This window comes from Thermocladium sp. ECH_B, assembly GCA_001516585.1.
Lineage (GTDB): Archaea > Thermoproteota > Thermoprotei > Thermoproteales > Thermocladiaceae > Thermocladium.
On record LOBW01000002.1, the window covers coordinates 1 to 47165 of the forward strand.

Genomic DNA, 47165 nt, shown 5'->3' on the forward strand with positions numbered 1-47165 from the left:
CCCTTAAGGGCGGGGTAGCTCACTCTTCCCATAACGGCATCTTTAAAAAATATGTATCGCAATAACGATGTGGATACGGTAAATCTGGAGTCCGGCTCAATTATTCGCATAGAGGGACCAGCTAATGTTAAGGTATTGAGGGGCTCCATATATGCGTTGGGAACCATTTACAGCGCTGGATCCAGACTCACAATCCTTAGGACCAGGAAGGTGGCTGTTAAGGCGCTTGAACTAACTCAACTAGATGTGACGCTTGGACCGGAGGGCAAGGTCGAGAATGCGGAGCCCGGGGAGGAAGTGCTGGAGTCGTGGGCGATGGCCGCCGAGTCAATAATGAGGAAGGGAAAGAGAGTGGTGGTTTTAGGCATGATGGATGTCGGTAAGACTACGTTCACAATAATGGCAATGAATAAGGCGGTTAGCGCTGGAAATGTGGCTGGAGTCATCGATGCAGATCCAGGTCAAAATGATCTGGGTCCACCCACAACTATAGCATGCGCTAAGTCAAGTAAGCCGGTCACTCATTTAAGCATGCTTCCCCCTCTAAAAATGGTGTTCCTAAGGACGACTAGCCTTGAACATACATGGCAAGAAGCGGTTAATGGAGTCGCTAAGTTAGTTGATTACCTGGAGATGCATGAGGGCGTCAATACCACTATAATAAACACGGATGGATGGATCACCGAAGCAACGGCAATCCAGTATAAGCTATCCATGTTATCGAAACTAAGCCCAGACTACGTGGTAATAATTCAAAAAGGAGAGGAAGAGGAACTCGTGAATCAAGTTAAGAAAAATGGCTTCAACCCAATTCTCCTGAATGCGCCGCCCTTAGCGATAAAGACGAGAGAGGATAGAAGGCTACATAGGGAGATGGGTTACGGCAAGTACCTCATGCCGGCTAAGTCGGCCACCATTAATTTATCGGAGAAGCCAATACTTAACCTGCCGCTTTCTGGGGGTGTACCATTTGATGCCAACATTAGGTCACTGGCATCCAAGTACCTTAAAATGCCAATAGTCTATGGGGAACAGTTCGGTAAGAAGGCAATAATGCTGTCTCCAGCTGTGAAGGAATTAGTGGTCAAGGCTATGCCTGGAGTAGAGGTAGCAATACTGCCAATTAATTGGGAGAACGGGTTACTCATTGCACTGGAGGACCCGGATGGTTACTTAGTGTCGCTGGGCATGCTGAAGAAGATATATTATGAAAGCAGCAAGGCCGTGGTAATAATACCGGCAACAATGGAGGATTTAAGGCCTGTGGATCACATAAGGCTAGGCATGATTAGGCTCGGAGATAATTATGAGGAGAAAGAGAAGGTGCATTACATTAATAAGCTGGAGAAAGTCCTGGGGGAACGTGATGACTTACATTACGGCTGAGGGATGAGGAACTGGCGACGGACTGATCAAANCTCTTTCAGCTCATAAACTCTTGAATGCCCAGCCATGCATCGCCATGTGCCCAACTTATAATTAGGTCAAGTAACTTAATGGTATCCCAATTACGAAACCATATTATGTTCCTCTTACTGAAGGGGCGAAACTCGGCATTCCCATATTAAGGTAAACAATTTCCCGGCGAGTAATGAGTAAGGTTTTTAAAACCTCAATCGAATCGACCCATATGAATTGGGAATTAATTAAACTTAGATTAGTAATGGGGTTAAGCGCCATAACAATAGTGCTCCTATCAATTGCCGTGCTGGTAGGCATAGCCGAATTATTGAGCGGGGGAAGCCTAGCTCTTGGAATAGATTTGATAAGCGGCATGCTAATACTTGTCTTAATAATCAACATAGCACAATGGTTATTTGGGCCATACATGATAAATGCTGCGTATAGGGCGCACGAAATAACGCCGGATGACCCAAGCTATGGTTGGGTAGTTGATGTAGTTGATGAGGTGGCTAAGGCCAATGGATTCTCCAAGCCGCCCAAGGTATATATTGCTGAGGCCCCATTCCCAAATGCGTTTGCCTATGGAAGCCCGATAGCCGGCAAGCGTGTTGCCATAACTCGACCTGCACTTAAGATACTAAATAAAGATGAGTTGGCCGCAGTGCTTGGACATGAGTTGGGGCACCTCAGGCATAGGGATGTGGAGTTCCTAATGGCCATAGGCCTCATCCCCGCGCTTATTTACTGGCTTGGTTACTCATTAATGTGGAGCGGAATGTGGGGAGGCGCATGGGGCGAGAGGGGAAATAATGGAAGCATGCTGCTTATTGGGGTGGCCCTGCTTGGCGTGAGCTTTCTATTTCAGTTTGTTTTGCTATATGTCAATAGATTGAGAGAGGCATATGCCGACGTTAACTCCGCATTAACTATACCGAATGCCGCAAAGAATCTACAACGCGCCCTGGCCAAGATAGTGCTATACATGGATCCGCGCACTATAGCTAAAATCAAGAAGTCCCCCACCAATAATATGGTTAAGATGCTGTTTTTTGCCCCCGCCGATGATAAGATAAGCAGGGAGGCAAGCGATGCAGACGTTGATGAGTTAATAGATTATTGGCGGAATTACAAGCCGACGCCATGGGATGATATATTAAGCGATCACCCACATCCAGCAAAGAGAATACAACTACTCGATAAAATAGCGCAAGCACAATAATGCAATAATCTAGGCATTAAGGATCGGACGCGGAATAATCTGGATCAATTTATACAAACTAATTCCTATCCATAGTCCACTATTCACGAATGGTTAAGGATAAAAACCTCTTCAATTATTGAGGAGCCATGATAAGTCACGAGGAATTCATGAAGATGGATCTTCGAGTTGGGAAAGTAATCGAGAGCGAACGCATACCGGAGAGCAAGCGGCTCCTTAAGCTAATAATTGATCTAGGCACGGAGAAGAGGCAAATAGTAACTGGGTTAGCCGAGTATTATCAACCGGAAGAGATGAGGGGAAAGTATGTAATAGTGATAACTAATTTAGAGCCGAGGAAAATATTTGGAATAGAGAGCCAAGGAATGATACTAGCCACATGCGGCGAGAAGGGGAAACCAGCCGTAGCCACAATAGATAAGGCGAGTGATGAATTGGTCGGAGAACGAATCTGCTAATCCTTATCGGTTCCCCAATTCTCGTTCCGTGAATCAACATCATTGGAATCCGATTCATCACTGGCGAGCACTATTTGAGATAATAAATCCTCAACAGATACACCGGGCTCCACGAACAATACTTGAACGCCCTCAGATGTGAAATAATTGAAACTTGTTTGACATGCACCGCTTGCTATAATCGCATCTACATCGCTTAACACATTTTTGCGAAGCCACTCATACTTCGATAAGCCATGTATTGGTATCCCTAATTGTTCCACATATGCCTTAACTTGGCTTGGATCATCGGCATCAGGCAAATTACCCAATGGATTATTACGTGACTCAACCCTATTAAGTCCATTTGAATCAACGTCATAGATTAGGTACTTGCGAGCGTGGGCGAAATGACCCTTGCTGATCGTCTTATCATCGTCGGTGGCTATAGCTATCCTTACCATATAATCAGAGGGGAACCTACCTAATTAAACCCAGCACTCATAACCAATCCCAGTGAGACGCCGGCCCCAACCTCTGGAGCCTAAAAGAGCATATTCTTTTACAAAAGGAGAGAAAAGAAAAACAAATTCGGCGACTAAATGATGCGCTCCATAGAAAGGCCAGAAGAAGATTGATCCCACCTTGAATGATTCCCCTCCAGGGATTTAAGTTATTATGGTTCCTGTTTTTCCCGCCGATATTTGAGAGNGAAAGAGGAGAGCCCACCTTGGGGTTAATGTAGCATTATCCATTTGGTTTAGTTCCATCCTAATCAGCATAATGGAGATGATGCGACTCATCCTCATAATTCCAGGAGATAAAGGGGGAGAAGGGAGGACGCCCTTCATGAATGAATGTAACCCCTTAAAAACCGGGGAACCCTACTCGCTGGGAAAGAAGACGGCGGCAAAGAATGCTAGAGACCGCANAATGGTTTCTAGCCTTTACCTCATGTTAAGTATGGGGATTTACTATTCCTTGGCATTAGGGCGGTGGGGACTACAAGTCGACGATGAGCACAACATTTAATTTACCCATGCATATTTGCCTAACATGACGGAGACTATATCCAATATAGATACATTCATTATAGGCGAAAAAAATCCAACGGCCGCAACTTGGGCCGGCGTATCCATTATAGTTAAGGTGACTACGTCAAGCGGCGCGGTTGGTTGGGGCGAGGCTGTACCAACGCTTAGGGTGGGGCCTGTGGTCGAGGCCATTAAGGAAGCGGCGAGGGTCTATATTGGGCGTGATCCTCATAATGTAGAGGCCAACCTAAGGGAGTGGTATAAGCATGATTTCTACATGGCTAGGTCATTTGAGTCAACCACAGCCGCTAGCGCGATAGATATTGCTTCATGGGATATAATAGGTCGAGAATTGGGTGCGCCACTTCATGAATTATTGGGTGGACGCAGTAGAGATAGAGTTAGGGCATACGCCAATGGGTGGTATGATGATGCAGTGACGCCGGCTGACTTCGCTGAGAAAGCTAGGAAAGTGGTTTCAATGGGCTATACTGGGCTTAAGTTTGATCCCTTTGGTAAATACTTCGACTGGATAGATCAACGGGGATTAGAAGAGGCCAGGGCAAGGGTTAAGGCTGTTAGGGATGTCGTGGGCGATGGGGTTGACATAATGATAGAGCATCATGGCAGGTTTAATCCTAATTCAGCAATATCGATAGCAGAGACCCTGAGCAACTTTAATNCGTTATTCATGGAGGAACCAGTTCATCCAGAGGACTTGGATGGATTGGCGAAATATAGGTCAGCAACTAGGGTTAAGGTGGCCCTAGGAGAGAGACTCATTAGCCTAAAGGATGCATTAACTTATTTAGAGGCCGGATTACTAGATTTCATTCAACCCGATATAACCAATATAGGGGGTGTAACGGGGGCTCGAAAGGTAGTTGCATTAGCTGAGGCATATGGAGTTGAGGTCGCATTCCACAACGCCTTTGGCCCCATCCAGAACGCCGTAACCATACAACTAGATGCAGCCATACCCAACTTCTTAATACAGGAATCATTCTATGACTTCTGGCCTCAATGGAAGCGAGACCTCGTAAATAATGAAACTCCAGTCATAAATGGCCACTATGAAGTGCCATCAAGGCCAGGCATTGGAGTCACCGTTAATGAGAAATTACTGGAAAATCTAAAGGCATCCGGCCCCGAATACTTTAACCCGGAAGAACCCGTATGGGTAGTTAAAGGAACATGGAAATAAATAGAAGCCGCGATTAAAAAATAATAAAATAATAAGCACTTGCTGAAGCAACAAGCCTAGAAGTTTTCCCGAAGCCCTTTGCACTCGTTACCTGAACCGCTCCCTGTTTTGAGGTAATAGATATCCATTGCCGCTCCTAAATCTAATGCCGGTGAAGATGGGGGTAACTCAAAAACAAGCCATAAAATGCGAGAACCCGCCATCCCTTAATAGTCATGTCCTCTGCAGTAAATAAAGCAATAGTGAACCCGTCGAAAAGTTGAACGTTAACTTAAGAGGCTTATCAGTGGCGAATTCCATAGTTACTGCATCACATATCTGCCTCATTTGCGACATGAATCCAAGTATCTGCTTTGCCGAGTAAGATGCCGAGCCCTCCGTATTGACCACATATTCATGAAATAACTCATCAGTGCTTTGATATATTGATTCAATCGCTTTGCCTCCCTCCCCCTCGGCGCGAATGATGAATTGATTCGCTGCCGCAGCGAATGAAACAATATCACTTATATCGTTAGCAGCAGCTATTATATCAAGCATGGAATCTAAGTCGGCCGTTATCCTTATTGGATACTCGAGATTAGGCTCTGGCACATCCTCCATGGATACGTCAATTAAGGATAAGCTGAATTTGCGGTACATTCCCCCCTCTTTCCCCTTCTTCGTATAAATAACCACATGAAGCTTCCCCTGAGGCTTATCCACTATAAACTCAACCTTATCCCTGGAACTGATCCTCCTCATTATCTTTCTAAGGACATCAAACGATATGCCAACCTTGATCTCCTCTCCTATGTTTACCTCATCAAGGCTGGAGGAGGGTATATCAAGCATTATAATAGATACCTTAGAACTATCCATTGCCCTTAGCTTAACCCCATCAGGCCCCAAGCTAAACGCGGCATCCTTTAACATGGTTGCCATCGCTGAAAAAACATACCTAACATCCTTGCCCTTAGGAAAGAGAAGAGAGTAAACCCCGCCCTCGCCGCTTAATGATCCCTTCCCCCCAACCTCAGCCTCCATCTCTTCCTCAGGCTGCTCCTCAGCCTCCTCTAATTCCTCGTTTTTTTCCTCCTCATCAAAGTCGCTGGACATGAGTGAAAAGAAGCATTAGCCCTTTTTAAAGCTATTAACAAGTCGTTAAACAATAATATTACAATGAAGAAGAATCATTTACCTGAGCGATGAGTAATTATACCCTTAACTCCACCGTCCTCTCCGCTTAACTCGCCCATTAGCTTTTCACGCCTTGGATAAAGCAAAGCCTTCTTGCGGCTCTTCATTCCGTAATTTTTCCCAGCAAGATGTTATTACATTAAGCTTCTATACAAAATTAGTTAAACATAAACGAATATAAAATCATCATTTATTAGCATGAAAAGGATCCAGCCCTAAAGGGGATGGGGTTGCCGCTTGCCTTATTGCTTGGTGATTTTAAGCTCAAATTGATTAAATTAGCAATCACTTGAGGAGGCGGAGACTCCCAGTTACTTTATCAATTAATTCACGGGGAGCAGGCCCTATGCCTAGAGCAGTTACTGTGCCTGGCGCAAGTTCTGTTAGTCCTGCATCCGCTATAATTGCATGTGGTAATCCAAGTGAGGCTGACTTGTTTGCTAGTTGCATCAATTCCTCCAGCGACTGCACCTCTAATACTACTTTCTTTTGACCTTGGTTAATCCACTCATCAACCCATTCCCTGCGTCTCTTCATTGTTTCCATAAGCGATGTTACGGATGCATGGGCGCCTTGGGCAATCATCTTGCCGCAACTCATCTTTAGATCCACCCTAACCACTATTGATTGCTTGAATTCCATTTAGGCGACTTAAACCAAACGCTTTATTAAGTTCTCTCTAACTCCTCATCCATGAAGGCGGTAACTGTTGTTCCAGGCGTGCCCAATTCAATACGCTTACGTGATGTTGATAAGCCAACCCCAAAGCGCAGGGCGAGGTTCTGCTGAGGCCGCTGCAAATAGGCATATGCGGCACTGATAAGGAGATAATAGAGGGGAAATACGGTAAGGCACCGGATGGTTCCCAATTTCTAATACTTGGACACGAGGCATTAGCGAGAGTCGAGGCGATTGGGGACGGCGTAGATTCTATCTCTGAGGGGGAAGCAGTGGTGCCAACCGTTAGGCGGCCCGTGAATTGTGATCTACCCGTTGATTACTGCCCCATGGGTCACTACGTGGAGCACGGCATATGGGGACTCCATGGACACGCAGCCGAGTTCTCGGTCACTAACTCGAGGTACTTGGTCAAGGTTCCGAAGGAAGTAATGGATGTAGCGGTCCTCACGGAGCCGCTTTCAGTTGTGGAGAAGGGCATAGATGTAGCAATGCGGGTAGGCGAATCCAGATTTGATTGGCATCCCTCAACTGCATTAGTGATGGGGGCTGGACCCATAGGTCTTCTAGCAACCATGGTCCTTAGATTAATGGGGCTGAAGACAGTTACTGCGGCAACTCGACCCATTGATAGTTTAAAGGCTAGGCTGGCGCAGGAGCTGGGAAGCAAGTATATCGATACATTAACTGATAAGATAGAGGGGGAATTTGATTTAGTTGTGGAAGCCACGGGCGCAATTAGCGTTGCCATGGAATCAATAAAGCACTTGGCAGCTGGTGGAGTCATGGTTCTCCTTGGAGTTTATCCCCAGGGAGGCGAGGCGCATGATGTGGGATCCCTTCTAACAGATGCAGTGCTTAATAATAAGGCAATAATTGGTTCAGTGAATGCATCCATAAAACACTTCGAGACCGGTCTTCAACACATGGTTAAAAGCAAGGCCGTTCATGGTAACTGGCTAAATAAACTAATAACTAAGACATCCACATTAGATAACTATGGCGAGGCATATACTTGGACCCATGAAGATATAAAGACGGTTCTCAGGATAAGCGAGTGACCTAGATAAATTCATGGGAACCCATATGCCAGTTTGTATTGCCACACGTATAGCAAGGCTGGACTAACCAGCACTCATAGGGGTCTCGGGTTATAAGTGAGGCGGAGCCCAGCGATTACCTATTTAGAAATGGATTGTGCTACTCAACCTTCTCCACCATAATGAATGATAAAACGAACGGCAAACCTCGCCCTAAAGGCGGGGAGGAGGTCAGTAGCTATATCATCACTGATACGTAATCCATGGGTGGAACTAATAGTTCGCCACGCCATCTGAATTCCGCAGTGAATGTCTTGACCACTCCCTCCCCCGGTAATTCTAGCCTTAATACTTGAGGCGTTGGATTGCCCATAAATATTAATACGCCGCCACGCCACTTAATTCTAGTGATCACTGCATCGTTTTCCTCTATTTCCCATGAGGCATCATGAAGCAAGAGGCGGCCCTCCATTGCTTGTACTTGAGACGTGGATACGGTATAAGCCCTGTGCAGATTATTAAATTGAAGAAGTAAACCACCGCCCACCCCCTCTATAATTAGCCAATCCAAGTAACTTAAGTGATTCACTCCAATAATTAGTGAACCCTTCATGGCGGTTAAACCCATTGCCCTTCGAAAAACCGTTAATTCACGCAACGCCTCGTGAGAAGTCCTTGGATGATGAGTCTCCAGTAATTTAAGGCCCAGCCGCTCGTGATTATATGAAATAAATGCATCCGCTAAATCTAATGGATTGGCACTACCATAAAGCTCCAGCAACCTCTGATAAGCGGAGGCATGATTGAAGGCGCGAAGCCTTAGGCAAAGAAGCTCATCTAGGGCACCGGCAGCGCACTCATGTCTTATCTTGCTTTTCAACTTCCGCATTTTCTCAATTGCTTCCGATGTTTTTTGATTCCTTAAAGTATGCTTAGTGATCAAGTACATCGATAATATATCCTCTGAATTCATGAATAGAGTTAATGCATCATCATATGAACCGGAGAAACCGAATAGTGCTAGAGTTAATGCATCATCGAAATTAGGTGCGGTGACTCCTTGAACCAAATCAATTGCTTCCCTAATGCTTCTGAGAAGAGCGGCGTTAGGTAACCAAATCCTCATTAGGCTAAATTTGGCGGGAAATGCCTTAAAAGTAATTTTCTTAAGTAGAAAAATTAATAAATGCAACTAATACGTGGCGAATCATGTCATCAGGAAGCAATTGGGAGTTGCCGGAGGATTACGAGTACTCTGGCGGAGAACCGGAGAGGGTATTAAAGATACGAGCAAAATGCCCGCACTGCGGCCACGTGTTTGAGGTTGAAATGGGGGAGTCATGGTACAATATGGGGATATCAATAACTTGCCCCAAGTGCAACAATTCATTCTCGGTCAGCAGTTATGGAGAAATAATAGGAGAGAAGCAATAAATAGAAAACTTCAAAATCAACCAAGCATACCCATAACCTCCTCCCTCAGCTTGCCCATATCTATCTCGCTCATGCGTTTAATCACTATCCTGCCCAAAGCATCCTGAACCTCCGCCTCCACCTTCTTAGACTCATCCGCTATTAATTGGGGATCAGCTTTTGTTCTAGGTTTCCTAGATAATATAATGCAAGCCTCAATCGACTTGATCGACTCTTCAAATGTCCCTATCTTTCTGGCTATTTCAGTTATTTCGCTCTTATCAAGCCCTATGAGCGGCCTATAAATTGGCATATCAATACCCAGCGATGATGCATAGAGGTTATGTAGGGTTTGGCTGCTTACTTGACCCATTGATTCGCCGGTGGCCATACCTAAGTATCCCCCCTCCCTTGCCACCTTATTTCCAATCCTATAAAGCACGTACTTGAATACCGTATTCCATACATGAGGATTAACGCGCTGCCGAATCGCCGAGGCTATCTTTCTGCAATCAACTATGTAAAGAACAGGGTCATAGCCATATATCCAATTATCATAAAGCGCCTTGCTGACCCTTATGAATCTCTCAATATCCTCCCCTATCAAGCTGCAGAACAGCATGTCAACATAGACTCCTCGCTTCATCATTAACCATGCGGCGGCTGGGCTATCAATGCCGCCGGAGACCAACCCAAGCACTTTGCCTTCCTGTGAACCTAATGGAAGCCCACGAGGACCCGGAATCACTTCGTGATATAGGTAAGCCTTATCATACCTTACCTCAACAAATAGCTCAATATCGGGATTCTCTAGATCAACTCCATTAGAAGAATTAAATAGAGCGGCACCCACCTCCCTCGCTACATCAATGGACTTAAAGTTATGCACGCCGATCCTGCGTACCCGCACGGCGAACTTCTTACCATTAACTAGTTTGCTCCAAGCCATAGCCGCATGCCTTACGAGATCGCCAAGGCCAGTAACATTCAATTCTATTGCAGGCGATGCAGATACTACGCCAAATCCTCGAGACGCAGCAATTGCAGCAGCATCTGCTTGTGGAGTACGTATCAATATTCGTCCCTGGGTCTTGCTTATATCATGGAAATCAATGCCGCGTCTCTCCAGGGCGTTCCTTAAATTATATATAAGAAGCCGCTCCATCTTCTTCCTACTGGCGGCTGCCTTTATCGCTATCTCACTATACCGGACAAGAACCACATCATTCATTAAGAGACAAATATATGCAGCATATATAACTCTTTGTGACAACTTAATGCGTCTAGCCCTCCCTCATCCTGAGCGACGGGCTTCTCGCCTGTTTGAGACCCCATCTATAAGAATGTCAATATATTATTGACCTTCGATAATATTGACGAACAATTGCATGTGTTTTTCACAATCCACCTCTTCCCTTAATGGTTGAGGCTTTCGTCTTGTTCCTTGTTCTTTACATGCACATGAATTACTTATCCTCTAGCGCATCCAGGTACTCAGGATTACAATCGGTGTACCCTAGGTCTAGGCACACCTTAAATGCCTCCTCCAATGATTTAAAAACAGTCATGTAATGCTTTATGCATTCATCACAATTCTCCTTCTTATCCATAAAGAGATATTTAATCAGCAGCTTTTTATCTCTATCTATAAATAGACTTTAATGGAATTACATTGAAGCTGGGGGATATTGACTTGCCTGGCCCAAGCGTGATCAAGCCAATTCCATTATTAAATGCATCCGGTGCCCCTGTCATGGGTTCCACGGCCACTGCATTAGCCCAACTCGGCGTAAATAATTGGATGAAGTGGAAGCCCCGCAACTTGATGCTTATCCCCCAATCTTCTGAGAATATTAGTTGGATCTCGTCTTTATTGATCTTGAAGCAGTCATCATACTCGCCCACCCGTGTAACTAGTCTTTGAGGTATCATTCGACCAGTGGGTATATTGCCGATTGCTTCCAATCTATAGACATCCCCCGCATCAATCAACCATTCGTTCCTGGGAGTAGTGTAGGTAAAATATGGATGAGCGCCCACGGTTATGGGCGCCGCCTTCTCATCTGCGTTAATTACCATTAAGCTAAAATCAAGACCATTATTGCGTATCTCATATTTTGCATTGAAGAGTAACTTAAATGGGTAGCCCGGCTCATTCTTCAACTCCAACCCCATCGATATAAATGCATCACTTCTTTCGATAACTTGCCACTCCTTGTCCTTAACGAATCCATGAATTGCATGCCCCTCATTATTCACCGGCAACCTATATGTGACCCCATTGAATACGTATTCGCCATTTCTGACCCTATTCGCGAAGGGAGCTAATATTGCCATGCCGGCCCTAGTAACCCTATAATCATCTCTATAGGGCAAGATTATTTGCTTGCTTCCATACCGTAAATCCGCCAGAGATGCACCAAGCGATAATACTTCTCCGCGCAATTCATTATTAGATATGATGAACCTATTGGTACGCATTTGCTTGCTCCACCATATCTAGAAATAAGGAGCCTATTTCATCAAGCTTAACAGTATCATGATGCCGGGGACGCGGCATAGTCGACAGATACACGCCATAATCATAATGATCGCCCTCCTTCTCGGATTGGGGTTCACCGAAGGGAGAGAAAATTATTATGTGACCCAAGTCGCTACTGGAAAGCAATCGCCGTATACCGCCATCTATTATGGAGTATATGTCGCATTTCATGCTGGGCTTCTTATGTAGAAACCTCTCTATTGCGGTTATTGAAGCTATTACTGGTCTTTCTCTTGAGGCGTTTATCACCGCATTAATGACTTGGTTAACCTCATCCTCAGGCGTAGTCGATTCATTTAAGTGTATGCTGTATATGCCATAGGTTGGGTCTGTGATCGGCACATTTACCGCAATGGCTTTCGTCAGTTTCATTAATGCGGAGGAGGATGGATCTGGACCGCTTACCATGAGTATTGTTGACCATGCTGTATTCTCGAGTTGAGGCGCATGATTCTCAACAACTCCTCTCTCCATTGAATTAACAAGGCTAAGAAACGTGGGTGTTTCGCACTCCATGAAACCGCCATAGCCTAATCCATCTATTCCCAGGAGTATTGGCATCATTGTTTATCCACCACAGCCATTATGCGATTCAGCAGCGCTTTCTTTGGTACTACCCCTATTACCGTATCAACCGGTTCCCCATTTTTGAAAATTATAATGGTGGGGAGACTCATTACATAGTATCGCGCGGCTATGTCCGGTTCCTCCTCTGAATTAACTTTGCCGAAGCCTACGTCTTTCAATTCAATAGCTAATTGCTTGATTATGGGTTCAAGCATGAAGCAAGGAGCGCACCAAGGAGCCCAGAAATCCACAACAGCCACTTCATGTTCCTTGATGAACTCATCAAAGTTATTCTTAGTTAAGTGGCTGACCTCTGCGGGTCTAGTTAATTCCTCATATTTACGTTCAAGTATCTTATTTAATTCTTCATCATTTGACATAAATAGTGGGGGCAAACATCATGTTTTATAAACCTTACCCACATATTATACTGACCTCCTCCCCGCCCTGAAGGGCTAGGTTTGTCATTCGTTTTATTATTTAAAATTTAAAAACTTACATAAAGCGAGACGTATATGGTTTTCGAAGACCTTAAGAATAAGGTAGTTCTAGTAACGGGGGCATCAAGGGGGCTTGGACGGGAAATTGCCCTAGAATTCAGCAAGCATGGAGCTAGAGTCGCCGTTAATTATAATTCATCACTTGAAAAAGCAAAGGAGTTGAAACTAATCAGCGATCACATTGAGATCTTTAAGGCCGATGTATCCAATAGACTAGAGGTTAGAAACATGGTTAAAGAAATAGAGGCAACGCTCGGCAAGATAGATATACTGGTCAATAATGCTGGAATCTGGTACCTACGGAATTTTGAGGATTTCAATGAGGATGAGTTCAACGCGATGTGGAGAGTTAACTTGATGGGAACAATTTATACTACATTGGAGGTTATTCCCCACATGAAGGAGAAAAAGAGAGGAAGCATAATAAATATGGCTTCTAATGCCGGCATAGGAACTGCAGCTCAAGGAACCACTCTTTACGCATTAACCAAAGCCGCAATAATAATGCTAACAAAGCGGCTTGCATTCGAGCTTGGGCCCTATGGTATTAGAGTCAATGCAATAGCGCCGGGTTGGGTTGAGACCGATCTAACTATTGGTGGAAAANCCCCTGATGAGGTGCATAGGCTCGAGGAGAGCTTCAAGTCACGTACATCCCTTGGCATGGTCGGCAAGCCTGAGCACATAAGTAAACTGGCGGTTTACTTGGGCTCTGATGAATCCAGCTACATGACTGGGCAAGTAATAGTAATAGATGGAGGAAGAGTGGATAACTTAACCCACAGCGTCTAGCCTTATTACCCAGAATAAAATAAATGTTGAGTTAGCCCTCCATCTCATTCGTGGAACCCACGCAGCTTAATTGCTTTTAAAAAATGGCGCTTCACTAAATTTTTAAACTGTTTCGCAACTGCCTTATCCATGACATATGCGCCGATAGCATCAACCATAGTTAAGGTGCCAAGCGGAGTCACAGTTACTATTGCTAATAATAAAGTCACAGTTAAGGGGCCAATGGGATCATTGGAGAGGGATTTCTCATCTCTTCCAATAATAATCGAGAAGGAGAACAATGATATTAGCATATACACGTTTTTCGCCGATAGGAAGACCAAGGCCCTTGTTGGGACCGTGGCTGGTCACATAAATAACATGATACTGGGCGTCACGCGGGGATGGAGATACAAATTAAAGGTAGTTTTCTCACATTTCCCAATGAATATAAAGGTGCAGGGGAAGCAATTAGTAATCGAGAATTTCCTGGGCCGCAAATCCAAGATAATCATCCCAATACCAGATGGAGTAAAAGTTCAAGCCACTAAGGATGACATAATAGTGGAGGGGATAGATAAGGAAACGGTAAGCCACTTTGCAGCCAATGTGGAAATGGCCACTACATTAAGGGGAAAAGATAGGATAAGCCCTCACGGCAGAGAAGGCACGCCCGGCGTGCTTGATGGAATATATGTCTATGCAACTGAGTTCACTAAGTGAAGTCGCTTGCCTAATTTAGATGGGGGATTCCTTTCTATGAAGATGAATCTAATCTCCTATTCAGGTCTTGTTTTCCCTTAGGGTAGGAGTTAAGGTTGACTCGATGATTTTGCTTATTGCTTTATCGAAGTAATTAATTATCTCCGAGACTCCCCTGGATTCAAGAGGACTTATTTTAAGTATTTCTATTTCCAAGGCTTGACGCGAGATCTGGATATACTCATCTAGAGGTATTATGTGCGGTTCCGCTCCAATTTCTTGCTTGACTATCTCAATCCATGGAACACCAGTGGATGCATCAATTGGGTACCTCTCATCTAGCATGTTTAGTATTGGCGTTAATATATTTATTCTTGAATTCACCTCTCGAGCGGCATTAATGGCTAGCTTTGTTGCCTTTATGGAACTGTGATCCGGCGTAACTATTGGTATTATGTCTGTTAGATAAGGCGCAGTCACGTCAAGGAACTCGCTTGAGAAGCCTAGGGCTGGACTATCTATTATGGTTAGAATAGGCGATAAAGCCGTTAAGGAATTATATAAATTCCTCAATGGATAAAGCGGTCTATATCTATTATTACTTGAAAAGCCAGACGCTGCAAATACTAGATTGAATTGCGATGCATCGACTTGCCATTGGCGAAGATAGAATACGGATAATGGATCAACTACTTTCCCATCAAGTAAGTCTATTAATGTATATTGAACGGTTGGATCAGGTTGACCAAAGAGGAGCATTGATGAGGAACCACTATCAATGCTTGCATCAATTAAAATCACGGGATACCGGGCCTTATCCCGCAACCGATAAGCAGCTAGCACGGATAGGTTCAGCGCTATAGTTGATTTACCTGTGCCACCCTTAGTGCCACTAGTAATTAAGATAGTCCTCATGCTACTCACCGGGCTTCTTTGTTGGCCTACTCTTTAGATCTGAGGGGGAGGGCTTTCTTACCTGAATCTCCTCCCGCGTCTCGCTAGTAAACAACATTTCCACTATGCTTATCGCATATCCAACCATAAATATAGCTAATCCAGGCATTTGCACCCCAAGCATTGAAATGAGGTACCCAATCGGCATCAATGCTAATCCAGCCAATTCTAGCGCTATGCTTCGCTTCATCGGTGCCAATTATGTATCAGCTATAATTTAACGCTATCGCTTCTTAGATCTCGACTCAAGAAAACCACCAGGAAGCTCATTATCTTTAATCTGTTTTCCAGCTGATGTTTGCGGGGAATAAGTTATATTCCATTAATTTGGCACTTTATGGGAATCCACCGGAGCTGTTAGCCATTAATCCTCCAAATAACATGTGGCCAATTAGTGGGGATGCCATATAAACCACTAGAGTTAATGCCGTTAATGCAATTGCATGCTTAAAGCCCATCGCTAACTCGCCCTCGCCTAATTTGCCGGCCACGAAGCCCATTAGGAATGAATTAATTATAACTGATATGGAGAAGGATGTAGATAATAAATCAATTGTGCTGGGCGGGAAGTGGTTAAGCACAGCGGCTAGGCTAACAATTGATGATAACATTATGGCGAGCGTTAATATGAGTATGCCGGCTCCTATATATGGCACGAAGCGGAGAGGCTTCATCCTGGCCCTAGCATCTTCCTGAATAGTGACGATATCGGATGAAAAAGATGCTAGGCTCTCTAATACTTCTGGCCTAGCTCCCCCGAACTCTATTGATTCTAGGAGCAACCAATTAAAAACCTTGGCCAAGTATGAGTGCATTCTACCCATTACGCTATTAACGACATTGCGGAGGGGCTCACCATAACGTACTTGCTTGGTTATTTCTGCCAGATATGGATCCAATTCACCGTAATGCCTAGTCTCACTCAATGTCTCAAATATCTTCTCCGGCACGAAACCTGACTTGCTTAATTCCGTGAAGTCCCGTAAGAACAATGATAATTCCTTCTCCAGTTCCCAACGCTGAGAAACTATTCTGGATCCATATATTGCTGCTGGCGTAAAAGCGATTATCAACGTAATGCCGACGACCTCAGTGAAATCGAATGGATAACCAAACAAAAGTACCCTATTAGCTAAGTTACCATGGAACCACTCAACAAAGAAAAATAGGGAGGCTACTCCAGCAATTGCTGCAGCTATGCCGCCCACCTTATATGGACGATAATCCGTGAAAGGCGTCTTGAAACCGGAGACCTCGCCTAAGTACATGAATGCGAGAGTTATCATTGGGGTTATNAATAGACCAAACATAAAATTGGAATTAATTGCNTGATTAACTGCAGCNAAGGCATTCCCATTAGGAGTCACTGTTTGAGCTAGGTACATAACATCAAGTCCTATCAATAATATGACTGCGGAACCTATGTATGATTCCATTAATGTTCCCAACATCTCTGCGCCCCTTCTAGCACGCTCAACAGTGGCCGATACTATGTCATGAAGCTTGGTATTAACGAAGTGAAGCACGTCTCCGCCCGTTCTTACATTAGTCACATAACCTGTCATGAATTCCATGAAGCTCTTGCTCGGCGATGATAATGCAACATCGTTTAAAGCCGATATTGGATCCTCCCCAAACGCCTTAAATCTCATATATGCCATTCTAGAGACGCGGGCGGTCGTGTCCAGTATTGAGATGGAGGCCACTCTCTCCACAGCCCTGAACACGGATAACCCGGAGCTAACCATCATTGATAGATATGCCGAGAAGAATGGAAGTTCGGTATCTATCTTAAATGCCAGATCCGATGAGGATATCTTAGGCATATTATAAAGCATTAAAAAAATGAGGGGGGGCACCACCAATATGGAGAATCCAATCAATACCTTAATAGTGAACGGCAAAAAAGCCGAGTTAAAAGCCATGCCGTTTCTAAACGATACAATGAAGAATTCATAGTTCGGAATTATCAATACTAAAGATAGCGAGACCACGATGCCGGTAATTATTAACGTCACTAATAATATTCGCGCTAGGAATCTCTCCGGCGCCGTAAACGATAGAGAGGAGGAAAGCAGTCTCTCCAACTCGGCTCTTCTTTTCTCATTCTTCAGCATTAATCTAACTAATGGCATCATGCTGGATAGAGCCACATCATCAAACCCCATACCCTAAGAGGAATGATTGGGATTTTTAACCTTTTTCGAATTAGAATTCAAGTACCAAGAGCCCACGCCGATACATACTTCCTCTGCTCATCAGTTAATTCATCAATCCCAATCCCCATGGCCTTAAGCTTTAATCTAGCTATTTCAATATCAAGGTCCTCGGGCAACTTATATACCGCTGGCTGCATTCTACCCTTATTCTTAACTATATGCTCGGATGCCAACGCTTGGTTCGCAAATGATAAATCCATAACCTCTGATGGATGGCCCTCCGCCGCCACCAAATTAACTAGCCTTCCTTCGCCTAATAAGAATATTACCTTGCCATTGGGTAGTTTATACTCGACCATGAATGGCCTTATTTCACGCTTCCTAATCGCATTTCGTTCAATGGCATCAACATCTATCTCCACATTGAAGTGACCGGCATTGGCCAGCATAGCTCCATCTTTCATCTTGAGAATCGCCTCGTAATTTATTACGCGCATATCGCCGGTGGCCGTTATGAATATATCGCCTTCCTCCGCAGCCCTTGATATCGGCATTACTTCAAATCCATCGAAAACCGCCTCCAAGGCCCTTACTGGATCAACCTCCGTCACAATAACCCTCCTCGCGCCAAGTCCACGAGCCCTAGCCGCTATGCCTCTCCCTACCCAACCATAACCCGATACGACCACTACCTTTCCAGCTATCAGTACATTCGTGGCACGCAAGACGCCATCCCAAGTGCTTTGGCCAGTGCCATACCTATTATCGAATAAGTGCTTTGTATATGAGTCATTAACGGCTATTATTGGGTAAAGAAGAGTCTTTTCGCGCTCCATTGCCTTAAATCTAAGCACTCCTGTAGTTGTTTCCTCGGTTCCTCCATAAATGTTCTTGACCATTGACTTAAAATCGATATTACCGATCATCTCCTTAGCATACCTTATAGAATCATCATTTATATCCATGGCTAACTTATGTAGAGTTATGGTTAAATCGCCCCCATCATCAAGCGTTACCTGTGGGGAGTGGGATATTGCTGCTCCAATTGCATTATAGTACTCCCGCTCATTCATTCCCTTCCAAGCATACACTTTTATGCCATCAGTGGCCAATGCGGCTGCCACATCGTCCTGGGTCGATAATGGATTCGATGGAGCCAAAAATACGTCGGCCCCCCCGGCAACTAAGGTTCTGGCGAGAACAGCGGTCTCCTTAGTTATGTGGAGGCTAGCCGATAAACGCAATCCAGCGAGCGGCTTCTCCCGTTGAAATCTCTCCCTAATGAGAAGAAGAACAGGCATATTGCGTTCAGCCCACTCTATCTGCATTCTTCCGCGATCAGCTAATCCCGGATCCCGTACCTTGGATTCAACCATGGGGCTCCTCCCCTCATCTATTTTTAACTACTCCGCTTCATAATTAGTTGAGTAATCATTATTAAAGTGAAATGAGGGAAAAGCAAATGGTTGGATCGTTTGAAATAATAATAGGGCCAATGTTCTCAGGAAAAACCGAGGAATTAATACGTAGATTAAAGAGGCACGAAATTAGGCATAGACGTACTCACTTATTTGCGCCAATTAACTCAAAGGGGAGGTACGGAGGAGTAGAGGAATGGAGGAGCTTAGGTGGGCTCAGTTATGGCGATGTAAGCTTCATAGGTGAAGATAATAATGGAGTCACTGCATTAGTCAATGAAACACTAACAAAGGGCTTCGACGTTATCGGAATAGATGAGGTGCAATTCTTTACTCTTGGGAGCGAGGAGCCGCCGCTAATAGTTGATGCGATACGATTACTTAATGAGCGGGGAATAGATGTAATAGCCGCCGGTCTTAACATGGATTTCAGGGGAGAACCGTTTGGGAAAATGGGATACCTCATAGCCATAGCGGATAAAATCACTCAATTAACGGCCGTCTGCGATGTATGTGGTAGGGAGGCTTACTATACTCAACGATTATTAAATGGAAAACCAGCACCATACGATTCACCCCTCATAATGATTGGAGCAAGGGAAACCTATCAGGCTAGGTGCAAGGATCACCATGAGGTACCTAATAAAAGAATTAATAGGTTCCAGAATTACCAATTGAAAATTTAATTCATCACCAGTTATCTAGCCCAATAATGGAAATATCTCAATGGAATATTATTTCACTAATCCGTGTGCGGTGATGGTTCTTCCTGATTAGGTACTGTGCTTTCCGCTAATGTCCTCAATCTAACCGTTTCGCCTACTACATCCCTTATCGATATAACGCCGCGCAGTGAGCCATCCCTTCCCATGACCACTAGGTGCCGCACATTATTTCCATGCATGAGCTCTGCCGCCTTATAGATGTTTTCATCCTCATTAATCGTTATAACGCGTTTTGAGGCGATGCTTATCACTGGGTCATCTAGATTGGCGCCGGAGGCAACCGCCTTCATTACATCCCTCTCGCTCACTACGCCAATTACTTTATTCCCATCAAGAATAACCAGTAACCCTATGTTTTCCTTAGCCATTAGGGAGGCTGCTTCCCTGATTGATTTATCCGGGGCTATTCCTATGGGTTGTTTCTTTATTATTTGTTTTGTCGTAATTGACATAGGCGATAAACGAAAGTCTGGTAAATAAACTTTGTTCATTATTTTAATTACAGAATATATTGTGGAATAAATTATATATATTATATTTATTAGGGATTATAGGGAACAGCGCCCATCCCCGGAAGACCAGACACGTAGACTCCAATGATCAGTATAACCACCAGCATCGCTATCACAAATAAATTAAGCCTTGTTAATTTAAGTTCATGATAATATGTTCTATACTTATTTGCCCTGAAGCCCCGAAGATCAGCGGCTATTGCTATTTCCCTAGCATTCCTAAGGGTTAATATTATTATTGCAGTGAGAGAGAGAATCACCACCCTAAAGGAGGCACCAAGCCTCTTAATTATCACAATGGGGTTCCGGGAACCCCGTGGCACAACATCAACGCCCCTTGCCTTCAATGCGTTTATGACTATCATGGAGCTCTCCAGTACCTTAGGTATAGAGGAGGCGGCTAGAAGCAGGGTAAAGCCTAGCTCAATAGGTAGCTTTGACTTCTCAAGGGACCTAAGTATATCGGATGGGGAGGCGGAGAATATTAGTAGCAGACCAGATGCTATTGAGGCGGTTGCACGGAACGATATCTGTAGCCCATATATTAATCCCTCCCAGGTTAATCCAACCGGTGATGCCGTGCTTCCCAGCAAAAATACGGACGCCGAGGAATTTCCCTGGGTGACCCCNAATGAGCTTAATATGGGTGGCAGCAAGTAAATGAAGGTTACATGATGATTGAATATTGCATATAGATATGTGAATGGAGCAAATAGGCTTTCGCTCCATGCGGTGCCTATGAATGTAGCTAATATGAGGGGGCCCGCGACCCGCATCTTAGCAACTGGATCCCTCAGGAATAAGTAGAGCATTAATACCCCGGCCAGGAATATCGCAGATATCCACCAAATAGTCATCGCCGCAACTATTGTTAATATAATGGCCAGCAGTATCTTTGTTCTTGGGTCAAGCCTATATATAAATGAANCACCGCCAGCATACTTGAAGAGGGACATATAGCCCGTGAAGCCAAGCACCTTATAGATCAGTACTATTATGAGAACGGGGCCGTAAAATAATAATAATATCGCTATTGCCCAATTAATGACCGGATTATAGAGNAGGCCTGGAATCACTTTGCATCACCCATTACTGCACGCAATGAAGCAAATGGTTTAAGCCCCAGTAGCTTGCTTACCATAAATACTTGAGGCGGTGAGACAGCCCACTCCTTATGATTAAGCGCCTCCGTGAATACGTTCTCGGCGGAGTCAGCCATGACTATTCTCCCCCCATTCATGACTATCACCTTATCGCTGTACTCACCCACTTGCTTCATGTTATGGGTAACCATGAACACCGTTAAGCCAAGCTTTGATTGAAGCTCCTTAACGTAACTCATCATGGTCTCCCCCGTGTCGTAATCTAGTCCCCTCGTTGGTTCATCCAGCATCAAGACCAGCGGCCTCGCCACTAGCACAGCAGCAAGGCTAACTAATCGTCGTTGACCCACGGATAAGCGGTGAGGGGATTCCTTTAGTAATCCATTTAACTTAAACATGCTTACCACATCATTGAACACGGACTCATCCTTAATACCAACGGTATTCATTGTGAACCTTATCTCGTTCTCCACCGTGGAGTTAAACAACATGTAATCTGGATCTTGAAACACGTAGCCCACTAATGAGGCGAGGCGATTACGGGGAGCCCTGGAAACATCGACACCAGCCACTAATATCTTACCTCTCTGTGGTCTATAAATGCCGCTGATCAGATTCATTAATGTGCTTTTTCCACTGCCATTGGGCCCAATTACGCTCACGAATTCACCGCTCTTAACCATAAGATTAATGCCGTTCAATACCCAATCAGAATTTTTCTCATATCTAAAGAATAGATCCTCAACTATTATCCTGGGTTCGCCACCGCTTGAATGCATGATGTCATGGATATCCAATTGCTTTACTGCCTGGCCATCTACCTCAATGAATTCATCAACGGTTATCGGCATGAATTCGGAGTTACCCTGAATTGACTTATGAAGAAGCGTGACTTGGGGCTCCTCGAGTCCATACTTGGCTATGCCTGCTTTAAGGACTTTATGGGGCTCATCATCCATGATTATGGATCCATTATCCATAACCACTATCCTATCAACCATATTGATCGCTCGCTCCAATTTATGCTCCGACATTATCACCGTGAGCCTATGATCCTTATTAAGGGACCTAATTAAGCCAAAAACCTCCTCCGTGCCCACCGAGTCTAATTGAGAGGTCGGCTCATCTAGCACGAGCAACTTTGGCCTTAGTGCCAGGGCATTTGCAAATGCTAATCTCTGTTTTTGGCCGCCACTTAGTAGAAAGGTTGGATGAGAGCGATTGCTCCAGAGATTGACTAATCGCAGGGAATCCTCTACTCGCTTCACCATTTCATCACGCGGAACAGCCATGTTCTCTAATCCGAAGGCCACATCATCCTCAACTATTAGGGAGAATATTTGGTTCTCCGGCGTCTGATACACTGTGCCAACCATCGTGGATAACTTATGGAGAGGCGTTTCCCGCGTGGATTGCCCAAATACATGAACTGATCCCTCCATTTCGACGCTAATTATGTGGGGAATCACGCCATTAATTGCATTTAGAAGCGTGGATTTACCTGAACCTGTTTTCCCCGTTAATAGAATGAATTCGCCCTCCTCTATTGATAATGATACATTGCGTAAAGCCAACTCATGTCTTCCGAAATACGCCACCGAGAGATCCTCTATCTCAACAGCCTTCATGAAATACCCACCGAATTTATTTTCATGAAAGTAAATTAAATTATATTGCTCCCTTCACTACCCGCTTTATATACGCCACAAAGGGCAGCGATATGAGGCCCATAACTATGCCGCCGCCCACGCTTGCTATTGTTGTAGCATATACCAGGCTCGGCTTATATACAAAGCCGCTGACGAAAGTCGCAAAGAATCCCCTATAGAATAAGCTATATGCCACCGCCATTGGAATGGCCCCAATTAATGCATCTAACACCATTAGCACATAGCCAACAGTGGTGGCTTTGCTTGCTTGCGCCTTTATCCTCTCCTCTAGAGAAGCTCCAGCGGATGTGGAGCCAGGCCTTGACTTAATATAGGGCGAGAGAAACAGTTCACCACGATATGCAAGCCACATGTCTAATATGGCTCCATAGGCCAATATCTCATAAATAAAGTAGAATGGTTCGCCGCCGAATCCATAATGGAATATATCGGATAGCAACGTATATACAAACATTGTTATAGCCATTGTGCCCGGCTTACCCACAAGAGCCGCCACGGTCAATAAGAGGAATATCTCGCCTATCATGGGGTAATAGAACCACGTGGTAATTGCTCCCACCTTAGGTATTATGGGCGATATAAAGAAGTTATAGACTATTAATAAAGCAACGATCAATGCTATATACACGAAATCAATTGTTTTAAATGATGAGAATTTGCCGCTTCGCCAAATCCACGCCAATACCCCCACATATATCAATCCATAAATCAATATCACATACCATGGTATCACGGAGTTCAGATTAAAATGCACGCCATTCCACACCGCGCTTGATGCGAATATTATTAACTGCATATAGTGATCGATAATCGATATTTTTATAAAACTTATTTACTGAAAATCCTAACAATATCTGTGTATATATAGGCATAATTATAGTTCTAAACCATTTAAGCAAGAAGCAAAACATAAGAAACGAAACCAATATTGATCCCCTCCCGACTTGAGGGGCTCCTTGACTGGGAGTTACATCCTTATGGGCTCTCTCCCCCTTCCCTGGGCATCGCCGGCAACCCGCTCCCCCAAGATTAATCCAGAGAACAAGGGGAGAGAAGCACCAATTACCCGCCCCCTAAAGGGGAAAGCTTGCCGTTCTTCTATCATCAGGTCTACTATTATTTAATCCTAGTCATGTTGAGAGACTTATCGTAAGGATTGGTGGGCCCGCCGGGATTTGAACATCCCCCAAGCAATTGCTTGACCGGGGCCTTTACCGCCGTTGGCATCGGTTATCAGCCGATCGCTCCACCATGCTGAGCTACGGGCCCGTTCACCATGATTACCCCAAATGGTTTTTAAGGATTTCCGTACTGAAAACGTTTTAATTAACTCCGGCCTCCATGATGGGACCCCTTGAGGGGGGATTATGTCCTCTTTAGTTACCGCTACTCCATGATGCGCGATTAATGATTGGCTTAACCGCTGAGACAACTATTGCCGCCCTCGCAAGGCTCGTCATTGATTTTATCATTAACCAATAATGTTTTAAAGCGGTGAAGCACAATGAGCACGTGTCGATGCANTATATAAAAGGCNTTGAGGCATATATTCACGGCTTCTACGAAAAGGCTGTAAAGGAATACATAGAAGCAATAAAAGAGGAACCAAGGAATCCCCTGTACCATAATTGCCTTGGTCTGGCTCTGATGGCGATGAAGCGATACGATGAGGCGGCGCATGAATTTGAGGAAGCAATAAAAGAGGAACCAAGGAACCAAAGCTATCACGCTAATAAGTGTTTTGCATTAATTAAGCTCGGCAAGTGCGAGGAAGCAAAGCAGGAGGCACAAATGGCGGAGNCTGATCCTTCATTCTCTGGATTAAGTGATTATGTTGATGAAAGTTGCCATAACTACATCCGTAGATTTCGAGAGAAATAACGCAGATGTACTAATAGTAACAACCTTTACTAAAGTTGACGCAGAGCTTCTAAATAAACTACCTAATCTAAGATTCATCCAAGTAGCTAGTACTGGTTATGACAATGTGGATCTAGAGGAAGTCAAGCATAGAGGCATCATGTTAAGCAATATCCCGGTCGCCAATAAAGAAGCCGTGGCCGAGCATGTCATAATGTTCGCTTTGGCGTTGCTACGTAACTTGATACAACTAAATTCAGAAATAAAGGCTAAACAATGGCCGATACTAACCGGTGCACGCGAATTAAGGGGTATTCAATGCTTTTAAGGAAGCAGAGGAATTGGCGGAAGCCATTGGATGCCCCGTTTACGCCGAGCCATTAGCGCATAGATCCCCCTTTAATTCCAATAACAGGAGATTCGCAGGAGACTTACTTACTTCCTGGATCAACATTGATAAACATGAAGCTCTTGACCCATGATCTAATATTGATAATTGGAGGCGGAATAACTCTGTATCCATACTTACCATCCCCCCTCCTTCCAGGCAAGCACGTGATATCGGTGGGATTTGATGTAGACCCAAGGCTGGGGGAAGCATTTATCATGAATCCACGGATGTTCATGAGAGAGGCAGCCAAGAAGGTCACGCGTAAATGCGATTATAAGCGGGAAGAGGATTTGCTGTATATGAATAGGGTGGCGAGATCAAGGGCAGTGATGGGCATTGATTACGTCATGTATGAGGTACGGAAGATCTTTCAAGGCTTCACCATAGTTGATGAATCCATATCATACTCACCAACAGTTAGGAGCGTGATGGGATATGGCCATAATAAGTACTTCACAGCGAAGAGCGGGCAACTGGGTTGGGCATTATCAGCATCGCTGGGCATCTCAATAGCAGAGAAAAAAGTGCTCACCATGGTAGGAGATGGGTCCTTCATGTATTCCGTTCAAGGCTTATGGACAGCAGCCAAATACAAGTTACCTCTGAAGATCATTGTGCTAAGTAATGGCGGATACAATATATTAAAGAGCTACGCCAAGAGCTACTACCCAGAGCTCGAGACGGCTGATTATCTAAACATAGAGGCAAAAATAATTGATATAGCAAAAGGCTTCGGTATTGAGGCGGAAACAGCCGACAAAGACTTACGGGAACTTAAGTGGCTATATGAAGGTGAAGACCCGAAATTACTCTTGATAAATCTGGATAGAACTGTGCAGAAAATGTTCCTTTAATAGCGAGAGAGGAGACAAATTCTCCATCGTGGGGCATGGACATTATTTCCAGAAGTGTAGGGCATTTTCACTTACCATTATTTATTTTAATGAATTGATCCATGGCTATTTGAAGTATGGTTCCAGCTATGCGATGCTTCAAAATGCCTTTCACTGCATCGATAATCATTAATATAGGGCAATCATTTTATTATTTTATTAGCTGGACTCACTGCTCCTTTTCATTTTCATCCATATTATCCAGCGAGTCGCCTCTTAGATCTAAATCATCGCTTGATTCATCATCAATTGGGAAATCCTCATACTCAACTCCCTCTATCTTATCGCTCTCATCATTCTTCTGGCTGTTGTTCGATGCTTGAGGAATAACCGGAATAACTCCCTCCTTCTTTGGCTTTATTTCACCGGCATAATACTTATCCGCGAATTTATTGAAGTAATCCACAGGTAAGTATCCCTCCACTACATTAAAGACAGCCTCTAATCCGCAGTTGCTGCAGATAACGGTTNCTGTTTTTTCTTTTCTGTTCAATATAACGTTAACGCTGGTCATACCACAATGTGGACACTGAAATATCCTTGGCAGCTTCTTAGCTGGCTTGACTGCCAACTTTCTACGCACTTTTCTCCTACCCNTCAAGTTCAAGATTCTCGTTAAACCTATTTATTTCTTTTTCGGACAAATAAGTAATGAACTTAATGCTTAGTTNCCGAAACCAATAAAGCGTAGAAACTAGGCAGGAATCTTTATAAAAATAAGATCACATCGGGGATTCGCGTGTATCAATTGATTTACTTATTTGGGGAGGCATTCCTGCTCTACTTACTGACTGGCTGGGTAGTCTGGCTAAGCGGGAGGAGGGGAGGTGATGCCCTACTCCTAGCCACGGGCGCCACGTACCTATTCCTACTAACCATGAGTCAAGTATTGGCGGTTAGGTTGCTGGATATTTCCCCCTTCATGGTTCCAGGGGGCGTCCTCAGCTATAGTGCGAGCGTGGCGGTGCTGGATATTGCGAGCGTGAAGTATGGGGCTAGGCTGGGGAGGTGGCTGGTGATTATTGGGGCTGTCCTCCAATTATCCTACTTCATAATGCTTAACCTGGTCAGCGCCACGCCGGGCACTGGTGGGGACGGGGCCCTCAGCACCAGCGCCAGGATCGCCGTGGCAAGCGTCGTTGCGTTCCTAATCAGTGAGAACATTGATGTTCACTTAGTCACTAGGCTGAGGCTGGGAGTGGTGAGGAGGGTTGGGGTCAGCGACCCCATAGCCATGACCATCGATAGCCTAGTCTTCATACCAACGGCGTTCCTGGGAGTCCTGCCCACGGGAGTCCTGCTGAGCCTAATAATTGGGCAATTAATCGTTAAGTTCAGCTTCGTCCCACTCACAATGCTAACCGTAGGCATGAACAGGAAAATACTGGGCTACGGCCCAATGAAGACGCCCACCCTGAGCAAGTGAAACTGTTACGCAGCAAATATTTGCTTGAAGCCATGAATTATCATTAAACGAAAACCATTCTNCTGCCCAGCAATGATGCCTAACACCGAAATGATCCTTAGTGGAAATAGATGATAGAGAACAGCAAACCTCTCCCTTTGGGACAGGGATAATTTTAACTTTATCGGGGGTTAAGGGGTCGAAAGTCCCCGTCTGTAAGGGAGGGGTAGTTCGCTTGGAAATATTTATAATTGCTCGAAATCAACAATGAGAGCAAATGGGAAGAAGCTCAAATGAGGTGGAACTGATTAACGTAATGAAGGAGTTGGAGGACAAGTATAATTACTTATTGGAGTTCATGAGCGGAACTAATTATCCGCTTCCAGATATCAGAGACGCATTGGTCACAGTGTCAGATAAATTAAGCGAGCTTAACATAAATGTCCTAGCCCTTGTAGATAACATAAGAAGCGAAACAATAAAACGAAAACTAGAGACAAAGGAATTCGGGGAAATGGTTCGTTACATAGATGGATTAATAACTAAGATACAAAGCGTTCTAAATGTCTCCAGCTCGCTTTGTATGTTATCCGATAATAGCGAAGCAGTTAGGCTATGCATAACTGCGTTATTCCAAGGGGCCGGCTTTTCTGGAATCAGCATAATAAAGGATTTAACGCTGTTAACAAGAAATATAATTCTACCATTAATAACATCCACAAAATGATTACTTCAACCATTTTTTCATTGATCATTATCGTAAGGGAAGTATGCTTAATGCTACTCTCCTCCGTTTTCCATTTACTTTTCGATAAACTCCCCTCTCTATAAAAACATGTGGGAAGGGTCAAGAATTGGCGTGTCCCTCCATTTTCTCTAATGTCTGTATGAAATTCATTAATTCATCATTATCTAGCCTAGATAACCAATCGATCTCTTCATTAATTGCCTCGCCATTGAGTGCTCTGATTATTGTATCTATGCATTCATCCAGCGATGAATTGCTGGTATCTATTTCGATTACTTTCCCATTAAATAAATCACGGGCAGTATATGGTATGATATTGAGGAGTTCGGATAATACATTGGAGGCAACCTTATTCAGCGGCCAGTCCCTCTTTTGAAGCTCCTTCCATAATAGATATGGATTACGGCGTAAAACAATGACTCTATCAATTATAGAGGAATCAAGCAATTCTATGGCAAGCGTCTCACAAATACAATTACCTCTTTTTCTAATCTCCTCATTAAGTACTGCGGAAACTCTCTCCGGATCCAGCACATCAAAGGTATTGCTACGTTGATCCCAGGAAACTTGACCGCTGGCTAGAATCAACCCATTTAGATTAATGTACGGCATGCCAAGTCTCTTAGATAGCGCCAGCGAGATAGTGGTTTTCCCAGTGCCCGGCGTTCCAGTCACCAATATATGCATTATTAAGGCCTGATGCGTCTCATGTCCCGCGGAAATGGAAGCGCATCCCTTACGTGATCAAGCCCACATATCCACATGACTAATCTATCCATGCCTAGCCCAAAACCGGCATGCTGAACGGAACCAAAGCGGCGCAGGTCCAGATACCAACCATAACTGCTTGGATCAAGCCCAAAGCGGCGAATCTTCTCAACCAATTCATTATAGTTCTCTATACGTTCCCCTCCGCCCACTACCTCGCCATAACCCTCTGGAGCAAGAATGTCAACGCTCAAGGTGGTTTCCGGCCTTTGCGGATCATTTTTATGATAAAAAGCCTTAACTACTTCCGGGAAGTGATGAAGATGGATGGGCTTATCGAACTGCAGAGTCAAAGCCCTCTCCTCATCGGCACCAATATCATCACCCCACTTCAAATTAATGCCTTTATTCCTTAATAGTTCTAAGGCCTCATCATAGGAAACCATTGGGAACGGGGGCTTAACTCTCTCTAGGTATTCCGTCTTACGCCCTATAACGCTTAACTCCTCTAGATTGTTTTGAAGCACCTCATTGATTGTATGGCTTATGACTCCCTCCCCCACAGCCATGACGTCACGTAATCCGGCCCATGCCACCTCCATCTCCGCATGCCAAAACTCCGTCAAGTGCCTCCTAGTCCTAGACTGCTCGGCCCTGAAACTAGGCGCAATGGTATACACCTTCTCCAACGAGTAAATCAATGCCTCTAAATAGAATTGAGCGCTCTGAGTCAAGTAAACAATATCATTATTAAAATAATTTACTTTAAACAAGGTGGAGCCGCCCTCAACTGCTGCAGATATGAAGGTCGGTGCATGCACTTCATAAAAGCCATTGGACCTAAAATAATCATGAACAGCCGCGAACACTGTGCTTCGTATCTTAAGCACCGCCTGCATCCTCCTACTCCGCACCCAGAGATGTCTTAGATCCAGAAGCAGTTCGGAATCTGCATTAGCCGCATCTTCATTTATTGGGAATTGCTCGCCCACGAACTCCCATAGAATCTTATCAACATGCAGCTCAATGCCCCCAGGCGCGCGCTCCTCCCTCTTAGTAACTCCGCTAACGTAGAGAGCCGATTCTATGTTTAGCTTAGATGCTTCAGCCGCCAATTCATCCGTGAAGACTGATTGAATTATGCCGGTGGAGTCACGTATAACGAGGAATGCCTTATTCTTAAGCACTCGCTTCCTGTAAACCCAGCCCCTAACCACTACATGAGAGCCTTCCGGTAATGAGAATATCGATCGTATTGGCGTGGGAGCCACAGCTGACGATGACATAATGATCACTCCCTGGGCATTTCCTTAGCTATGGCGGAAATCATCAATTGTGACCCATCATGGGGGCATTTCTCCGCATCTATCTTGCCTATGTAGTCGCCAATGGCGAATGCCCTCCTCTTCTCGAATCCNCATTGGGGGCACTTCAGTACTACGAACTCGATTAATTGAGGGCGCTGAGGGGTCGAGCCCGTTATCTTTGCCATTAGTGATTTATTGAAAACCAAGTAGTACAATAAAATTACTAGGGCTGCAAATACAGTAATGGATACCGCGACCGAATAACTCGTCACAAATGCATCGAATGACATAGATCGCAGCCCTTTTTTGAAGTTTAAAACTTTGCTGTAGCTCAAGCAATTATTGAGCAACTCCTATTGTATTACCCACTCCGATTACGAGAATCTCATCACCGGGGGAAGTATATGTGTCTATTATTTTTCGTAACCTATCAACAGCTGAATTCACTGCATCATCTATTTGCTTCGTCATTGTGTTTAAAGCCTCGGCTTCACTCATCTTTATCAGGATAGCGTAGAGGGGAATATTATGCCTAGAGACAGTGGTCTCTATATTGAACTTCTCAGCGCCTATGCCTCCCATCGCAACGCCAAGCCCATCAGTTATTGTGCCAGTCTTCTCTCCCTCAAGCTTCAGCGCCGCGTCTATGGTTATCACGAGCCTTGGTTTTAAGTTAATGGTCTCCAATAAATAATTAACCGCATCATCGAGGTGACCCACGGTTCCCCCTGGTCCTTGTGCTTTCATCAAATATATCCTTCTTTGATTATAAAGGCATTGACCTATATAGGTGTCTGGCACAACGCCATCCATGGATGCCTTGCCTTGGCATGAATTATTCATGAAGCGATAGATGGTCAATGGACCGGCAGCATCACCTATTGGCTGCCCCTTCACGAATGATGTTATGGAGCCGCTTAAAGCATTAACTGCCTCCTTCAAGAAGGGGAGCATGAATGTTAATTGATATAGCAAGTAGTAACTCTTATACTTAGAACTTAATTTATAGTAATGATCCACGACCTTATATATATAGTTTAGGTTTCGTAGAACCTCGACCGCATTAGTCATGTTTTGAACCATAGGCTTATCCAAGTTAGGCATCATTCTCTTCACGTCGCCCTCTAATCTATCGCTATACATATTGATTAAGTACTTCAGCTTTCTAACTAATCCCTCGGTCTCTATACTTGTGGGATCAATCACAACCAAATCCATTAAATTGCGAAGCTCATTCTTGACCTTGTCGCTATCCACTGTGGAGCCATCCTTGGCCACAACCTGATTGACGGCGCCTAAGAATTGAGAGATGCCATTAGTTATCGTTGCGCTTAACTGCTGCAAAAAGCCATTTATCTGCATTTGAAAACGCATCAATTGTAGATACTCATATAGGAATGGAAAAATACCAAAATAAACGACAAATAACAATAAATTAAATATCCAATACTCCGTTGTACTAGAACTACCTCCGCCCAGCAACTGGAACGCCGCTAATACATACATTCCTAATCGATTCGCAAGCTATAAACCGCTTAAAAACGTTACGACACACAATGAGAAAAATTAAACCCTTCTCTCCTCAAAGAAGCAATAATCATAATAATTTGGAGCACTGACCTCCATACCATACGGGAATGAGACTTGTCGCCCGCTTCCACCCATAAATGGCGAAGCTTGTTGTTCCCATTATCGTAGGGGACTGAACCAACATAACCCCCTATATTTATTAATAATAACGACAAAATAGATATGTGAAGCCAGCCTTCGTTTCCAGAAAAGGAGTGATTGCCAGTGAACATCCATTCTCATCCATTGCTGGGCTAAGCATCCTCGAGAAAGGCGGTAATGCAATCGATGCAGCAGTGGCCACATCATTCATGTTAGCTGTTAGTCAACCAGCATTAAATGGATTGGGAGGAGATTTCATGGCAATGATATACAACGAAAAAAGCGGCAAAGTCGAATTCATTAATGGAAGCGGGTGGGCACCACGGCAATTAACTAAGGAACTCATCATTGAAAAATCCGGCGGGAATATGCCACGCTATGGTCCATTATCTATCGTGGTACCGGGCATGGTGATGGGCGCGCATTCTCTTTGGAAACAATACGGCTCAATGGAGTGGCAGGACCTCCTTCGACCGGCTGTGCAGGCAGCCATGAATGGCTTACCTGTATCCCCGAGGCTTGAACTAACCATTAAAGGCATCAACGAGTCGTCTCATGATAATGAAACGACTAGGACATATGCTGTGCCTAGGTGGGGAAGAATCAATATGCAGAGATTGGCTAATACCATACAAGCCATAGGTGAGAATGGACCATCATTCTTTTATCGAGAGGTGGGACGCGCGATAACCGATTATGTGAATTCAATGGGAGGCGTATTTAGCTATGATGACTTCACCGAGTACTTGCCTGAGTGGAGGGAACCATTAAGCATTGAGTATAGGGGTGTTAAGGTATATGAGTCGCCGCCGAATAGTCAAGGCATAACCACGTTATTAATACTGAAAGAAATAGAGCGAAGGAACGTGGCTCTCCGAGGATCAAGCAAGGTTAAGGAATTCATAGAGATATATAAGCATGCCTATTCTATAAGGGATTCCTATATAGGAGATCAAGTACGTGGATATTCCTATAAATAAGATACTCGATGAGGTTGCATCATCTCTGAGCAATATGAAGCGGCTTCAGGGCGGAGATACCACTAATTTTGTTGTGGCGGATGCGGAGGGAAACATAGTTTCAGCAATTCAGAGCCTTTATCACCCATTTGGCTCCAGAATAACTGAACCAACATATCAGGTAACGCTGAATAATAGGGCCAGTGACTTCAAGATGAGTGGACCAAATGAGTTGGGGCCACATAAGCGACCATTACATACATTGTCATCGATAATAGTTGAGAAAAGCGGAAAACCCATGTTGGCCCTGGGAATAAGCGGGGGACACTTCAGACCGCAGCAGCATGCCATGCTATTAACAAACATAATTGATTTGGGAATGGATGTCGTGGAAGCCATTGATGCGCCTAGGTTTCTATGGGATGGAGCCGAGGTATTTGCGGAGGATGAAGTTGATGCGGAAGTTCGCAAAATCAAGTATCCGGGAGCAACCGGCGTGGCCCATGCAATTCAATTCATCAATGATGAGAAAGTGGGCTATGCCGATATACGCGGCGATGGAGTAGCCCTTGGTCAATATTAATTTGAAAATATTGGAAATCCGGCCCCTTAAGGGCGAGCTTTTCCATTAATTTACGTTCCTTCCCATACTTCCTTAATTAATAAAACGAACGACAAACCTCGCCCTTAAGGGCGGGGTAGTTCACATGATTGCAATTAATCCAACTACTCCTCCAATTACTATTATTGCAGTCATTATCCAATATAGAATAGATTCCCAGAACTTATAGGGAGTGCCCTTCATCACCCTTGAATCAGCAACTAATCTGCCCAGCACGTATAGCGATGGTACTATTATTATCGTGTAGACCACCATTAAATCAAGCATTAGTTCCACGTAATTATTATAGGATATCACCAGCAGAAGGGCCGGGAGGCTTTCTAGTAGGTAAATGATTAGAAATGATTTTCTGGATGTATGCCCAATGGCTTCCAGAACTCCCCAGGCAGAGGCCATTGAGATGACTACCAATGCTAAAAAGCCCGCCGCCAAGAACCCAATTGCCGTTATTAGTGGCGCCAGTGAACCAAATGGAGCCAAAGCGCTAGATAACTCAGTTACATTCAAGAAGTCATTAACCATATTTAGGTGTGATCCGTCTATTACTATCAGGGCCATTAATATTTCAGATACTATTGCTCCAATCAGCGTCTCCAATCTTTCTGTTTTTAAATCACTCCTCCTCAGCTTCTTCCTGGAATCGGCGCCGGAGTGAAAGTATAGCATCCAAGGCATTATCACTGCACCTATATTTGCAGCGAGCAAATAATCGAAAGATGGGTTGCCATATGGTTGAAGCGGGGATAGGCTTCTTAGCAACAATAATGGGTTCGGCTTAAACAGTAAGGCAGAGGCAACTATGCTGGCGACAAGCATGAAACTTATAGGAAGCATAGCTATTTCCGCCTTCCTATAACTACTGGATAATACGACAACTGCATGCGTTATATATAAAACCAATAAAATTGGAACCAATGGAAGGCCTAAAAGAAGCACTCCAATAGCCATGCCAGCATATTCAGCCACATATTCCAAAAAATCGGTCACAGCCATGGGAATAGCCAATAAAGCAGCAATTCTACTGCCATACCTAATCCTCACCGCTTCTCCTAATCCAAGGCCGCTAATTGTGCCTAGACGGCCGGCCGCATCTTGAACTATAAATAATGGGATTGTCAATACAAGCATTATAAATATCATTCTATATCCCCAAGTAGCGCCGGACTGAAGCCCAGTGATTATGCTGGCTACATCTATGTCGGCCATCATGACAAGCCAAGCCGGGCCAAAGACATATAATTGGCGACTTATTTCCTCCACATTAACGCGTAAATTCACGAAATGGGTTATTAACTATGATTATTATAAATGTTTCTCATGATACCGCGAACAGGAATGCGGTGAACACAGTCCATTAATTGGACTAAACACATCTCAAACAAGTTTTTCTTGAAATTCTACAACGGTTCTATACCTAATCACAGCCAAGACGGAATTTTTATAAATAAGAATTAATGCGTGGCTGCTATGGTGGAGGTATTAAAGTACGACGTATTAATCCTTGGCTCCGGTCTCGCCGGATTACGGGCAGCATTCGAGGCCGCTAGAATATCCAATGGAAAAATAAGGATAGCGGTGGTATCCAAGGTTCATGCCATGAGAAGCCACTCCGTCTCAGCCGAGGGCGGAGCCAGTGCAGTGCTTTACCCTAAGGAGAATGGCGATAGTTTAGATCTTCATGGGTATGACACTGCTAAGGGGAGCGATTTCCTGGCGGATCAAGACGCTATAGAGCTATTGGTGCAAACGGCGCCTCAGGAAATAAAGTTCCTGGATCACTTGGGAGTACCGTGGTCCCGCGATCCCCAGGGAAAAATCTTACAAAGACCGTTTGGAGGAATGACTATACCGAGAACTACCTTTGCTCAAGATAAGACCGGCTTCTTCTTGCTGAGCACATTATATGATAATACACTGAGATTCGGCAATATCGATATGCTTCATGAACATTTCGCCACATCCATTATTCTCGAGAATGGAGTATTCAGGGGCATAACCGCTATTGACCTAAAGACGGGCGAGTTCAAGGTAATATTAGCTAAGGCAGGCATAATAGCCACGGGAGGCAATGGCAGGGTATATGGATTCACCACCATGGCTCACTCCTCCACAGGAGATGGCTACAGCCTTGCATATAGAGCGGGCATACCGTTAAAGGACTTCGAGTTCCCTCAATTCCACCCAACCGCATTAGTGCCCAATGGGATACTGATAACGGAGGGAGCGAGGGGAGAGGGAGGGTACTTGGTTAACAAGGATGGGGAGCGATTCATGAAGAGGTATGCGCCGAGCAGAATGGAATTAGCGCCACGCGATATAGTGAGCCGCTCGATAATAACGGAGATAAATCAGGGCCGTGGATTCACGGATGAAGAAAGCGGGCTTAGCTATGTATTGCTCGACTTAAGGCACCTCGGTGAAGAGAGATTAAATAAACGGTTGCCCATGATTCGCGAGATCCCCATAAAGACCATAGGAGTTGATCCCGTTGATGAACCAATTCCAGTTAGGCCAGCCATGCATTACATGATGGGCGGCATTCATGTTGATCTAAAGGGGCAAGTATATATCGATGCGGAGAAAAAGATACCTAATCTATGGGCGGCTGGGGAAGCCGCTAATGTGAGCGTTCATGGTGCTAATAGGCTTGGAAGCAACTCATTAAGCGAGTGCTTGGTTTGGGGCCACTTTACCGGTGAAGAAGCCGCTAAATATGCAATGACCTCATCCACTGAACCTGGATATGATGGATACGTCAAGGAAGCCGCGGAGAAAGAGGAAAAGAGGATATTTGATGGATTGCTCCATAAGGAAACCAATGCGGAGAATCCATATGACATTAAGCACGAAATGAACAAGATAATGGATACTTACGTGTATGTATTTAGGGAAAAAAGCGGGCTTGAGGAGGCGTACTCCTCCCTAAAGAAGTTAAGGGAGAGGTTCAATAACTCAAGGATAGAGGATAGAGGACTAGTATATAACCAGAACCTAAAGGATTTAATGGAGATAGATTTCCTGCTGGAGCAAGCAGAAATAATAACGCTGGGCGCATTAAATAGGACGGAATCCAGGGGAGCACATGCAAGGATAGATTACCCGAAGCGCGATGACGTTAATTGGCTAAAGCATACCTTGGCATTCTACACGAAGGAAGGCCCGAGTTTCTCATATATACCGGTGAGGATTACAAAGTGGAAGCCCGAGGAACGCAAATATTAAGCGTATATCTAGCCCTCTTATTAAAATTAGCCTCTTAGGAGGGTTCCCTTATTGCTGATTGTCTTGAGCTTCCAATGTTGTTACTGGGTATTGAAGTATTGCCGCGTATCCTCCGAATGTTTCATCAAGCATCTTAGACTCCTCGACGGCTTTTGGAATTACCTCTACCTTTATCCCCTTCTTATCTCCCTCCACGACTAAGTTAAGTATCTCCTCCTCCCCCACGTTCTCGCTGACCAGTATTATTCTTGCGGCTCCATACTTTAAGGCCTTCATTGTGGATTCCCTACCAAATACAACATAATTGCTCTTGCGGACAGCGTACTCCATTAAGGTTTCAAGAAGTTCCTTGGCATGGACGTATTCATTATCCTTGATATGCTCGCTGGCTTTTCTAATAGTTTCTATTACTCCATATTCATCTGGGCAACAAGCATCAACTATAGCTATCACTTTATCCTTTAACCTATAATCTAATGCATCCTCCTTCAAGAAATCCTCCTTCGTGGGACCAGGGCCTGAGACTATTATTCCCTTTAAATCGTTTATCTTGAGGAATATCTCATTAGCGGAGTCGGCTAGCATTTTATAGAATACCTCGGCCAAGTGTTCAGTTTGCCTCTTATATCTAAGCGCTGATTGCCCACCTGCGCTATGCTTATTTGGAACAAAGAATTGAACTTTCTTCACTATTTCCCAATAGTTTCCGCGAAGTAGCGCTATTACGGCCTCACCTCGCTCCACTATTATTATGCCATATGTAGACGTAGTGTTCGCGCCCTCCTCAAGAAGCTCTGTGTGGAACGTCATGTCGCATATGTACTTGAATGTGCTTATCTTGAAGGGCGGAATCACGACGTATGATACCCAAGTATAGTTACCTGGGGATATCATGTGGAAACCAGCGAATACGACTAATCCATTCGGTGGAGCCTTGGGGGTTCCTTTAAGCATTCCTATTATTCTATCGATAGCGTCTTGAACGTGATTCCTTGTCGTTTTATCCTTTATATTACCTGAAACAGCCCACTCCTCTCGAAGCATGTTAACTATGTCTGGTATGGGCCTATCTCCATTAATATAGAGCGTCACTAACGTGGTGGCGTATCCCCTATACTTCTTCAACATAGATATGAGGATCTTAAGCTCATTAATTGATTTTATTCCAGTGCATCCATCCTGAATCACATTCGATGTATAGCAACCCTTTATAAACCTTACTAAACTCAGTCAGGGGTGAAACTATCACCACTCAAGCCGGAAACCTAATCATCACTGAAACGAAACAATCCAAATGCCACTTATTAAACTTTAATGAAAAGTAACACAAACAAGAACGCTAACGGCCGAACCTCCTCTCACGGCCAGCATAGAAATTCAATGCATCGATTAAGTCATCCTTATTGAAATCCGGCCAATACTTATTCGTGAAATACATTTCGGCATAGGCAGTCTCCAATGGAAAGAAATTACTTAATCTATATTCCCCGCCCGTCCTTATCACTAAATCAATGGTTGGATATGGCATGAATGATGTAGGTAAGTACTTGAATAAATCACCATCACTTATCTCGCTCTTGGAACCGATGATGTTATTAACCATATCCACCACGGATTGAATTCCACCATAGGCAATCGCCAAGTTAAGGAAATGATCATTATAATCACTGGTCACCTTCATTGCAGTCATTATCTCGTTGACCACGCTCTGGGGAAGATTTCTCCACCTACCTATTGCAGTTATCCGCACCTTATTGTTATGAATCCGTGGATCATTTCTGGTCTTTATCAATTTATTAATCAATAATTCATATACTATGTTCTTCTCGATCTCGCTTCTATTCAATAGATTCTCCAGCGACAATACATAAACAGTGACGGCCTTTATCCCCATCTCTATAGCCCAATCCAGGAAGTCCTCCACCTTATCTGCACCTAGTCTATAAGCCGATATGAAGTCAGTATTATTCTTCTTGGCCCATCTCCTATTGCCATCAGGTATCACGCCTATATGCAACGGAAGCTTTGAAAATCCTTGACCCATTATGCATGCATTGGCAATTCATTAATTTAAATGTTTTGCGCATATATATTTATCCATTTAACTTCAATGCCTAACCACTCAATACGTTGATTACACTGCCTTAAAAGGCAAGCCATTACCTTCATTATAAATCATTTATTTGGATATACATGAATTAAAGCACTCCTCCATGCATCTCTCAACCAAGTAAGGTTCATCATCACTACATTTATAGCTGCATGACGATAAGCAACAATCCATAGATGCCATCCGCCATTAATCGCATGCAGCTTATTAAATCTTACTGAAACTCCCATCAATAATACAGACTTGAATTGGGCATAGACATTAACGATGAGGAAAGAGCGGCTTAAAGATGATGATAAAACGAACGGCAAACCTCGCCAAATGGCGGGGAGGAGGTCAGCCATTTTTATCTTTATGATGAGGAGCGGGAGTTTAACTTTCTTGGTTTCCCTTTATAATCAATTCCTTAGAAATCATGGGCGAGAACCAACTAATCCTGTATCAATAGCTAGTTATATCGCCTTCATTGGTTGGCATTAAATGAGCATTCAAGCCATATTTGCGCCTAAGCGATTGGGCAAGTAATGCGGCATTCCCATATACTGTGTATATAGCCTTAGCGCGCGACTCCAATGCGAACTTAACGAGAGATAAATAATCGCTATGATTACTTAGTTGAATTGAGTTGCCATAGCCCCAACCCGTTACTCCTATTATATTCATTGGCCGCTTCAACTTAAATACATTGCGGAATCTTAGTCGAAGATCGCCATGGGTACCCGTTATCGCCACTATTGGCTCATCATGATCGGCTTCCGGCACCATTATTGATCCCATGGGTTCCTTTAAGAGCAACTTATTTAACTTATATACATTATAATCAAGGAATGGCTTATACTTCTGAAGCAGAACCGCCAATTCCTGTCCCTTGCCCAGGGGGTGACCACTAAATATAACATTATTGCCGAGGCTAATTGATTGCTCCACCTCATTAAGCACTAAGTCATATAACTCGCTTCTAGGCCTGAATATATAGCTCTCGCTCCCATATGTTCCCTCCATTATTAGGATATCTATATCCCTCATCGAGTCAGCACCCCTCTGAACAATGCTATCCTCCATATTAAAGTCACCGGTGNCTCCAATTGATAAATCATTGAACTCCAGCAAATACATTGCGCTGCCAATAACGTGGCCGGCATTCAAGGCTCTTATGCTTAACTCATCCAGAACCAATAAATCGCCTATCTCGATAACCGTGGATCCATCCAGCTTTAACCCATATACCTCNCTCAATATATCACGTGTCTGCTTCGTCATAATCAAATTATTGGCCTTAGTTATTGATGAAGTAAAGTGATCCGTATGGCCGTGAGTGATCAATACGTAGTCGTATTTAGATGGATCGAACTTCCTATATGGATCAATCAAGATAGATAGACCATTATGCTCTATCGATATGCCGCCGCTGAACCTCATCTTTAAATCCATTGACTAACCTGAGACAGTATCAATTATTTAAGCATAGTTCCTAATTTAAGCTAAGTTTGGCGCCGGGGCCGGGATTTGAACCCGGGCCCCCATGCGGGGACGGGATGACTTGCTGCTGGGACTCAAGTCCCGCGCCTTGGGCCGCTCGGCCACCCCGGCAACCATGAGGAGATGGGGTATTCCCTTTTTAAGGTTTCTCAATACATGTGCTAGCTCCTCTAAGGCACTAACTATATCCGCCTCGCCTAAATAGCAAGGTTAATGAGCGGCCTCCCATTGATAAAAAATGAGCTGTACTAATCCCTTTAGGCGGGGAGAGAGATGAGTTAGCTTTCTATGCTTAGTCAGATAAGGATAAATATGGATGCGTATCTTAGATCTAATGGGCGTAACTGAGCTTGGTAAATTGATAGAAAAGTCAAGGCAAGAGGTGGAGTTAATTAGACTGAATGGTCGCATAATTTCCATTGATGCTTATAATGCTCTATATCAATTCCTTGCATCTATAAGGCAACCAGATGGAACGCCATTGATGGATTCGCTGGGCAGAGTCACGAGTCATCTCAATGGTTTGCTTTATAGAACCATTAATTTACTTGAGAACGGGATTAAACCGGTATACGTCTTTGATGGAAAGCCTCCGCAACTAAAGGCAACCGAGATAGAGAGGCGGAGGCAACGCAAGATCGAGGAGGCCCAAGCAGCGGAAGCGGCTCTTAGGCTAGGCGATGTCAAGGAGGCTAGGAAACATGTGCAGCGATCGATATTTCTTCGAGATGATATGGTTAATGATGCAAAGGAATTGTTGAGGGCAATGGGTATACCCTGGGTGCAAGCGCCAGGTGAGGGGGAGGCGGAGGCTGCCTTCATGTCTGCTAGGGGGATTTCATGGGCTACAGGTAGCCAGGATTATGATTCGCTCCTATTCGGTTCGCCTCGGCTAATTAGGAACTTGACAATTACAGGTAGAAGAAAGCTTCCAAATAAGAATGAGTATGTCGAGATAAAGCCCGAATTGATAGAATTGAGCAATGTCTTATCGGAACTAGGATTAAGAGATAGGATTCAGTTAATAGATCTTGCAATACTCATAGGTACTGACTATAATCCGGATGGTATTCCCGGGGTAGGACCCCAACGGGCATTAAAAATGATTAAGGAGTATGGTTCAATAGAGAAAATAGTAAAGGTGATAGGCAGTGATAAGTTCCCAATGGACCCATTAAGCATACGAGATTATTTTCTTAAGCCTGACGTGATAGAAGTTAAGGTCGTATCATTTGGCAAGCCTAATGAGGATGAAATAATCAATATATTGGTGAGAAATCATGACTTTAATCAAGATAGAGTTAAGGGAGCCATAGATAGGTTAAAGAAGGCAATGAGCAGAGTTGGCGGATCATCAACTCTGGACTCATTCATGTGAAGAGGATGAGAAGCATGAGGACGTTTCCGGCTTGGATGCTCGTGAAGAATATGTTTGAGCATGAGCTGAATGGAACTCAGCTGGACATATTATTTGGATCAGTATTTGATAAGGCCATGGTAAAAATGAATTACTACTATAAGCGAGGCGTCGATGATTTCCTTGAAGCGGCCCTGAAGTACATGTCGTCAATACTGGATCATGAAGCTGCAATTCTAGGCATTAAATTAATGCCGGATCAAAGGGATAACATATTATCTAGAGGGAAGGCCATGCTTGATGCATTTAAATCCACGCCAGCCTTTGGACTACTAAGGCCAAAAACCAGGCTTGTGGTAATCGATGACTTAGTTGGCGTATACGTTCAGCCTGATTTCTATGATGGGGAAACCATATATGAGGTGAAAACTTTTGATCCACGGGGAGTAAACTATGTTAAATATCAAGTAAAGCTCTTCCAGTTAGGATACCCGGGAAGCAAGGCTATCCTAATAGGCTTTGATAAGGCCACAAATAAGCCAATCATTTTAACCATTGACCCGATTAATGATGTGGATAAGAATGAATTGATGAAGCAAGCATTGGCCTTCGGGTTAATTAATGGAGCGGAGGAAGAACCTAGCACCACCATAACTATTAGATATAACACTAAGGACCCTGCCTAAGGAGCGACAGCATCGTCTTGTAAGGCTTAAGGAATGCCTTACGGCCGCACACCCCTCTAGTGATAAAAGGAACGGCAAACCTCGCCCTTTAGGGCTGGGTAAAGCTTAGAAATCTCTGAGAATGGGGCTCTCGGCCGGTCAATTCTTTGGGAATGGGGAGTGAGGGGCCGACCCCGCAATACCGGCTCGGGAGGGGATGACCAACCGAGTAGCGTCCATAATGGGGCGTAATCCCCAAGACCTCGGGGAACCCTCGCCCTAAAGGCAGGGAGGAGGTCAGATAATTAGCGGCACCGCACTCCACGCTGAGCGAGCCAATTAATTATGGTTGGGCCCAATATTATGGGTAAGTTCGGTAAATCACCGATGCATTTGGAACCCGTTAAGAACATGGCTATCTTGAATTCCCTAACTACTCTCTCGGCGAATTGCATTAATTGATCCTTACCATTAAGCGCATTTATGAGCATGGGCCGCGACATAGTGAACGCGGAGGCGCCTAACGCAATCGCCTTGACCCCATCTAAACCTGAACGAATGCCGCCGGATGCCAGTATCACTCCATCAAAGACGGACTTGACTTCGCATATCGAGATGGCGGTCGGTATGCCCCATCCATTAAATACTGAGGAAAGCTCACTTATATCAGTTCTACGCCACCTTTCGGCTTCTATTTTAATGAAGGAGGTGCCGCCTATTCCGCCCACATCTATGGCCGACACCATCGAATCTTTTAGCTTAGCCGCCACTTCCTTTGATATTCCATTGCCTACCTCCTTAACGATAACTGGCTTATTTATGGATTTAGCTATGTACTTGATCTTATCAATGACTCCCTTGAACCATGGCTCACCCTCTGGTTGAAATACTTCTTGAGCTGGATTAAGGTGTATAGCTATCGCTGATGCATCAATCATGTCTATTGCCGCATTAATCCAATCAATTGCCTTGCTTTCATCTAGCTTAGATATTTGGGGGGCCCCTATATTAGCTATCTTAAGCGCGGATGGAGCTTTATCCTTTATTATGCTGAACGTCCATCTAGTTTCGGGTTTCTCTATTGCTATTCGCTGTGAACCTACATACATGCCTATTCCTAATTGTTCAGCGGCCTCCGCGAATATCTCATTTATCTTTCCAGAGAGTTCTGTTCCACCCGTTATTGCCCCTATTATAAATGGGGCAGATAATGGTTTCCCAAATAATTGTGTTGACGTATTTACTTCATCAAAATTGAAGTCGGGCAATGCATTATGTATTAACTGAACCTCGTCGAATAGCGTTGATCCTTCCTCTATATCTTTTTGTGCCGCTATCTTTATGTGCTCTATCTTTCTGTCTTCAATGCTTATATCAATCACCCCTATAAAACGCAATACTTGCGTAACCCACTGTTTCAACCCTATTAGAACTAGTGTCGCCCGATGTTGCATGCCTTAATAATTCAACATGCCTAGCGCCCTGTAATCTTGAGTACTCCATAGCTGTTAGTATGGCTCCAAAGCCACACACAGATACATTTAGCCTTTCCATGACGTCAAGAAAGCCCTCCGGCTCTAGTTTAAGAATTTGTTGGATGACCCGCATATCCTTTTCCGTGGTTATGTCATGAGGCTCATAATGATTTAAGTCACTTGATGCAACAAAAAAGATATCGCTAAATTTATCCCCAATAACATGCTTTAACGCCAATGCCATGCGTCTAGCAACATCCAGGGTCTGTTCCCAAACCACTATTGGAACTATCTTGGAGTGCGGAAATAAGTACTTTATAAAAGGCACTTGAACCTCAACCGAGTGCTCCTTCTCAAATGCATAAGCATCAACCTCCAAATAATTAAATGCATTGATTAATGCCTTGGCAACTTCACCATCGATCTCAATATCGCCAAGCGGTGTTTCCCATACCCCATCATCCATTATAGCCACTGGTGCGCCTATCCCATAATGATTAGGACCCATTATTATGAATGTGGATGGATCATAGTGGGCCTTAATCTCCATATAGGAATGGGCGGCAATTGGACCGGAATATATGTAGCCAGCATGGGGAACTATCACGGAGACAAGCCCATTGATTTTGGCCCGTTGACCAGATCCAGGGCCGAGGGGATGCTGTATTGACCACTCTATTCTCTTTCTAAGTGATTCCGCATCATCCTCATAAAAAGCACCAGCCACAGCAGGTTTTCGTCTGATAGCCATTTAGTTAAAGGCAAAGCTAATCTCCTTAATATATCTATCCGCCCCCAATATTGGCTCTAGAAATACTCGTCCCTCAAAACCAATTGAGGAAGTCATTTATGAAACTGCAACACTCTTTCTTGGAACCGTGGCGGTGTGACGCTTAGCAACTTGCCTCTGATAGCTGGATTGGTTGAGTTTTAGGCTGCCAATTATTGCTGCAGTTAGAGAACCGATTAGTATGGTGATAATCCAAAGGGGGGAACCGAATGCTATTGATAATGCCACCAGCATCCAAGCCCCCATTATTATGAACATGGCCATTATTCTTCCCATGATAGTTCTTATTTGGTTATTATTTAAATCCGAATCGGTTAAAAAACAACGAATTCCATATCTACTATCAAAAGTTTCAGCAATCTATTTATGAAAATAAAGGCGCTGGGCAGCTTAGCTAATACGACTAACGTTAAATAATTATTGTACTCCCACAGCAAAACCTAAAAAATGGTACCTCCAACGAAGAAATGCCATGTCAAGTGAAAATACAATCAAGTTGAGGAAGGCGCTGAGCTTCCAAGACCTAACGTTTCTCTCGGTGACTGGAATGGTGGGAAGCGGATGGTTATTTGCATCCCTAGGCGCCGCTGCATATGCTGGTCCAGCAGCCATAATTTCATGGATCATTGGAGGCGCATTCTTCATCATAATGGGGTTCGCATTCGCTGAACTTGGAGGATTACTTCCATTCACTGGTTCACTGGTGCGCATAAATCACTTCACACATGGTTCCTTATCTAATTATTACCTGGGATGGGCATATCTCATAGGCGTAGCGACGACTGTACCCCTTGAGGCAGAGGCCGTGATTTCCTATACCAATAGATACTTGCCGATATTCAGCACTCAAGCCGGCGTATTAACTCCGCTGGGTATAGTAGCTGCTGCAGCCTTAATTCTAGTATTCCTAATCATTCAATTGATTGGGGTTAATGTAGCTGGAAAAACCAATACAATAATAACTTGGTGGAAGTTCATAGTGCCAACCATAACTGCCATTTTGTTAATATCCCTCGCATTTCATACAGATAATTTCTCGCATTATGGTGGATTCTTGCCCTTTGGGTATGAAGCCATATTTAGCGCCCTCGTTCCAAGCGGCATAGTCTTCGCATCTTCGCATATGAGGGATTCAGACAGGCGCTTGAGTATGCGGGGGAGGCACTGAATCCTCATCGTGATGTTCCAAGAGCCATAATAGTATCCATTGTATTGGTGATACTATTATATGTTCTTCTTCAGGTAAGCTTCATTGGGGCAATCAATTGGTCAACTATTAAACTAGTAAATAGCGAAGGTCAGGTAACGGGGCCAATAACGCCGGGAGATTGGGGCAACCTTCTTAATTCAAACTGGGCGGGCTCGCCATTCTATAGTTCCCTACTATATAGCGGCGTTGCTTTTTTGGCTTCCTTTGCCATAGTACTGCTGATAGATGCATGGATATCGCCAGCAGCGACGATGGGAGTATATCTGGGAACAACGGCGAGAAGCTTCTATGGCTTATCGAAGCAAGGATATTATCCTAACCTCTTTAGTTCTCTGCATCCGAGATTCCAAACACCATGGTTCTCATTAATATTCACGTTCTTCTTATCAGTGATATTCCTACTACCATTTCCAAGCTGGTACTCATTGGTCTCGTTATCCGCTTCAGCCACAGTGGTTAATTACCTAGCAAGTGGGCCTGCATTAATAGTATTGAGAAGGACCGCGAAGGAGCTCAAGAGGCCATATGAGTCCCCCGTTCCATGGCTTGTCGCATCCTTAAGCTTCATTTTCTCATCAATGCTAATATATTGGACAGGATGGCCGGGCGTGGGCTGGGTATTCTTAGTAACCGCATTTGGATTGCCTTTATTTCTTTTAGGTTATGGAAGCAAACTGAATCTAAGCAAGCTAGAAGTAATTATATTTACAGCAATATTTTGGAGCTTGCTGTCTGCGGATGCTTTCTTCGGATTATATGAATCGCTCTGGCCATTTACATTAACGTGGGGATTATTCAGCGCATTATTGATAATGGGCACCATATACCTATATTTGAAGAGCCATAGCGTTGAAGTGAAGGCTTCCTCATGGTTCATTGCATACATGATAATCACCGGCGTAATGGCCTATATTGGATCGGGAGGAACGGGGCTAATACAATATCCATTGGACTATGTGATAATGATCATTATCTCCACGATAATTTTCATAGTTACGGTAAAGCAAGGGTTTGAGACCGAGGAAATAAGGCAAATAAAGGAGCATGGACTACCAGTGGAGT

The 47165-nt window shown here is 44.1% G+C and carries 46 protein-coding genes, 1 tRNA gene and 3 pseudogenes; 21 read left to right on the forward strand and 29 right to left on the reverse strand.

The genetic code is table 11. From position 1 onward, the window contains the following. Window positions 1-69: 69 nt before the first annotated feature. From AT710_00465 to AT710_00475, 3 genes are all read left to right on the forward strand, one after another. Window positions 70-1386, forward strand: coding sequence for a hypothetical protein (locus AT710_00465; protein KUO93205.1), 1317 nt, complete (start codon window positions 70-72; stop codon window positions 1384-1386). Window positions 1387-1630: 244 nt separating this feature from the next. Continuing rightward, window positions 1631-2623, forward strand: a complete 993-nt coding sequence (locus AT710_00470; protein KUO93206.1) for a heat-shock protein HtpX — start codon at window positions 1631-1633, stop codon at window positions 2621-2623. A 128-nt stretch (window positions 2624-2751) separates the two neighbouring features. Continuing rightward, window positions 2752-3081, forward strand: a complete 330-nt coding sequence (locus AT710_00475; GenBank protein KUO93207.1) for a methionine--tRNA ligase — start codon at window positions 2752-2754, stop codon at window positions 3079-3081. On the opposite strand, the gene AT710_00480 is transcribed toward AT710_00475, so the two are convergent. After that, the gene (locus AT710_00480; protein KUO93208.1) at window positions 3078-3524 is read right to left on the reverse strand and encodes a hypothetical protein; all 447 of its coding nucleotides are present in this window, start codon (window positions 3522-3524) and stop codon (window positions 3078-3080) included. The genes AT710_00475 and AT710_00480 overlap by 4 nt on opposite strands. 325 nt (window positions 3525-3849) lie before the next feature. Here AT710_00480 and AT710_00485 point away from each other — a divergent pair, with 325 nt between their 5' ends. Further along, window positions 3850-4092, forward strand: coding sequence for a hypothetical protein (locus AT710_00485; GenBank protein KUO93209.1), 243 nt, complete (start codon window positions 3850-3852; stop codon window positions 4090-4092). Window positions 4093-4116: 24 nt separating this feature from the next. Continuing rightward, window positions 4117-5298, forward strand: coding sequence for a mandelate racemase (locus AT710_00490; GenBank protein KUO93210.1), 1182 nt, complete (start codon window positions 4117-4119; stop codon window positions 5296-5298). A 213-nt stretch (window positions 5299-5511) separates the two neighbouring features. On the opposite strand, the gene AT710_00495 is transcribed toward AT710_00490, so the two are convergent. Next, window positions 5512-6396, reverse strand: coding sequence for a hypothetical protein (locus tag AT710_00495; protein ID KUO93211.1), 885 nt, complete (start codon window positions 6394-6396; stop codon window positions 5512-5514). Between the two features lie 366 nt (window positions 6397-6762). After that, window positions 6763-7119 (reverse strand): peptidyl-tRNA hydrolase, encoded by a 357-nt coding sequence (locus AT710_00500; protein ID KUO93212.1) that lies wholly within the window; start codon window positions 7117-7119, stop codon window positions 6763-6765. A 51-nt stretch (window positions 7120-7170) separates the two neighbouring features. Here AT710_00500 and AT710_00505 point away from each other — a divergent pair. Further along, window positions 7171-8216 (forward strand): annotated as a pseudogene (locus AT710_00505) (glucose dehydrogenase). A 217-nt stretch (window positions 8217-8433) separates the two neighbouring features. Here AT710_00505 and AT710_00510 read toward each other — a convergent pair. Continuing rightward, on the reverse strand, window positions 8434-9321 hold the full coding sequence (locus AT710_00510) for a hypothetical protein (GenBank protein KUO93213.1): 888 nt from the start codon (window positions 9319-9321) through the stop codon (window positions 8434-8436). An 83-nt stretch (window positions 9322-9404) separates the two neighbouring features. On the opposite strand from AT710_00510, the gene AT710_00515 reads away from it, so the two are divergent. Continuing rightward, the gene (locus AT710_00515) at window positions 9405-9629 is read left to right on the forward strand and encodes a hypothetical protein (GenBank protein KUO93214.1); all 225 of its coding nucleotides are present in this window, start codon (window positions 9405-9407) and stop codon (window positions 9627-9629) included. Between the two features lie 16 nt (window positions 9630-9645). On the opposite strand, the gene AT710_00520 is transcribed toward AT710_00515, so the two are convergent. The 4 genes from AT710_00520 to AT710_00535 form a co-directional block, all read right to left on the reverse strand. Next, complete coding sequence (locus AT710_00520; protein ID KUO93215.1) at window positions 9646-10839, reverse strand: hypothetical protein; 1194 nt, start codon at window positions 10837-10839, stop codon at window positions 9646-9648. Between the two features lie 410 nt (window positions 10840-11249). Further along, entirely contained in the window at window positions 11250-12089 is an 840-nt protein-coding gene (locus AT710_00525) for a hypothetical protein (protein ID KUO93216.1), read from the reverse strand. Beyond that, window positions 12076-12714 carry a hypothetical protein gene (locus AT710_00530; protein ID KUO93217.1) on the reverse strand — a complete coding sequence of 213 codons (639 nt, stop codon included), beginning with the start codon at window positions 12712-12714 and terminating at the stop codon, window positions 12076-12078. Before AT710_00530 ends, AT710_00525 begins: the two co-directional genes overlap by 14 nt. After that, window positions 12711-13097 carry a thioredoxin gene (locus tag AT710_00535; protein ID KUO93218.1) on the reverse strand — a complete coding sequence of 129 codons (387 nt, stop codon included), beginning with the start codon at window positions 13095-13097 and terminating at the stop codon, window positions 12711-12713. Before AT710_00535 ends, AT710_00530 begins: the two co-directional genes overlap by 4 nt. A 135-nt stretch (window positions 13098-13232) precedes the next feature. Here AT710_00535 and fabG point away from each other — a divergent pair, with 135 nt between their 5' ends. Both fabG and AT710_00545 read left to right on the forward strand, forming a co-directional pair. Continuing rightward, complete coding sequence (fabG, locus tag AT710_00540) at window positions 13233-14009, forward strand: 3-ketoacyl-ACP reductase (protein ID KUO93219.1); 777 nt, start codon at window positions 13233-13235, stop codon at window positions 14007-14009. A gap of 129 nt (window positions 14010-14138) precedes the next feature. Continuing rightward, the gene (locus AT710_00545) at window positions 14139-14711 is read left to right on the forward strand and encodes a 50S ribosomal protein L6 (protein ID KUO93220.1); all 573 of its coding nucleotides are present in this window, start codon (window positions 14139-14141) and stop codon (window positions 14709-14711) included. Window positions 14712-14771: 60 nt separating this feature from the next. Here the strand turns inward: AT710_00545 and AT710_00550 are convergent, their stop codons facing one another. From AT710_00550 to AT710_00565, 4 genes are all read right to left on the reverse strand, one after another. Then, window positions 14772-15614, reverse strand: a complete 843-nt coding sequence (locus tag AT710_00550) for a hypothetical protein (protein KUO93221.1) — start codon at window positions 15612-15614, stop codon at window positions 14772-14774. After that, window positions 15607-15834, reverse strand: a complete 228-nt coding sequence (locus AT710_00555) for a hypothetical protein (protein ID KUO93222.1) — start codon at window positions 15832-15834, stop codon at window positions 15607-15609. Before AT710_00555 ends, AT710_00550 begins: the two co-directional genes overlap by 8 nt. A gap of 145 nt (window positions 15835-15979) precedes the next feature. Then, window positions 15980-17812: a type II secretion protein F gene (locus AT710_00560; GenBank protein ID KUO93223.1), complete on the reverse strand. Its 1833-nt coding sequence runs from the start codon at window positions 17810-17812 to the stop codon at window positions 15980-15982. A gap of 47 nt (window positions 17813-17859) precedes the next feature. Next, window positions 17860-19179 (reverse strand): adenosylhomocysteinase, encoded by a 1320-nt coding sequence (locus AT710_00565; protein ID KUO93224.1) that lies wholly within the window; start codon window positions 19177-19179, stop codon window positions 17860-17862. Between the two features lie 86 nt (window positions 19180-19265). Here AT710_00565 and AT710_00570 point away from each other — a divergent pair, with 86 nt between their 5' ends. Next, window positions 19266-19907, forward strand: coding sequence for a hypothetical protein (locus AT710_00570; GenBank protein ID KUO93225.1), 642 nt, complete (start codon window positions 19266-19268; stop codon window positions 19905-19907). Between the two features lie 56 nt (window positions 19908-19963). Here AT710_00570 and AT710_00575 read toward each other — a convergent pair whose 3' ends face one another. The 4 genes from AT710_00575 to AT710_00590 all read right to left on the reverse strand — a co-directional run bounded on the left by AT710_00575 (window position 19964) and on the right by AT710_00590 (window position 24027). Then, window positions 19964-20398 carry a hypothetical protein gene (locus tag AT710_00575; protein ID KUO93226.1) on the reverse strand — a complete coding sequence of 145 codons (435 nt, stop codon included), beginning with the start codon at window positions 20396-20398 and terminating at the stop codon, window positions 19964-19966. An 89-nt stretch (window positions 20399-20487) separates the two neighbouring features. Continuing rightward, window positions 20488-21534: a cobalt transporter gene (locus AT710_00580; GenBank protein KUO93227.1), complete on the reverse strand. Its 1047-nt coding sequence runs from the start codon at window positions 21532-21534 to the stop codon at window positions 20488-20490. Continuing rightward, entirely contained in the window at window positions 21531-23189 is a 1659-nt protein-coding gene (locus AT710_00585) for a cobalt ABC transporter ATP-binding protein (GenBank protein KUO93228.1), read from the reverse strand. The genes AT710_00580 and AT710_00585 overlap by 4 nt, the downstream gene beginning before the upstream one ends. Window positions 23190-23229: 40 nt before the next feature. Then, on the reverse strand, window positions 23230-24027 hold the full coding sequence (locus AT710_00590; protein ID KUO93229.1) for a hypothetical protein: 798 nt from the start codon (window positions 24025-24027) through the stop codon (window positions 23230-23232). A 722-nt stretch (window positions 24028-24749) separates the two neighbouring features. On the opposite strand from AT710_00590, the gene AT710_00595 reads away from it, so the two are divergent. The 3 genes from AT710_00595 (at window position 24750) to AT710_00605 (ending at window position 26336) form a co-directional block, all read left to right on the forward strand. After that, the gene (locus AT710_00595; GenBank protein ID KUO93230.1) at window positions 24750-25112 is read left to right on the forward strand and encodes a hypothetical protein; all 363 of its coding nucleotides are present in this window, start codon (window positions 24750-24752) and stop codon (window positions 25110-25112) included. After that, the gene (locus AT710_00600; protein KUO93231.1) at window positions 25069-25419 is read left to right on the forward strand and encodes a hypothetical protein; all 351 of its coding nucleotides are present in this window, start codon (window positions 25069-25071) and stop codon (window positions 25417-25419) included. The genes AT710_00595 and AT710_00600 overlap by 44 nt, the downstream gene beginning before the upstream one ends. 134 nt (window positions 25420-25553) lie before the next feature. Next, window positions 25554-26336: a hypothetical protein gene (locus AT710_00605; GenBank protein KUO93232.1), complete on the forward strand. Its 783-nt coding sequence runs from the start codon at window positions 25554-25556 to the stop codon at window positions 26334-26336. A gap of 208 nt (window positions 26337-26544) precedes the next feature. Here the strand turns inward: AT710_00605 and AT710_00610 are convergent, their stop codons facing one another. After that, on the reverse strand, window positions 26545-26799 hold the full coding sequence (locus tag AT710_00610; GenBank protein ID KUO93233.1) for a hypothetical protein: 255 nt from the start codon (window positions 26797-26799) through the stop codon (window positions 26545-26547). 309 nt (window positions 26800-27108) lie between these two features. Between AT710_00610 and AT710_00615 the strand changes: the two genes are divergently transcribed. Further along, window positions 27109-27801, forward strand: coding sequence for a hypothetical protein (locus AT710_00615; protein ID KUO93234.1), 693 nt, complete (start codon window positions 27109-27111; stop codon window positions 27799-27801). Window positions 27802-28057: 256 nt separating this feature from the next. Beyond that, entirely contained in the window at window positions 28058-28507 is a 450-nt protein-coding gene (locus tag AT710_00620; GenBank protein ID KUO93235.1) for a hypothetical protein, read from the forward strand. Between the two features lie 120 nt (window positions 28508-28627). Here the strand turns inward: AT710_00620 and AT710_00625 are convergent, their stop codons facing one another. The 4 genes from AT710_00625 to AT710_00640 all read right to left on the reverse strand — a co-directional run bounded on the left by AT710_00625 (window position 28628) and on the right by AT710_00640 (window position 32049). After that, complete coding sequence (locus tag AT710_00625; GenBank protein KUO93236.1) at window positions 28628-29215, reverse strand: hypothetical protein; 588 nt, start codon at window positions 29213-29215, stop codon at window positions 28628-28630. Window positions 29216-29217: 2 nt separating this feature from the next. Further along, window positions 29218-30522 (reverse strand): asparagine--tRNA ligase, encoded by a 1305-nt coding sequence (locus tag AT710_00630; GenBank protein KUO93248.1) that lies wholly within the window; start codon window positions 30520-30522, stop codon window positions 29218-29220. 5 nt (window positions 30523-30527) lie between these two features. Continuing rightward, a complete protein-coding gene (locus AT710_00635) occupies window positions 30528-30833 on the reverse strand; it encodes a hypothetical protein (GenBank protein KUO93237.1) in 306 nt (101 codons plus the stop codon). 49 nt (window positions 30834-30882) lie between these two features. Beyond that, window positions 30883-32049, reverse strand: a complete 1167-nt coding sequence (locus tag AT710_00640; GenBank protein ID KUO93238.1) for a hypothetical protein — start codon at window positions 32047-32049, stop codon at window positions 30883-30885. Between the two features lie 248 nt (window positions 32050-32297). Between AT710_00640 and AT710_00645 the strand changes: the two are divergent. Continuing rightward, window positions 32298-33756: pseudogene (locus tag AT710_00645) on the forward strand (hypothetical protein). Window positions 33757-33876: 120 nt separating this feature from the next. On the opposite strand, the gene AT710_00650 reads toward AT710_00645, so the two are convergent. Further along, entirely contained in the window at window positions 33877-35004 is a 1128-nt protein-coding gene (locus AT710_00650; GenBank protein ID KUO93249.1) for a hypothetical protein, read from the reverse strand. 258 nt (window positions 35005-35262) lie between these two features. Between AT710_00650 and AT710_00655 the strand changes: the two genes are divergently transcribed. After that, entirely contained in the window at window positions 35263-37017 is a 1755-nt protein-coding gene (locus tag AT710_00655) for a fumarate reductase (GenBank protein ID KUO93239.1), read from the forward strand. Between the two features lie 48 nt (window positions 37018-37065). Here AT710_00655 and AT710_00660 read toward each other — a convergent pair whose 3' ends face one another. The 4 genes from AT710_00660 to AT710_00675 form a co-directional block, all read right to left on the reverse strand. After that, complete coding sequence (locus AT710_00660; GenBank protein KUO93240.1) at window positions 37066-38205, reverse strand: peptide chain release factor 1; 1140 nt, start codon at window positions 38203-38205, stop codon at window positions 37066-37068. A 151-nt stretch (window positions 38206-38356) separates the two neighbouring features. Beyond that, window positions 38357-39061, reverse strand: a complete 705-nt coding sequence (locus AT710_00665) for a UDP diphosphate synthase (GenBank protein ID KUO93241.1) — start codon at window positions 39059-39061, stop codon at window positions 38357-38359. Window positions 39062-39568: 507 nt separating this feature from the next. Next, window positions 39569-40558: a hypothetical protein gene (locus AT710_00670; protein KUO93242.1), complete on the reverse strand. Its 990-nt coding sequence runs from the start codon at window positions 40556-40558 to the stop codon at window positions 39569-39571. Window positions 40559-40615: 57 nt separating this feature from the next. Continuing rightward, window positions 40616-40717 (reverse strand) — tRNA-Ser (locus tag AT710_00675). A 223-nt stretch (window positions 40718-40940) separates the two neighbouring features. On the opposite strand from AT710_00675, the gene AT710_00680 reads away from it, so the two are divergent. Continuing rightward, on the forward strand, window positions 40941-41984 hold the full coding sequence (locus AT710_00680; protein ID KUO93243.1) for a flap structure-specific endonuclease: 1044 nt from the start codon (window positions 40941-40943) through the stop codon (window positions 41982-41984). Continuing rightward, window positions 41981-42649, forward strand: coding sequence for a hypothetical protein (locus AT710_00685; GenBank protein KUO93244.1), 669 nt, complete (start codon window positions 41981-41983; stop codon window positions 42647-42649). Before AT710_00680 ends, AT710_00685 begins: the two co-directional genes overlap by 4 nt. Window positions 42650-42933: 284 nt before the next feature. Here AT710_00685 and AT710_00690 read toward each other — a convergent pair whose 3' ends face one another. The 3 genes from AT710_00690 to AT710_00700 form a co-directional block, all read right to left on the reverse strand. Then, window positions 42934-44001, reverse strand: coding sequence for an isopentenyl pyrophosphate isomerase (locus AT710_00690; protein ID KUO93250.1), 1068 nt, complete (start codon window positions 43999-44001; stop codon window positions 42934-42936). Window position 44002: 1 nt separating this feature from the next. Next, window positions 44003-44854, reverse strand: coding sequence for a hypothetical protein (locus AT710_00695; GenBank protein ID KUO93245.1), 852 nt, complete (start codon window positions 44852-44854; stop codon window positions 44003-44005). A 96-nt stretch (window positions 44855-44950) separates the two neighbouring features. Continuing rightward, window positions 44951-45169 carry a hypothetical protein gene (locus AT710_00700; GenBank protein KUO93246.1) on the reverse strand — a complete coding sequence of 73 codons (219 nt, stop codon included), beginning with the start codon at window positions 45167-45169 and terminating at the stop codon, window positions 44951-44953. Window positions 45170-45365: 196 nt separating this feature from the next. Here AT710_00700 and AT710_00705 point away from each other — a divergent pair, with 196 nt between their 5' ends. After that, window positions 45366-46061: a hypothetical protein gene (locus tag AT710_00705; protein ID KUO93247.1), complete on the forward strand. Its 696-nt coding sequence runs from the start codon at window positions 45366-45368 to the stop codon at window positions 46059-46061. A gap of 47 nt (window positions 46062-46108) precedes the next feature. Continuing rightward, window positions 46109-47165 (forward strand): annotated as a pseudogene (locus tag AT710_00710).

Bases quoted from the DNA above. Each gene is read 5' to 3' on its own strand.
- AT710_00470 (KUO93206.1), top strand. From the start codon at position 1,631: ATGAATTGGGAATTAATTAAACTTAGATTAGTAATGGGGTTAAGCGCC.
- AT710_00475 (KUO93207.1), top strand. From the start codon at position 2,752: ATGATAAGTCACGAGGAATTCATGAAGATGGATCTTCGAGTTGGGAAA.
- AT710_00480 (KUO93208.1), bottom strand. From the start codon at position 3,524: ATGGTAAGGATAGCTATAGCCACCGACGATGATAAGACGATCAGCAAG.
- AT710_00495 (KUO93211.1), bottom strand. From the start codon at position 6,396: ATGTCCAGCGACTTTGATGAGGAGGAAAAAAACGAGGAATTAGAGGAG.
- AT710_00500 (KUO93212.1), bottom strand. From the start codon at position 7,119: ATGGAATTCAAGCAATCAATAGTGGTTAGGGTGGATCTAAAGATGAGT.
- AT710_00510 (KUO93213.1), bottom strand. From the start codon at position 9,321: ATGAGGATTTGGTTACCTAACGCCGCTCTTCTCAGAAGCATTAGGGAA.
- AT710_00515 (KUO93214.1), top strand. From the start codon at position 9,405: ATGTCATCAGGAAGCAATTGGGAGTTGCCGGAGGATTACGAGTACTCT.
- AT710_00520 (KUO93215.1), bottom strand. From the start codon at position 10,839: ATGAATGATGTGGTTCTTGTCCGGTATAGTGAGATAGCGATAAAGGCA.
- AT710_00525 (KUO93216.1), bottom strand. From the start codon at position 12,089: ATGCGTACCAATAGGTTCATCATATCTAATAATGAATTGCGCGGAGAA.
- AT710_00530 (KUO93217.1), bottom strand. From the start codon at position 12,714: ATGATGCCAATACTCCTGGGAATAGATGGATTAGGCTATGGCGGTTTC.
- AT710_00535 (KUO93218.1), bottom strand. From the start codon at position 13,097: ATGTCAAATGATGAAGAATTAAATAAGATACTTGAACGTAAATATGAG.
- AT710_00545 (KUO93220.1), top strand. From the start codon at position 14,139: ATGACATATGCGCCGATAGCATCAACCATAGTTAAGGTGCCAAGCGGA.
- AT710_00555 (KUO93222.1), bottom strand. From the start codon at position 15,834: ATGAAGCGAAGCATAGCGCTAGAATTGGCTGGATTAGCATTGATGCCG.
- AT710_00565 (KUO93224.1), bottom strand. From the start codon at position 19,179: ATGGTTGAATCCAAGGTACGGGATCCGGGATTAGCTGATCGCGGAAGA.
- AT710_00570 (KUO93225.1), top strand. From the start codon at position 19,266: ATGGTTGGATCGTTTGAAATAATAATAGGGCCAATGTTCTCAGGAAAA.
- AT710_00575 (KUO93226.1), bottom strand. From the start codon at position 20,398: ATGTCAATTACGACAAAACAAATAATAAAGAAACAACCCATAGGAATA.
- AT710_00585 (KUO93228.1), bottom strand. From the start codon at position 23,189: ATGAAGGCTGTTGAGATAGAGGATCTCTCGGTGGCGTATTTCGGAAGA.
- AT710_00590 (KUO93229.1), bottom strand. From the start codon at position 24,027: ATGCAGTTAATAATATTCGCATCAAGCGCGGTGTGGAATGGCGTGCAT.
- AT710_00600 (KUO93231.1), top strand. From the start codon at position 25,069: ATGAAAGTTGCCATAACTACATCCGTAGATTTCGAGAGAAATAACGCA.
- AT710_00605 (KUO93232.1), top strand. From the start codon at position 25,554: ATGAAGCTCTTGACCCATGATCTAATATTGATAATTGGAGGCGGAATA.
- AT710_00620 (KUO93235.1), top strand. From the start codon at position 28,058: ATGGGAAGAAGCTCAAATGAGGTGGAACTGATTAACGTAATGAAGGAG.
- AT710_00625 (KUO93236.1), bottom strand. From the start codon at position 29,215: ATGCATATATTGGTGACTGGAACGCCGGGCACTGGGAAAACCACTATC.
- AT710_00630 (KUO93248.1), bottom strand. From the start codon at position 30,522: ATGTCATCGTCAGCTGTGGCTCCCACGCCAATACGATCGATATTCTCA.
- AT710_00640 (KUO93238.1), bottom strand. From the start codon at position 32,049: ATGTATGTATTAGCGGCGTTCCAGTTGCTGGGCGGAGGTAGTTCTAGT.
- AT710_00650 (KUO93249.1), bottom strand. From the start codon at position 35,004: ATGATGGCCGACATAGATGTAGCCAGCATAATCACTGGGCTTCAGTCC.
- AT710_00655 (KUO93239.1), top strand. From the start codon at position 35,263: ATGGTGGAGGTATTAAAGTACGACGTATTAATCCTTGGCTCCGGTCTC.
- AT710_00665 (KUO93241.1), bottom strand. From the start codon at position 39,061: ATGGGTCAAGGATTTTCAAAGCTTCCGTTGCATATAGGCGTGATACCT.
- AT710_00680 (KUO93243.1), top strand. From the start codon at position 40,941: ATGGGCGTAACTGAGCTTGGTAAATTGATAGAAAAGTCAAGGCAAGAG.
- AT710_00695 (KUO93245.1), bottom strand. From the start codon at position 44,854: ATGGCTATCAGACGAAAACCTGCTGTGGCTGGTGCTTTTTATGAGGAT.
- AT710_00700 (KUO93246.1), bottom strand. From the start codon at position 45,169: ATGGGAAGAATAATGGCCATGTTCATAATAATGGGGGCTTGGATGCTG.
- AT710_00705 (KUO93247.1), top strand. From the start codon at position 45,366: ATGTCAAGTGAAAATACAATCAAGTTGAGGAAGGCGCTGAGCTTCCAA.